Here is a 49,836-nt window from a genome sequence, read left to right as displayed (position 1 = left end):
CCGCGCTCGCTGAACGGGCGGGCGTCGCGCTGGGGGCGGTCGCCATAGCTGGGGCGGTCGCCGAAGCTGGGACGGGAATCACGGTCGCCGCCGCGGAAGCCGCCTTCACGCTGGGGACGGTCGCCGAAGGGACGATTGCCCTGGTAGCCGCCTTCGCGTTGGGGCGATCGCCGAAGCTGGGACGGTCGCCGAAGGAACGCTGGGGGCGGTCGCCGAACGGGCGGTTGCCTTGGTAGCCGCCCTCGCGCGAAGCGCCGTCGCGATTGCCTTGGTAACCGCCTTCACGCGGCTTGAATTCGCCACGCGGGCCGCCGAAAGAACGGCCTTCGCGCGAGCCGCCGTCGCGGTGGCCCTGGTAGCCGCCTTCATGGCGCGAACCGCCAAAACCGCCGGGACGCTTGCCGAAAGGCTTGCCAAAGGGCTTGCCGCCGCCGGTCGCCGGACGCGGGGTGCGCTTGGGCTCCAGGCCGGCAATCACTTCAGGCGTGATCGACTGGCCGATGTAGTGTTCGATGCGGCGGACCTTGTGGCGCTCGGAATGCGTGGCCAGCGTGAACGCCAGGCCGTTGCGGCCGGCGCGGCCGGTACGGCCGATACGGTGCACGTAGTCTTCGGCCTGCATCGGCAGGTCGAAGTTCACGGCGTGGCTGATGCCTTGCACGTCGATACCGCGGGCAGCCACGTCGGTGGCCACCAGGATGCGCAGCTGGCCGCGCTGCAGTTGCGACAGCGTGCGGGTGCGCTGGCGCTGGTTCATGTCGCCGTGCAGGGCGGCGGCGGCAAAGCCCTGATCGGCCAGGCGGTCGGCCAGGTCGTCCGCGCCGCGCTTGGTCGACGTGAAGACGATGGCCTGGTCCAGCGAGGCGTCGCGCAGCACGTGATCCAGCAATTGCATCTTGTGGCTGGCATCGTCCGCGTACAGCAGGCTTTGCGTGATGTTGGAATGCTTTTCCTTGGCGCCGGCGATTTCGATGCGCTGGGGTTCACGCATCATGCGCGCCGCCAGCTTGGCGACGGTGCCGTCCAGCGTGGCCGAGAACAGCAGCGTCTGGCGGCCTTCCGGCAGGCGTTCGACGATGGTTTCGATGTCTTCGATGAAGCCCATGTCCAGCATGCGGTCGGCTTCGTCCAGCACCAGCGTGTGCACGGTGTTCAGCTTGACGCGGCCCGATTGCAGGTGGTCGATCAGGCGGCCGGGGGTGGCGACCAGCACGTCCACGCGGCGCGACAGCGCCTTCAACTGCGCGCCGTAGGGCATGCCGCCCACGACGGTGGCGGTGCGCAGGTCGGCCAGCTTGCGGCCGTAGGTGGCGGTGGCGTCGGTGACTTGCAGGGCCAGTTCGCGCGTCGGGGTCAGCACCAGCACTTGCACGCCGACGCCCTTGTTGGCGGGCATCTGGGCGATGCGATGCAGGGCGGGCAGCATGAAGGCGGCGGTCTTGCCGCTGCCGGTCTGCGAGGACACCATCAGGTCGTGGCCGGCCAGCGCCTGCGGAATGGCGGCGGCTTGGACGGCGGTGGGGGCGGTGAAGCCGGCTTCTTGAACGGCCGACAACAGAGCGGGCGCGAGGCCCAGGTTTTCGAAAGACATTACTTTCCCTTGCCGCAATCAATGCGACGCAGTGCTTGGTCGGGCCAGGGGATTAGGCGGCCGGATCCAGGCGACGGTTGATGGAGCATCGTGCCGACCGGATCAACCATGCGCGTGGCGCGTTCTCTATGCAGACTGGAACGCAGGGCGAAAGGAAAGGGGTCAGGAATCGATGATAGTTCGGCATGGGGCCGGGGTTGGACTTCCCGGCGGACTGCAAAAAATTCCGCTAAATCAAGGCGGTAAATGCCGAACTCGTTTTGTGCAGTGCGGCGATCATAACCCGAATTCGCCTTGCAAGGGAATTGTTTTTTTGTCCAGTCCCCAATCAATAGGGTTTTTCCCTTGGTTCTTCAGCCACGTGTTGGCGGCCAGGAAGTGTCCGCAGCCCAGGAACGGCACCGGCGGCCGTCGGGCCGAAAGCGGGGAAGGATGGTTGGACATCAACACCAGGTGGCCGCTGTCGTTCGGAAGCAACAGGCGCTTGGCTTGCGCATGGGCGCCCCAGAGCATGAAGACCTTGGGCACGGGGTCGCGCGCGACCAGCGAGATCAGCGCATCCGTCACTGTTTCCCAGCCGCGTTTGGCGTGAGAGGCCGGCTGGCCGTCTTCCACCGTCAGCGCCGTGTTCAGCAGCAGGACGCCTTGCCCGGCCCAACTGCCCAGGTCGTTGCCAGCCGGCACGGGCGTGCCGGGAAACTCTTGGGCGATTTCGTTGAAGATATTGCGCAGGCTGGGCGGCCGCTTGCAGTCGTCCGGGACTGAAAACGCCAGGCCCTGGGCCTGGCCTGGCCCGTGGTAGGGGTCCTGTCCCAGGATCACGACCCGGACGTCCGACGGCGCCAGGCCGTGCAGCGCCCGGAAGGGCGTGGCGGGATAGATGACAGCGCCCTCGGCCAGGCGCTTTTCCACATGCGCCGTCGCCCCGGCGAGCGCTGCCGCGACGGCGGCGGGCGCGAAGGCGGCCTGCCAGGCGGCGGGAAGTTGAGCCGTCTGGGCGGCAAGGGCGTTGGGGGTCAGGCGGTTGTCGATGGGCATGGGCGCGATTTTGGCATAGGCGCGCGGCCGACCGGCGGCCTCAGACCGGCCAGCCGGCCTGACGGTGGGCCGAATCCCAGAACATCCATTCAAGCTGGGCCGCGTGCGTGTAGGCCTGGTGCATCGCCTCGACCGTTTGCGCCGATGCGGTTTCCGCCGCGCGGTCCACCGAGGCGATCACGGCGCGCACCAGTGCGTGGAATTCGTCGCCGGCATAGGTGTCGATCCATGCCCCGTAGGGGTTGGGCCGCGTGGCCCGCGCGTGGATGTCGCGGCCGATCTCGGCGTAGATCCAGAAGCAGGGCAGCAGGGCTGCCAGCGCGACCGGATAAGGCGCGCTCCAGGCGGTGGCGACCAGGAAGCTGGTGTAGTGGTGGCTCGCGGGCGTCAGCGGCGTGGCCTCGAAGGTGGCGGCGTCGATGCCGAACTGCTGCATGAAGCCGGCGTGCAGGGTGCGTTCGGCGACGACGGCGCCTTTGGCGGCCTCCGCGAACTGCACCACACCGTCGGCGTCGTCCGCCTTGGCGGCAGCAATGGCCAGCGCGCGGCCAAACGCCACCAGGTAGTGCGCGTCCTGGATCATGTAATGCTTGAATGCGTCCTCGTCGAGCTGGCCGCTGGCCAACTGCTGATTGAATGGCATGTCGCGCGTCTTTTCGTAGAGCGCGGCATTGCGGTTCCAGGCGTCGGAACTGAAAGACATGGGTGGAATCCTTTAAGGCATGGCCATGCGGCGCGCCATTGTGGGCGCGCCTGCGGATTCCAAGGGTATCAAGCCGGCGGGGTTGCGTCAGGGCAGCCGGCGGCAGCAAAGGCTCAGGCTGCGTGCTTGCGGTGCCGGCGGGCGTAGTCGAGCAAAGCGTCGCGCAGCACGATGGCCTGGTTGTGTTCGGTATTGCGCGCCCCGTACAGCAGGGTCAGGGAGCGTTCGCCGGCCGCGTCCAGCAGGGCGGCCATGCGCGCCTGCTGCTCGGGTGCGGCCAGCTCGGCCAGGTATCTGGCGCGGAACTCCGGCCAGCGCTCATCGACATGGCTGAACCATTTGCACAGCTCCGGCGTGGGGGCGATGTCGCGGGCCCATTCGTCCAGCCCCAGGTCCGCGCGCCGCAGGCCGCGCGGCCACATGCGGTCCACCAGGGCCAGGTAGCGGCCCTGCGGGCCTGTGCCTTCATAGATGCGTTGTACGGTGATGCTGGACGATTTCATGGCGGCTCCTCACGAAAAGGCGCCGTCCAGTCTACTGCAGCCCGCGCTGCCGCCAGTTAGGTCTGGTCCGATTTCTCGGGGGCTGGGCCGGCCGCGCGCAGCAACGCGAATCCGACCACCGCGGACGCGAGCGACCCGGTCAGCACGCCGATCTTCGTCGCGTCGATGGCGGCGGCATCGGTAAAGGCCAGCGCGCCGATGAAAAGGCTCATCGTGAAGCCGATCCCGCAGAGCAGCGCAACGCCGTACAACTGCGTGTAGGTGGCGTGGCGCGGCAGGCTGGCGATGCCCGCCTTGATGGCGAGCCAGGCGAAGCCGAACACGCCCAATTGCTTGCCCAGGAACAGCCCCAGCGCCACGCCCATCGGAACAGGCTGCGCCAGGCTCGCCAGACCCATCCCGGCGAACGAGACGCCCGCGTTCGCGAAGCCGAAAATGGGAACGATCAGCAGGGCCACTGGCTTGTGCAGCGCGTGTTCCAGCGCATGCAGGGGCGAATGGGCGTGGGCGCCTCCCTGGTTCTGCGGGCGCAGCGGAATCACGAGCGCCAGCGCCACGCCGGCCAGCGTTGCATGCACGCCGGACTTCAGCACGAAATACCAGAGCACGACGCCGAGCAGCAGATAGGGCGCCAGGCGCAATACGCCGGCGCGGTTCAGGCAGAACAGGCAAGCCAGCAGCGCGCCGGCCATGCCTAGCGCAAACAGGTTGAGGTCCGAGGTGTAGAAGAGCGCGATGATGACGATGGCGCCAAGGTCGTCCAGGATGGCCAGCGCCGTCAGGAATATCTTCAGAGACGTCGGCACGCGGCTGCCGAGCAGCGCCAGAATGCCCAGGGCGAAGGCGATGTCCGTGGCGGCGGGAATGGCCCACCCGCGCAAAGTATCGGGGCTGCCCAGATTGACCAGCACGTAGATGACCGCCGGCACGGCCATGCCGCCAAGCGCCGCAATGCCCGGCAGCACAATGCGGGCCGCTCCGCGGAGCTGGCCGTCCAGCACCTCGCGTTTGATTTCCAGGCCCACCAGCAGGAAGAACACGGCCATCAGGCCGTCATTGATCCAATGGAGCACCGTTTCCTTGAGCAGGACAGGACCGGCCTGGAAGCCGAGCTTGGCGCCCAGGACATCGAAGTACACCGGCGCGGCGGGGCTGTTCGCAACCACAAGGGCGGCGGCGGCGGCCAGCATGAGCACGTAGCCGCCCAGGGCTTCGGACTGCAGGAACGCGTTTAGGAAGGAGGCCGAACGGGGCGGGTGCTGGGGCGCGGAAGTGGCGGAAGTGTCCTTCATTGGCAACATAGCTGTGGCGGATATGCAAAGCTGAATTTTACCTGAACGATATGTATGTTCGGGCGTACTTCGTCCAACTGAGCGCAATCATCGGGAAAGCTGCGGCAACTCCCATATAACGCGCTTGCTGCACTCTGGGCCAGCCTTGTACTGCCCCTATCTTTCGTTTACATTCCAGGCGGCAGTGCGCCTATATGTAATATAAATTTCAACCGACCTGCTTGGCCTTTCTTGAACTCGGCGCGGCCAACTTCCAAGTCCCTTCCCCTGACCATGCCGAACCCTGTTGAACCGCAAGCCAGCGCCGCCGGGACAAGGGGGCGCTTGCGCATCCTTCATACGGAAGCCGCTATGGCGTATGGCGGTCAGGAGTTCTGCGTTTACAAAGAGATGATAGCCATGCGCGAGCGTGGCCATTACCTTGAGGCGGTGTGCCAGCCGAAAGCGGAACTGGCGACGCGCTTGCGGGAGGCCGGCTTTACCGTCCATACCGTGAAAATGTACGGCGCGCTCAATTTCTTCCGGTGCGTGGCCTTTGTGCGCCGCCTGGTGCGGCGCGGGCGCTTCGACGTGGTCAATACGCACAGCCGCTGCGACACCGTGCGCGGGGCGATCGCGGCGCGTCTGGGGGGGGCGCCGCTCATCGTGCGCACACGCCATCTGGCCAAGCCGATCAACTCCCTCTACGCCTACACCTGGCTGCCGCATCGCGTTATCGCCGTCAGCCATTACGTCTATCGGCAATTGATGGATCGCGGCGCGCGGCCCCAATCGGTCGCCACCATCCATTCCCCCGTGGTGTTGCCTCAGGTCAATGAACAGGCGAGTGTCCGCCAGGAACTGGGCCTGTCTTCCGATGCGCTGGTCGTGGGGTGCGTGGCCGTCATGCGGGCTGAAAAGGGACATGGCGATCTGATCGACGCATTCCATCGCATTTCGACGACATTTCCTCAGGCCCACCTGGTGCTGGTGGGAGAGGGCATGCCGGTGTATGCGCTCCTTCGGAAGCAGGTGGCCGAACTGGGCCTGGAATCGCGCGTGCATTTCATGGGCCGGCGCCAGGACATCGGCGACGTGCTGAACGCGTTGGACGTGTTTGCGCTGCCTACGCACCGGGAAGCCCTGGGCACGGCTTTCATCGAAGCGGCAGCCATGGGGCTGCCGGTAGTCGGCACGAACGTGGGCGGCGTGCCCGAGACGATGCAGGCCGATGTGACGGGACTGCTCGTGCCGCCGCGGGATCCCGCGGCGCTGGCGGCCGCGCTGGAAAGGCTGCTGGCCGATCCGGAACTGCGCAAGCGCATGGGCGCTGCCGGCCGCGAGTGGATCTGCGGCCAGGGCCTGTTTTCTGCGGAACGCGCTGCGGGTCTGGTGGAGGACGCCTATTCTCGCTGGCTGGGCGAACTGCGCGGGCCCGCCCGCAATCAGGCCGATCTTGCGTGAGGCTGTGGCCTCAATGCCATAGCAGCGCGTTCATCGCCTCGACCAGCCGGTCGCGGTAGCGGGGCAGCAATGAGCGTACCCGCGCCTGCCTGGCGTGCCATTCCTCGGGTTCCGCGCCCGGCGCGATGCGCGGCGCCGCCCAGATCGGATCGGGAAAATGCCGGTCGCCGCGCCAGCGCGGGATCACATGCCAATGCAGATGCGGCACCATGTTGCCCAGCGATGCCAGGTTGACCTTGTCCGGCGACAGGATCGCCTGCTGCGTTTCCTCCACGACGTATACCGCCCGCATCAGCAGGTCGCGCCCATGGGTGGACAGACTGGTCATTTCCGCCAGATGTCCGTTCCAGATCACGCGGGTAAAGCCGGGATAGTCCGCGTCGTCGACCTCGATGATGCGCAGGTGCGGGCCGCGCCACAGCACGGCGCCGCCGTCTTCCTGGCACAGCGGGCAGTTGGGGTCGCGTGCGCTCAAGCCATCACCTTGCGATACTGGATGAAGCCGGACCGGTCGGCGATGCGGTCGTAGAGCTGCATGGCGGTGGCGTTGGTTTCGTGCGTCAGCCAGTACACGCGCGCGCAGTTGGCGGCGGCGGCTTCGGCATACACATGTTCTATCAGCTTGCGCCCCGCGCCGGTGCCGCGCACTTCCAGGTCCACGTAGAGGTCCTGCAGGTAGCAGTAGTCTCCGGCCGTCCAGGTGGACCGGTGGAAGATCCAGTGCACCAGGCCGATCGCGCGTCCGCTTTCGTAGGCCAGCGCAGCATGCATGGGTTCGGCCGGGTCGAGGAACCGCGCCCACGTATTGCGCGTCACGGCGTCGTCGATGTCGACGCGGTAGAAGTCCTGATAGCCCTTCCACAGCGGCAGCCATGCGTCGAAGTCGGCGGCGACGATGGGACGGATTTCAGCGGTGCTCATGGCGCAAGGCCTCCTGGCGGTGTTCAGAGTTGATCTTCCATGGCTTCGACGATGTGTCTCAGCACTTGCAGCCGAGCGTAACGCTTGTCGTTGGCGGACACCAGATGCCACGGCGCGTGCGGGACGTCGGTGCGGGTCAGCAGTTCGTTGGTGGCGGCGGCATATTCGCGCCACTTGTCGCGGTTGCGCCAATCGTCGGGGGTGATCTTGAAATTCTTGAAGGGAGATTTTTCGCGTTCGCGGAACCGTTCCAGCTGCTCGTCGGGGGTGATGGCCAGCCAGAACTTCAGCACCAGCGCCCCGCTTGCGACGAGCTGCTCTTCGAAGTCGTTGATCTCGGCGTACGACCGGCGCCATTTGGCGGGGGCGATCAGTTTTTCGACGCGTTCGACCAGCACCCGGCCGTACCAGGAGCGGTCGAAGATCGCGATGCGCCCGTGGCGGGGAATACGGCGCCAGAAGCGCCACAGATAAGGCCGGGCCAATTCCTCGCTGCTGGGCGCGGCAATGGGGGTGATGTCGAATTGCCTGGCGTCCAGCGCGTGCGTGACGCGGCGGATGGCGCCGCCTTTTCCGGCGGCGTCCTGGCCTTCGAACACCAGCACCAGCGAACGCTGCTGGAACTTGTCGGACCGGGCAGCGCGGGCCAGCCGCCCCTGCAGCAGGCCAAGTTCGGACTCGTAGTCCTGCTTGTCCACCTTGGCCTCGTAGTCCAGCTGGCCCAGGCGGTCGACGATGCGCGTGGATCCGGAGTGCGCCACGAACGCGGGCGGAATGCGGGGAATGCCCCGCTGGCGCATTGCGGCCAGCACCGCTTCGGCCGTGCGCGCGGCGCGCATGTTCTCGTCGGCGCTGGGTATCACCACCCAGGGCGCATGGCCGCAGTCCGTGTGGTTCAGCACAACGTGCCCGCCCGCGCGGATGCGGTCGAACCGCTTGTTGACCTTGAGGTCGACGGGGCTGACCTGCCAGGCGGTCTCCGGGCTGGCCAGCAGGTGCTGCGCGCGGGTTTTCTGGGCCTTGGCGGACAGGTGGAACCAGAGTTTGATGATCTGGACGCCTTCAGCTGCCAGCATGGCTTCAAAGCGCATGATCGCGGCGGCCTGCGCCTCAATTTTTTCGGCATTCGGCTTCTTGCGCGAGGCTTCGATGATCAGCGGCGCGTACCAGGAGCCGAAGACGATGCCGGTGCTGCCTTTGGGCGGCAGGTCTCTCCAGTAGCGCCAGAGCGGCGGGCGGTCCAGTTCTTCGCCTTCGCGCGGACCATACGCCAGCGTCCGGATATGGCGCGGATCCATCCATTCGTTGAGCAGGTTGACGGTGGCGCCCTTGCCGGCGCCGTCGATGCCGGCCACGACAATCAGCAGCGATTTATCCGCCTTTCGAAGGCGCTCGTATTGCGCGTTAAGCAGGGCGGCCCGCAGCCGTTCTTCCAGCGGCTTGAATTCGTCTTTGGAAAGGATTGGGTCGGCTTCGGCTTCGGCGAACATGGGGATGCGTCGGATCGGGTGTGATTTCGATCGGGCGATCTTGCGGGATATGGCCGTGGCGCGCAAGTGCCGCGCGCCTGCGATTCACAGTGCGTCGACGGGAATCTTGAGATAGCGCACGCCGTTGTCCTCGGCGGGCGGGAAATGGCCGGCCCGGATGTTCACCTGGATCGCGGGCAGGATCAGTGTGGGCATGGATAGCGTGGCGTCCCGGCGCGTGCGCATGGCGACGAATTCGTCCTCGCTCACGCCGTCGCGCACGTGGATGTTGGCGCGGCGCTGTTCCGCGACGGTGGTCTGCCAGGTCGCGTCGCGGCCGGCGGGCGGATAGTCATGGCACATGAACAGCCGCGTGCTGTCCGGCAGGCTCAGGAGGCGCCGGATCGAGCGATACAACAGGTGGGCGTCGCCGCCCGGGAAGTCGCAGCGCGCGGTGCCCACGTCCGGCATGAACAACGTGTCGCCGACGAACGCCGCATCGCCGATCAGGTAAGCCATGTCGGCGGGCGTGTGCCCGGGCACGTGGATGGCGGTGGCGGTGAGCGCCCCGATGCGGAAGGTTTCGCCATCGGCGAAAAGATGGCCGAACTGCGATCCGTCCAGCTGGAATTCCGGCTCCAGGTTCAGAATTTTCTTGAAGACGCCTTGCACGGCGCGGATGCTCTGCCCGATGGCGATGACCCCGCCCAGCAGACGCTGCAGATAGGGCGCAGCCGACAGGTGGTCCGCGTGGGCGTGGGTTTCCAGCAGCCAAACGGTTTTGAGCTCGTGTTCACGCACGTAGTCAGCCACCTTGTCTGCGCTGGCCGTGCTGCTGCGGCCGGACTTGGGGTCGTAATCCAGCACCGAATCAATGATGGCGCAGGCGCCGCCCCGTCCGGCTTCGTGCACGACGTAGGTGATGGTGGCGGTGACGGGGTCGAAAAAGGCCTGGATTTGCGGATTCATGGGAGCTCGCATGGGGCCGCGCTTCGCGGCTCGATCCTGTCAATATACGTAATTAAATAATATTTGCGTATAGTTTATATAAAAATATAATGACTGCGCCATCCCCCAATCGACCGACACCACCCCATGGACACCCAACTTACCGACTGCGAAGTCTCGGCCCTGCGCGAATCCGCTTCCCAGGCCTGCGCGCTGCTGAAGGCGCTGGCCAACGAAGACCGCTTGCTGCTGCTGTGCCAGCTGGTCCAGAATGAACGCAACGTGGGCGAGCTTGAATCACTGACCGGCATACGCCAGCCGACGCTGTCCCAGCAACTGGGCGTGCTGCGCGACGAGGGACTGGTCGCCACGCGGCGCGACGGCAAGTACGTCTACTACCAGATGGCCAGCTTCGAGGTCAGCCAGGTGATGAAAACGCTATCGAGTTTGTACTGCGGACGGGCGCTGGAGTCACTCAAGTGAACGTGGACTGGTCCGCCTTTACTCCGCTGGCCGGCGTAGTCGGCGGCCTGCTGATCGGCGCCGGCACGGTGGTGCTGATGCTGGGCGCAGGACGCATCGCCGGGATCAGCGGCATTTTGGGCGGGCTGCTCGCGCCGGAACGCGGTTCGGGCTGGCGCCTCGCTTTTCTGCTGGGGCTATTTGCAGCGCCCTGGTTGTACCGCGTCTTTTCCGAGCTTCCCGCCATCACCGTCGAGGCAAGCACGCCGCGGCTGATCGTGGCGGGCCTGCTGGTCGGCATCGGCACCCGCTACGCGTCGGGGTGCACCAGCGGCCATGGCGTTTGCGGCCTGTCCCGCGGATCACGCCGGTCGTTCGCGGCCACCGCGATCTTCATGGCGGCGGGCTTTGCCACGGTCTATCTGCTGCGTCACGTGTGGGGAGGCTGACATGGCCGGCATCTACGCATTCGCGGCAGGCCTGATCTTCGGGCTGGGGTTGATCGTGTCGGGCTTGGCCGATCCCGCCCGCGTGCTGGGCTTCCTGGATCTGGCAGGCCTCTGGAATCCAACGCTGGCGTTCGTGATGGGCGGCGCGGTCCTGGCGGCCAGCGCGGGTTTTGCAGTTTTGCGCAGGCGCCGCCTGAGTCTGTCGGGCGAGCCCATGCACTGGCCGCAAGCCACTCGGGTGGACCTGCGGCTGGCCGGCGGCAGCCTGGCGTTCGGCGTGGGTTGGGGGCTGGCGGGATTCTGCCCGGGCCCCGCCCTGGTCGCGGCGGCGGCAGGCATCGGGCAGGCCCTGGTGTTCGCGGGCGCCATGATCGCGGGGATGGCCATCCACGCAATCATCGAACGCGGGAAGCGCGCCTGACGCCCGCCGGACCGCGCCGATTCCGGCGCGTGGATTACTCGTAGGTCCGGATGTCGTCGATGACCTTGCCGTCGTTCGGCAGGCCGCCGGCGTCCACCCATTCGACATCGGCGCGCAGTTTGGTCACGTCGCGCACGGAATCTGCGATCCGCTTGGCCAGGTCCTCGCCGCGCAGCCGCGATTCCACCTTTAGCACCATGCGGTCCGATCCGGTGCTGCCGCTGATAACCAGGCGCGCCCGCAGGATTTCCGGATGCCGGCGCGTCACGTCGGCCACCTGCGACGGATGGACGAACATGCCGCGCACCTTAGTGGTCTGGTCCGCACGGCCCATCCAGCCCTTGATGCGCGTGTTGGTGCGGCCGCAAGGCGAGATGCCGGGCAGCACCGCGGACAGGTCGCCGGTGCCGAAGCGCACCAGCGGGTAATCGGGATTCAGCGTGGTCACGACGACTTCGCCGACTTCGCCCGCGGGAACGGGCTCGCCGGTGCCGGGGCGGACGATCTCGACGATGATGTCCTCGCCCAGCACCAGCCCCTCGCGGGCGGAGGTTTCGAACGCGATCATGCCCAGGTCGGCGCTGCCGTAGGCCTGATAGCCTTCGATGCCGCGCGCCGCCAGCCAATCGCGCAGGGACGGCGGAAAGGCTTCGCCCGACACCAGCGCGCGGCGCAGCGAATCCAGCTTGACGCCCAGTTCGTCGGCCTTCTCAAGAATGATCTTCAGGAAGCTTGGCGTGCCGGTATAGCCGCTGGGCGCCAGGTCCTGAATTGCGCGCACCTGCTGCTCGGTCTGCCCCGTGCCGCCGGGAAAAACAGTGCAGCCCACGGCATGCGCGGCGGTCTCCATCATCGAGCCGGCCGGTGTGAAGTGATAGGAAAAGCAGTTGTAAGCCAGCTCGCCGGCGCGAAAGCCCGCCGCGTACAGTGCGCGGGCAAAGCGCCAGTAGTCCGCGCGGGCGCTTTCGGGTTCGTAGATCGGGCCTGGCGACGCGAATACGCGCATGGCCTCGCCCCAGCCGATGGCGGAAAAGCCGCCAAAGGATTTGCCAGGGCCCGCCGGCGCGGCCGCGTCGTCGCGGCTGAGCTGCTGGCGTTCCAGCAGTTCGTGCTTGCGCAGCACGGGCAGGCGGGCAAGGGCCTCACGCGACGTGACCGTGGCGGGATCAATGCCGCGCAATTGTTCGGCGATGGCGGGCGCCCGGGCAATGGCCCGTGCAATCGCTTCCGGCAGGGCCGCCATCAATTCGCGCTCGCGCTGCTCGGGGGCGCGGGTTTCGAGTACATCGAAAAACTCGGACATGGGATCGCACCTTCTCGTGTGCCGTATTGCGGTGCCGTTGCCGGCGGCATGGGGCAAGCCTGGCTTGCCCGGTTCTGGAATCAGGCCAGCCAGCGTTTGCGGCGGCGATAGAACTTGTTGTCCCGGAAACTCTTGCGCTCGCCGCTGGAGATGCCCAGGTAGAACTCTTTGACGTCCTCGTTCTGCGCCAGATCGGACGCGGCGCCGTCCATCATCACTCGGCCGTTTTCAAGGATGTAGCCATAGTCGGCGTAGCGCAGCGCGATGTTGGTGTTCTGTTCGGCCAGCAGGAAGCTCACGCGTTCGCGCTGGTTCAGGTCGCGCACGATCTCGAAGATCTCCTCGACGATCTGCGGGGCCAGGCCCATGGACGGTTCGTCCAGCAGGATCATGTTCGGATTGGCCATCAGCGCGCGGCCGATCGCCGTCATCTGCTGTTCGCCGCCCGAGGTGTATCCGGACTGGCTGCCCCGGCGTTGTTTGAGCCGGGGGAAATACTGGTAGACCCTTTCCAGCGCGGCCGTGGTGTCGCCGCGGCTCATGCTGCGGGTGTAGGCGCCCGTCAGCAGGTTTTCCTCGATGGTGAGGTGGGCAAAGCAGTGCCGGCCCTCCATCACCTGCACGACGCCGCGCTTGACCAGCTCGGCCGGCGACAGCCTCTCGATGCGCTGGCCGCGATACTGGATGTGGCCCTTCGTGACGTCGCCACGTTCGCCCTTGAGCAGATTGGAGATCGCGCGCAACGTGGTGGTCTTGCCGGCGCCGTTGGCGCCCAGCAATGCCACGATCCTGCCTTCCGGCACCTGCAGGGAAACGCCCTTGAGCACCAGGATGACGTGGTTGTAGATCACTTCGATGCCGTTCACATCGAGCAGCACATTGGGGGCGCCCGTGGATACTTCGGAATTCGTTGCAGCGGTCATGGCTAATCCTGCGCTTGGTGGCGGCCGGCCCCGCGCGGGGCCGGCCGCCGGTTCACATCAGTTCTCGCACTTGCGGGGCGTGATGTTCTTTTCCTTGGCGTACTTGGCCGCCGATTCCTTGACCATGGGGTCCAGGATCGCCTTGTCGGCCTGGTACCAGTCGGAAACGACCTTGAACTTGGCGCCGTCCCACTGCACGATGCGGGCCCAGTCATCGCCCTTGTGATTGCTGCACGAGGTCTTGACCGGCCGCATGATCTGGCCAAAGCCCAGCTTGTCGAGCTTTTCCTGGGTCAGGTCCAGGTTCTCGAAGCCCCAGCGCACCTGTTCCGGCGTCAGCGCCTTGCCCTTGCCGAACTTTTCCTGAGCGGCGCGGATGGCTTCTACCTGCAGCATCGAGATCATCATGCCGCGGGTGTGGGCGATGGTGCCCAGCGTGGTCTTGCCGGTCTTGTCCGAACCCTGGCCCTTGTCGTAGACGTACTTCTTCAGATCGTCATAGACCTTGTCGGTGTCGGCGCCGCTGTTGTGGACGGTGATGGCGTTGTAGCCCTTGGCGACATCGCCCAGGTCCTTGACGTCGCCCTCGGAGCCGGCCCACCAGATGGCGTACATCTTGTCGCGCGGATAGCCGCTGGCCTGCGCTTCGCGGATGGCGGTGGGCGTCATGATGCCTGCGCTCCACAGCAGCACGTAGTTCGGGCGGGCCTGGCGGATCTGCAGCCAGGTGGATTTCTGTTCCACGCCAGGGGCCGTCACGGGGTACAGCACCAGCTCGAAGCCTTCCTTGGCCGCGCGCTTCTGCAGCAGCGGGATCGGTTCCTTGCCGTAGGGCGAGTCGTGATAGACCAGGGCGATCTTCTTGCCCTTGAGCTTGTCCATCCCGCCTTCCTTCTTGGCGATGTCCTGGATCATCACGTCGGCGGCGGTCCAGTACGTGCCCAGCAGCGGGAAGTTCCATTCGAACACGCTGCCGTCGACCGACTGCGACAGGCCGTAGCCCATCGTCTCGACCGGCACCTTGTCGACCATGGCCTTGTCGCTCACCGCAAACGTGATGCCGGTGGATTGGGTGTCGAAGCCGGACGCGCCGGTGCCCTTGCCCTTCAGGCGCTCATAGCACTCCACGCCGCGGTCGGTGGCGTACGCCGTTTCGCACTCTTCGTACGTGATCTTGACGCCGTTAACGCCGCCATCGCGTTCGTTGACGAGCTTCAGGTAGTCCAGCTTGCCGTCGGCCCAGGGAATGCCCAGCGGCGCGAACGAACCCGTGCGATACACCAGCAACGGAACGAACTGCTCTTCGGCCGCCATTGCCGGCGTGGCCACGGCGCCGGCGGCGCCGGCTGCGGCCATCAGGGCTGCCGCCAACTTCAGGTTAAGACGCTTCATCTCCATTTACCTCCTGCGTGGTGCTTGGGTCGGTTAACCCTGGGACACCGGGATTGGCCCGGTCTTGAGCCGGGTATTCGGGGCGGGGGGCCAGTGCGCTTGTGCCGCGCTGGACCCGCGGAAATCAAAACGAAATACGATCAGTGGGGGAAAGGCCAGATCCTCAGCTTCTCCTTGCCGATGCTCCACAGTCTTGCCAGGCCGTGCGGCTCGGCGATCAGGAAGAACACGATCAGCGCGCCGAACACCATGTGTTCAATGTGGGCCGCGGTGTCGACCGACAGCGGCAGGCCCAGCATGTGCGGAACGTTGGACAGCGCCACCGGAACCAGCACGATGAAGGCCGCGCCGAAGAAGCTGCCGATGATTGAACCCAGCCCGCCGATGATCACCATGAACAGCAGCTGGAATGAACGTCCCAGGTCGAACGCCAGCGGTTCCCACGAGCCCAGGTGGATGTAGCCCCACAGTGCGCCGGCGACGCCGACGATGAATGAGCTGACCGCGAACGCAGTGAGCTTGGCGTACATGGGGCGGATGCCGATGACCGACGCCGCCACGTCCATGTCGCGGATCGCCATCCATTGGCGGCCGATGGCGCCGCGCACCAGATTCTTGGCCAGCAGGCTGAAGACCACAACCAGGATCAGCACGAACAGGTACTTCTCCATGGCGTTCTGCACCGGCAGGCCGAATGCGGTCAGCGGCGGCACCGACACGCTGCCGGACGACGAATAGTTGGTGAAGAAGGGGATGCGCAGGAACGCCCAGTCTACGAAGAACTGCGCGGCCAGCGTGGCCACCGCCAGGTACAGGCCGCGGATGCGCAGGCTGGGTATGCCGAAGATCACGCCCACGATGGTGGCGAAGCAGCCGCCCAGCAGAATCTGGACGACCAGCGGCATGCCGGGAAAGCGCACGCCGAAGTTCCAGGCCGCATAGGCGCCCACCGCCATGAAGGCGCCGGTGCCCAGCGAGATCTGGCCGCAATAGCCGACCAGGATATTCAGGCCCACGGCAGCCAGCGACAGGATCAGGAACGGGATCAGGATGGCGCGCAGCAGGTAGTCGCTGGCGAGCGCCGGGACGGCGATGAACGCCACCGCCAGCAGCAGCCAGATGAAGACGCGATCCTGGCGGATCGGGAAGATCTGCTGGTCAGCGCGATAGCTGGTCTTGAATTGGCCGTTTTCGCGATAGAACATTTTTTTATCCTTGGTGGGCCACAGGCTCAGACGCGGTCGATGATCTTCTCGCCGAACAGCCCTTGCGGACGGAACAGCAGGAACACCAGCGCCAGCACATAGGCGAACCAGATTTCGATGCCGCCTCCCACAAGCGACCCCAGATAGACCTCGGAGAGCTTTTCCCCCACGCCGATGATCAGGCCGCCCAGGATGGCGCCCGGAACCGACGTCAGCCCGCCCAGGATCACAACCGGCAGCGCGCGCAGCGCCGCGGTGGACAGCGTGAACTGCACGCCGAACTTGGACCCCCAGATGATCCCGGCCACCAGCGCCACCAGCCCCGCCACGCTCCACACGATCACCCAGATCCGGTTCAGCGGTATGCCGATAGACTGCGCGGCCTGGTGGTCGTCAGCCACCGCGCGCAGCGCGCGGCCGGTCGAGGTGTATTGGAAGAAGAGGGCCAGCGCCGCCACCAGCAGCGCCGCGATGACGGCGGCGGTCAGGTCTTCAAGATTGATGAGCAGCCCGCCCTCGAAGACGGAATCCAGGATCAACAGCGGATCCTTCGGCATGCCCACATTGATGGAATACACCGAGCTGCCGAACGTGATCTGGCCCAGGCCGTCCAGGAAGTAGCTGATGCCCAGGGTGGCCATCAGCAAGGTCGTGGCTTCCTGGTTGACCAGGTGGCGCAGCACGAAGCGCTCGATCGCCACGGCCAGCAAGAACATCACGATGGCGCTGACGATGAACGCCAGCACGTTGGCCAGGATCATGTTGTCGAAGCCCAGCCAGCGCGGCAGCCATTCGGAAAAGCGGGCCATGGCCAGGGCCGCCACCAGCACCATCGCGCCCTGCGCGAAGTTGAAGACGCCCGACGCCTTGAAGATCAGCACGAAGCCCAGGCCGATCAGCGCGTACAGCATGCCGCTCATCAGGCCGCCGAATAAGGTCTCTAGAAAAAATCCCATGTCTTTCCGCCTTAGTGCGACACGCCGAGATAGGCGCGTATGACGTCTTCGTTGGCACGGACCTCGTCCGGCTTGCCGTCGCCGATCTTCTTGCCGTAGTCCAGCACCACCACACGGTCGGAGATGTCCATGACCACGCCCATGTCGTGCTCGATCAGCACGATGGTCGTGCCGAACTCGTCGTTCACATCCAGGATGAAGCGGCTCATGTCCTGCTTCTCTTCGATGTTCATGCCCGCCATGGGTTCGTCCAGCAGCAGCAGGCGCGGTTCCATCGCCAGCGCGCGGCCCAAGTCGACGCGTTTTTGCAGGCCATAGGGCAGGCGGCCGACGGGCGTCTTGCGGTAGGCCTGGATTTCCAGGAAGTCCACGATGTTCTCGACGAACTCGCGGTGCTGGATTTCCTCGCGCTCGGCGGGCCCCAGGCGGAACGCCTGCGCCAGCAGGCCGCTCTTCATGCGCAGGTTGCGGCCGGTCATGATGTTGTCCAGGACGCTCATGCCCTTGAACAGCGCCAGGTTCTGGAATGTGCGCGCGATGCCCATTTCGGCGGCGCGCCGCGGGTTCATCTTCGAGAAGCGCTCGCCGCGGAACTGGATGCCGCCCTGTTGCGGCGTATACACCCCATTGATGACGTTGAGCATGGAGCTCTTTCCGGCGCCGTTGGGACCGATGATGGCGCGTATCTCGTGTTCGCGCACGTTGAAGGAGATATCCGTCAGCGCTTTGACGCCGCCGAATGACAGGGAGATGTTCTGCATGTCCAGCATGACATCGCCGATGCGCTGGTCGCGGTCAATGTTGCTCATGTTCTCTACGCGGCTCGGGCGGTTATGGCGGGAAACGTCTTGACCGGGCGGATCTTCAGGTCCGCCGCGATCTTGCCGGTGCGCCCGTCCTCGAATTTCACTTCGGTCTCAATGAACTGCGACTGCTTGCCGCTAAAGAGCGCGTCGATCAGCACGCCATACTTCTGCGCGATGAAGGCGCGGCGCACCTTGCGCGTGCGAGTCAGTTCGTCGTCGTCGGGGTCCAGTTCCTTGTGCAGGATGAGGAAGCGGCTGATCTGCGACGCCGACAGCTTGGGATCGGTGGCCAGGTCTGCATTGACCTGTTCCACGCATTCGGCGATGAGCTGATAGACCTCGTCCTTGCCCGCCAGGTCGGTGTAGCCCGCATAGGGCAGGCCACGACGTTCGGCCCAGTTGCCCACGGCTTCCAGGTCGATGTTGATGAAGGCGCACACATCGTCGCGGCCGGCGCCGAACGCCACGGCTTCCTTGATGTGCTGGAAGAACTTGAGCTTGTTTTCGATGTACTTGGGCGCGAACAGGCTGCCGTTGGCAAGCTTGCCGACGTCCTTGGCGCGGTCGATGATCTTGAGCTGGCCGTCGGTGTCGAGGTAACCCGCGTCGCCCGTATGGAACCAGCCGTCGGCGCTGCGCGCCTCGGCCGTGGCGTCCGGGTTGCGGTAGTACTCCTTGAAGAGGCCCGGGCTCTTCACCAGGATTTCGCCGTTGTCGGCCACGCGGATCTCGACGCCCGGCACGGGCGGGCCGACGGTGTCGTCGCGCACCTGGCCGTCCGGCTGCACGCACACAAAGACGGAGGTCTCGGTGGAACCGTACAGCTGCTTCAGGTTGATGCCGATGGAACGGTAGAAGACGAACAGGTCGGGGCCGATGGCCTCGCCCGCCGTGTAGGCCACGCGCACGCGGCTCATGCCCAGCGCGTTGCGCAGGGGGCCGTAGATCAGCACATTGCCCAGCGCATAGCGCAGGCGGTCCCAGGCGTTCACGGATTCGCCGTCCAGGATCCGGGTGCCAACCCGGCGCGCGAGCTTCATGCACGCGCCAAACAGCTTGCGCTTGATGTAGCCCGCGTCTTCCATGCGGATCATCACGTGCGTCAGCAGACCTTCCAGCACGCGCGGCGGCGCAAAGTAATAAGTGGGGCCAATGTCCCGCATGTCGATCGACACGGTGTCGGGCGATTCGGGGTGGTTCACCGTGAAGCCGGTGACCAGCAGTTGCGTGTACGAAAACATGTTCTGGCCGATCCAGGCGGGCGGCAGGTAGGCCAGCACGTCTTCGTGGTCGGTCAGCTTTTCCATGTCGGAGACGGCGCGCGCGCGGTCGATCAGCGCATGGTGCGTCAGCACCACGCCCTTGGGCTTGCCCGTCGTGCCCGACGTATAGAACATGGCGGCGGCGTCATGCGGCTGTACGGCGGCCACGGCGCGGTCAAAGAAGTCAGGATGCTTGGCGGCGTACTCGCGGCCACGCTCTTCGAGCTGCTCATACGACAGCAGCATCGCGTCGGAGTAGTGGCGCAGACCGCGCGGATCGTCGAACACGACATGCTTGAGCGCGGGGCATTGCGCGCGAATCTCGAGCATCTTGTCGACCTGTTCCTGGTCCTCGACCACCGCGACGCTGATTTCGGCGTCCTGCAGCACGTAGACCATCTCCTGCGCCACGGCGTCCTGGTAGAGCGGCACGGGGATCGCGCCCAGCGACTGCGCGGCCATCATGGCCATGTACAGGCGGGGACGGTTCTCGCCGATGACCGCGACGTGCATGCCCGGCTGAATGCCAAGCGAAGCCAGGCCATGCGCGACGTGACGCACGTGCTCCACGACGTCGGACCACGTAAGGGTTTGCCAGATCCCCAGATCTTTCTCTCGTATCGCGGGCCGCGACCCGCGAACGTTGGCATGCGCGAGCAGCAGCGCCGGAAAGGTGTCCGGCGCCGCCGGCATCTGTGCAGATGCGGGCGATGAATGTGCCACGTTGTCTCCTCCGGTTTGGGCGCATCGCGCCAGGAGGCCGCGGAAAGCGGCAATGGCGATGAGGTGCTTGACCAGTTGGTTTTAGATTTACGGCAGGAGTTAAGGTATAAGGTTGGGTTGCTACCAACTGTCACCATCGCGACATTCAAGGACCTTTTAGGGTATTCCCGATGCAGCTATCCGACTCCCTGCAACTCGCCGCGGCCTGGTTTCGCGTGCTCAACGCCGAACAGCAATCGCGCGTCGAGCGAGACCTCTCCGTGCAGCAGGTGGTTGCCGGGTCGATCATAGAGCGCAAAGGTGAACTCGCACAGGCTTGGATCGGAGTGCTGGCCGGGCTGGTCAAGGTTTCGGTCGGCAACTCCGAAGGGAAGGTGGCGTCGCTGACCGGCGTGCCGGCGGGCGGATGGATAGGCGAAGGCTCGCTGCTCAAGCGCGAAATTCGCAAGTACGACATCGTCGCGCTGCGCGATTCGGTGGTGGCGCGGCTGCCGGGCGCCACGTTCGATTGGTTGCTGGATACCAGTATTCCGTTCAACCGCTATCTGCTGCACCAATTGAATGAGCGCGTGGCGCAGTTCATCGGCAAGGCGGAGTATGACCGTCTGCTGGACCCCGATGCGCGCGTGGCCCGCTGTCTGGCCGAGCTCTTCAACCCTTTGCTGTATCCCGGCATGGGCATGCGCCTGACCATTACGCAGGAAGAAGTCGGCTATCTGGCCCGCGTATCCCGCCAGCGCGCCAACCAGGCCCTGCGCAAGCTCGAGGAGGCCGGGCTGCTGAAGGTCGAGTACGGAGCGGTCCGCGTGCTGGATCTGGACGGCCTGAAGCACTACGGCTCGGACCGCGGCGCCGTGGAAGGCGAACAGGCCGCCTGAGCGGCCAGCCGAAACGCAAAAAAAGGCTTGACGATAAATAGCGCGCTATTTAATATTGCGCCATGAAATCCAGAACCAAGACCAAAGGCGTATTCAACCCGCTGCTGCTGGACAGCCAGCTCTGCTTCGCCTTGTACTCGACCTCCCTGGCGATGAACAAGGTCTATCGCAAGTTGCTGCGCGGGCTGGACCTGACCTATCCGCAGTACCTGGTGATGCTGGTGCTGTGGGAAGGCGACGAGATTACGGTGACGGATATCGGCGCCCGTCTGTTCCTGGACTCCGCGACGCTGACGCCGCTGCTCAAGCGCCTGGAAGCCGCCGGCCTGGTGACCCGCACGCGCGCCGTCGACGACGAACGCCAGGTAATCGTCGGGCTGACCCGGCAGGGCCGCGACCTGCGGGAAAAGGCCGAAGCCGTGCCTCATGCGATCGCAGCCGCAGCGCAATGCTCGCTGGACGAGGCGCAGGGCATGATGAAGACGCTGCATGCGCTGCGGGAGAAGCTGGTCGAAAGTCTTTGAAGTGACCGGACGCTGCCTGTCATCGTCCGGTCTAATAAATAGCGCACTATATGATGGCGCGCTATGTAAGTGGTAATGCAAGTCAGCAGTGCTTCGTTGAAGGCCAAGGCGGGAAAGGGTCCCGCCAGGCAAGGCAGTCCAACTTTTCATCCAAAAGGAAATACACCATGTCTATCGAAAAAGTCCTCTACCGCGCCAGCGCCACCGCAACCGGAGGCCGTGAAGGCCGAGGCGTCAGCGACGACGGCAACCTGGACGTCAAACTGACCACCCCGCGCGAACTGGGTGGCGCCGGCGCCGCAGGAACCAACCCCGAGCAACTGTTCGCAGTGGGCTATTCCGCGTGCTTCCTGGGCGCCATGAAATTCGTCGCCAACCGCGACAAGATCGCGATCCCGGCAGACGTGTCGGTGAACGGCACCGTCGGCATCGGCGCGATTCCGACCGGCTTCGGCATTGAAGTCGAACTGAAGATCTCGCTGCCGGGCCTGGATCGCGCACAAGCCGAAAAGCTGGTCGCCGCAGCCCACATCGTCTGCCCGTACTCGAACGCGACGCGCGGCAATATTGATGTGACGCTGACGATTGTCTGATCGGCGGACTCGCTGGTCGAACTGTGGCGGACGGTGTCTGACACCCTTGGTACGTGATCTCAGTCTGGAGGTCATCTCACCCTGGTGTCAGACACCTGAAGCAGCGCAATATTCTCCAAAGCCAATCCAGCCCCCCGAGGCCCCACGCAAGTAGCAGCCATACGCGTAGCGTCATCCCCCCGACGCAAGACGCAGCGCAAGCTCCCAGAGGCCGCCCGGGCGGCCGGCTGGGAGCGGGCCCCGCAAGATGTTTCTCTCCTCTTCAACAGTCGGCAAGGACCTTCAGAGCTCAGTTCACCCCGCCGCCCGTAGAGCTGAAGCTGAAAGAGCTCGTCGTCGCGGGGGCCTGGGTGTGCGGGGCGTGTAGATGCGCCCGGCGGAAACCGAAGGGAGCCGAAGGCGGACGAGGTTGAGTACGGGGGGCCGCCGAGGCCAGTCCGGAGCGAAGGCTCCGGACCGCAATCGTAGCCCCGCGCGCCCAGGCCCCCGCGACGGCGGGCGCCTAAAGAAACCGACCCGACGCCAGCCTAAACAACGCCAGCTCCAATCCCGCTTCGGCCGGCTTACCCCTTAATGCGACCCGCCCAGATAAGCCGCCACCACAGCCGGATCATGCTTCAACTTCTCCGCACTCCCGTGCACAGAAATCCGCCCGTTCTCCAGCACATACCCATAGTCGGCCACATTCAACGCCGCCGCCGCGAACTGCTCCACCAGCAGCATCGTGACGCCCTCTTCCTTCAGCCGCGCAATGATCCGGAACACCTCTTCAACGAGAATCGGCGCCAGCCCCATCGACGGCTCGTCCAGCAGCACCAGTTCGGGATTCAGCATCACCGCGCGCGCCATTGCCAGCATCTGCTGTTCGCCGCCCGATAGCGTGCCCGCGAGCTGATCGCGCCGTTCCTTCAGGCGCGGGAACAGGTCCATCGCCCGTCCCAGGTCCGCCTGCACATCGCCCTTGGGGCGGCTGCCGGTCAGGCGCGGGAACGCGCCCAGCAGCAGATTGTCGGTCACCGACAGCGTGGGAAACACCCGCCGGCCTTCCGGTGAATGCGCCAGCCCCAGCCGCGCGATGCGATGAGACTCCATCCCGTCGATTCGCTTGCCGCCCAGCGTGACCTCGCCCGCGGTCGGACGGATCATGCCCGACAGCGCCCGCATCGTCGTGGTCTTGCCGGCGCCGTTCGAGCCGATCAGCGTCACCACCGTGGCCTTCGGCACCTCCATGCTGATGCCGTGCAGCACCTTCACCTTGCCGTAACCCGCTTCCAGATTCTTGATCGTTAGCATCTTGTTGTCCTTGGCGTCAGGCGGGCGCGCCGCCCAGATACGCCTCGATGACCTTGGCGTTGCTTTGCACTTCGTTGGGCAGACCCTCGGCGATCTTCTGGCCGAAGTCCAGCACCGACACGGTGTCGCAGACTCCCATCACCACATCCATGTGGTGCTCGATCAGGATCAGCGTGATGCCGTGATCGCGCACCTTGCGGATGATGGCCAGCAGTTCGACGATATCGGGCGCAGTCAGGCCGGCCGCGGGCTCGTCCAGCAGCAGCAGCTGCGGATCCAGCGCCAGGGCGCGGGCGATCTCCAGCAGGCGCTGCTTGCCGTAGGGCAGGTTGCGGGCCTCCTCGCTGGCCAGCGACTCCAGGCCCACGAATTCCAGCAGCGCCATCGCGCGGGCCCGCGCACCCTGTTCTTCGTCCTTCCATTTGGGCGTGCGCAGCGCGATGCCGGCCAGTCCGGTGGTAAAGGTGTGATGCAGGCCCACCAGCACGTTCTCCAGCGCGGTCATTTCGCCAAAGAGCTGCACGTTCTGGAAAGTGCGGGCGATGCCCGCTTCCGCGATGTCCGCCGGAGCCAGTCCGACCAGCGACTTGCCCGAGAACTCCACGGCGCCCGCCGTCGGTACGTAGATGCCCGTCAGCACGTTCATCATCGTGCTCTTGCCCGAACCATTGGGCCCGATCAGCCCGTGGATCGTGCCGCGCTTGACGGTCAGGTCAACCTGATTCAGCGCCTTCAGCCCGCCGAACTGCATCAGCACGCTCTTGGCCGCCAGCAGGGTTTCGCCCTTGCCTGCAACCGCGTCGGGCACCGCATCCTGCTCCTTCACCAGGTCCTTCTTGACCGACAGCGCCGCGCGGCGGGTGGAGAAGAACAGGTTGCGGACAAAGCCCACGATGCCGTCCGGCAGGTAGTACACGACGAACAGGATCATGGCGCCGAAAATCGTCAGGCGCCAGTCGGTGACCGCTTCCAGCCAGTACGAAAAGACCGCCAGCACAATCGTGCCGATGACCGGCACCGCAACCTTGCGCGGCTCCGTCCGTCCCTTGGAAATCGCCACGACGCTGCCGACCGTCACCAGGATCGCGACGGCAAGCGCGATCAGCCGGAAGGTGCCGATGTCGTCCAGCATCTTGGGCAGCAGCACGATGATGGAGGCGCCCAGCAGCGCGCCGGTGCGGCTCTTGCGGCCGCCCATGATGATGGCCAGCAGGAACAGGATGGTGAGTTCGAAGTTGTAGGTGTTGGGCGAGATGTATTGTTCCGAGTACGAATACAGCGCGCCCGCCAGGCCGGCGAACCCGGCGCTGATGACGAAAGCGATCACCTTGTGCCGATACACCGACACGCCCATGCAGTCCGATGCGATCGGGCTGTCGCGCAGGGCCTCGAACGACCGGCCCAGATGCGACTTCAGGATGCGATGCACGACGATCAGCGAGATCACCAGCAGCGCGGCGACCAGCCAGAAATACTCGGCCTTGGTCAGCACGTGTCCGGCGATCGACGGCTTGGAGATCTTGATGCCGAGCGGTCCTTCGGTCAGGAAGGTCATCTCGTTGATCAGGATCTGGATGATGGTGCCGAACGCCAGCGTCACCATGGCGAGGTAGGGGCCTGTGACGCGCAGCGCCGGCAGCGCCAGCACCGCGCCGAAGGCGGCCGCGATGATGATGGCGGCGGGCAGCGTCAGCCAGATGGGGACCTGCAGATGGAACACCAGCACGCCGGCCACGTAAGAGCCGATGCCGAACAGGCCGGCGTGGCCCAGCGACACTTGGCCGGTATAGCCCACCACGATATCGAGCCCGAACAGCAGGATCGAGTAGATCATGATGGTTTCAATCAGGTGCAGGTAATACGTGTTGGTCACGCCCAGCGGCACGGCGGCCAGGCAGGCCACCGCCACGACGGATAGGAGCAGGTGCAGGGGTTTCATCGCTTACACCTTCTTGATCGCGGTCTTGCCGAATAGGCCGGCGGGCTTGAAGGTCAGAACGAGCAGCAGCAACACCAATCCCGGCACGTCTTTGTACCCCGTTGAAAGATAGAAACCGGTGGTCGTTTCGGCGATCCCCAGGATCAGCCCGCCCACCACGACGCCCATCCCGCTGGACAGGCCGCCGATGATCGCGACGGCGAAGGCCTTCAGGCCCAGGACCGCGCCCATGGTTGCGCCGGTCAGCGTCAAGGGCGCTACCAGCACGCCGGCAAAGGCCGCCGTCAGCGACGACAGCGCGTACGAGAACGTGATGACCATGCCGGTGTTGATGCCCATCAGGCCTGCGGCGTCGCGGTCATTGGACGTGGCCACGAAGGCCTTGCCGTAGATCGACTTGCGGTTGAAGATCTCCACCAGGATCATCATGCCCAACGCGCCGAACACCACCAGCAGCTCCATCGGCAGGACGTTGGCGCCCAGCACCTGGATGGGCGCCTCGGGCAGCGGCGAGGGAAAGCGCAGATCGTCGCGGCCCCAGATGTTTTCGGCCACGTTCTTGAAAATGATGCCCAGCGCAATGGTGGCCATGATCCAGCCGAACTCCGACCGTGTCTTGATGGCCGGTCTGACGCCCACGCGCTCGACCAGCGCGCCCTGCGCGAAGCCGAAGATGCAGACGATGGGAATCATGACCCAGTAGTTGACGCCCAGGCCGACGAGCGTGAGTCCGACGAGCGCACCGAGCATCAGGGCTTCGCCCTGGCCAAAGTTCAAGGTGCCCGACGTGGCGAATGTGAGCTGGTATCCGAACGCAATGACCGCATAGATCATGCCTAGCGCGATACCGCTATAGATGAGCTGTAGAAGAATCATGGTGTGTGTCTTGAGGCGCTTTGTTCCGTCCCAACCCCCTTGGGCAGAACGCTGTTTTCAGGCGGCTGCATGCCCCGCGCCCCAGGGTAGGGGCACGGGCGGCGGCGGCCGGGCAGCCGCCGCCTTCCTGCTTGTCGGGACTTAGTTGGCCTTGATGACGCGGCCGCCCTTGACCTCGCCGATGACCACTTCCTTCGCGGTGATCGCGTCGTGGTTGTCGTGCGTGAAGGGCTTGTTGTAGGTCATCACCACGCCTTCGACCGGCGCCTGCAGGTTTTCCAGCGCTTCGCGCACCTTGGCGCCGTCGGTGGAGTTGGCCTGCTTGATGGCGGCGGCCAGCAGGAAGATCGAGTCGTAGCCCTGGGCCGCCGACACCGGCGAGTCGATGCGGTTGTTCTTGGGCTTGAACTTGGCCAGGTAGGCGTCGATGAAGGCTTTGCGCTTGGGCGTGTCCGGATCCTGGATGAAGGTCTGCGGCATGCGCGCGCCTTCGCCGTTGGTGCCGGAGTTGTCGATGTAGTTGGCCATGGACAGCGTCCAGCTGCCGATGATCGGCACCTTCCAGCCCAGCTTGGTCATGCCGTTGGCGATCTGCGCCAGCTCGGGACCGATGCCGTAGGTCAGCACGGCTTCGGCGCCGGCGGCTTTGGCCTTGAGCAGCTGGGCCGTCATGTCGACGTCCTTGATGTTGAACTTTTCAACGGCCACGGGCTTGATGCCCTTGGCGTCCAGGGCCTTTTCCAGGTCTTCGCGGCCGAGCTGGCCGTAGTTGGTGGAGTCGGCCAGGATCGCCACTTTCTTGAAGCCGCGGCGGGTGATCGCTTCTTCCACGATCATCGGAGCCTGGATGCTGTCGTGCGCCGCGTTGCGGAACACGTAGTTGTCGGGATATTCCGGCGCCTTGAACTGGTGCGTGATCACGCTGCCCGTGGCCACATTGTTGAACACGGGGATCTTGGCGTCCTGGTAGAAGCGCTGGGAGGCCAGCGCCACGCCGGTGTTGATGTAGCCGACGGTGGCCGTGACCTGTTCTTTGTTGATGAGTTCCTGGGCGATCTGCACGCCGCGTTCGTTCTTGGCTTCGTCGTCGCGCTCGACTGCGACAAGCTGGCGGCCGAGCACGCCGCCGTTCTTGTTGATCTCTTCGATGGCCAGGCGCACACCGTCACGCATGCTGACGCCCATGGAGGACGAGCCGCCCGTGTAGGGGCCGGCCACACCGATCTTGATGGGGTCGGCGGCGTAGGACGCAGCCGATGCGGCAAAAGCAAGGGTTCCTGCAAGCAACTTCAAACGAAAATCCATGGATGTCTCCGTTGTAATTGGTGGAACTGCGTAGAAAGCCGTGCGCCGGCGCCAGTCGGCGGAATAGAGGTTTTGTGGCGCTCTCCTTTGTTGCGTGTCGTGACTGTCTGCTTAATCGCTTACGCGAATCTGACCCGGCGGGGTTTTTCCGCGTAAATACCTAGTGCGGATATGCGCCATTGCAAGGTAGCTGTCATCGGGCTGAATGGCGGCGCGGGTTGCAGCGCGTTGTCGGCGTGCGATGCGCGGCCGGCGCGCAATCGCGTCGGCCGCATCCTAGCCATCGCGGCTCTGCGGTATGCGGAAATTCATTCCGCCGGGTACTGGAAATTTATTCCTGATCGGCCTGAGAGCCGCATGGCCATTGGGATGCGCGTTGGCAGACAGCGGCCAGCCATAGGGAAAACGCTTGGGCCGCACCGCCGGGCGCGCGCGCGCTTTCCGTGCACAGGTGATACTGGGATTCGCTGGGAATCTCCACGTCCAGCAGCCGCACCAGTTTGCCTTCATCGAGCCACTCGGCCGCCAGCGAACGGCGCGTGAGCGCCACGCCCTGGCCTGCGCGAGCCGCAGCCAGCATCATGCCTAGATCAACCAGCCACACACCCCGCGATGGTTCGGGCCAGTCCAGCCCGGCCGCCGCCAGCCAGGGGCGCCAGGGCTCCATCGGGCAGCGCAGCAGATCCGCTGGCGCCATGTCCTCGGGCCGCATGATCGGGCCGCGAGCCTTCAGATAGCCGGGGGAGCAGACTGCGAACACCGGGTCCTGCGTGAGCTGGCGCGCGTGCAGGCCGGGATACTTGCCGCTGCCGAAGCGGATCCATACATCGGCATTGGGCGGCATGATGTCCAGGTAGGGAATGGACAGCAGGATTTCCAGTTCGACGTCGGGGTGGTCCGTCGTGAAACTGGGCAGGGCGGGGATGAGCACCTGGCGGGCGAACGTGGGCGTGGACACGACGCGCAGCGTCTCCAGCTTGGGTTCGCCGCGCTTGTGCAGCGAGGCGTCGGACAGCAGGTCCAGCGCCGTGCGCACCTGTTCCAGGTATTCGCGCCCGGCGGCGCTCAGCGCGGCGCCGCGGCTGCTGCGGATAAAGAGCGTGACGTCCAGCAAGCCTTCCAGCGCGGCGATCCGTTTGCCGATGGCGCTGGCGGTGACGAAAAGCTCTTCGCTGGCGCGCTCAAAAGAGCCCAGCCGGGCTGCCGCTTCGAACGCCTGGATTGCGGCGAGCGGCGGCAGACGCACGTCTTTGGAGGGGGTGGGACCGCGCATGACCATCTGGCGGGCCGGCCGTGCGCCCGGCGAAAGTGGTGAAGGGCCGATTATAAAAGTGTTGGCGCTGGGCCGGCGCGTCCGGGGCCATTCTGCGGGCTGCGGATTGACGGGTCCTAGACGCCCTTGACCGCCAGGCTGACCGCCAGGGCGGCCATGACCGCCGCGATCACGCCATCCAGGATTCGCCATGCGGATGCGCTGGCGAAGAAGGGCGCGAACAGCCGCGAACCGATGCTCAGCACCGCCAGCCACAGCAGGCTGGCGGTGAAGGCGCCGGCCGCGAACGCCATGCGGGCGTCGTCAAAGCCGTGCGCCAGCGAGCCCACCACCACCATGTCCAGCCAGAAATGCGGATTGAGCAGCGAAAAGCCCAGGGCGCCCAGCATGGCGGCGCGGCGGGACGGCACTACGTCGCGCGCTGCGGACAGCCCGCCCGTCGCGGTCCAGGCGCGGCGCGCGGATTGCGCCGCGTACCAGAGCAGGAAGGCCACACCGAACCACAGCACGGCAGTGGTCAGCCACGGGAACCAGGACGTCAGGGCCTGCAGGCCAGATACGCTTGCGAAGATGAAGACGGCGTCGATCAGCGCGCAGATGGCGACCACGCTGAGCAGATGCCCGCGCATCAGCCCCTGACGCAGGATGAACGCGCTTTGCGCGCCTACGACGGCGAACAGGCCCAGCCCGGTGGCCGTGCCGCTGGCCCAGGCGGTCAGAAAGAGAGGGGATGAAAAGCTGGCGAACATGGTGCGTGCTACCTGTGACTGCAACGCCTGTGGCGGCGCTTTGATGGAGCCGGGCGCGGGGGGAGCGGGCGGCGATACGGTATTTTCACTTGCCGCCAATATGAAATACAGCTAATTTTCCTTCACTATATTAAGTAATTCTAATCACATGAAAATCGACCACGGGAATCTGCGGGCGCTGGCCGCGGTGGTGCGCGAAGGCAGTTTCGAACGGGCCGCGCTTTCCCTGAGCGTGACGCCCTCTGCGGTATCGCAGCGGATCAAGTCGCTGGAAGACCGCATGGGCCGGCTGCTGGTGCAGCGCACGGTGCCCGCTGCCGCCACGGCGGACGGTCAGGTGCTGGTCCGGCTTGCCGAGCAGACGGCATTGCTGGAACATGACGCGCTCAACCGGCTGGGCGTGACGGACGATGACGTGCCGTATGCGAGCATCCCCATTGCCGTCAACCACGACAGCCTGGAAACCTGGTTCGTGGACGCGGCGCTGCAGTTCTCGGCGCGCACGCGGGCCACGTTGGACATGCTGTCCGAAGACCAGGACCACACCGCGGCACTGCTGCGCAACGGTTCAGTGCTGGGCGCCGTGACCACGCTGGCGGACCCGGTGCAGGGCTGCCGCATTCACGCCCTGGGCAGCATGCGCTACGTGGCCACGTGCACGCCGGCTTTTCACAAGCGCTATTTCTCGTCGGGGGTCAACGCGCAGACGCTGGCGCAGGCGCCCGTGCTGGTGTTCAACCGCAAGGACGCGCTGCAGGCGCGCTTCGCGCACAAGATCGCCGATCCCGCACCGTGGCAGCCGCCGGTCTGGTGGGTGCCGTCCTCTCGCGCGTTCGTGCAGGCCACGCTGGGCGGGCTGGGGTGGACCATGAACCCCCTGCCGCTCGTGCAGGAGCATCTTGACGCGGGTCAACTGGTCCTGCTGCGAGGCCGGGCCTGGGAAGACGTGCCGCTCTACTGGCAGCATTGGCGGGTAAACTCCGAGGCGATGGAAGCCTTGACCGATTCGGTCCTGTCAGCCGCCCGCAGTCTGGTCCGGCGGCGTTAACCCCTAGGAGGACACCCATGAACATCCGCAAGCTCGCCGTCGTCGCCGCCCTGGGCCTGTGCGCCGCCGGTTCGGCGTGGGCCAAGGACTACAAGGTCGGCCAGATCGAGGTCGATGACCTTTGGGTCCGAGCCTCGGCGCCGGGCCAGGCCAACGGCGCGGGATACATGGATATCGACAACGACGCCAAGACCCCGGACCGCCTGCTGTCGGTGGTGTCGAACGCCGCCGAACGCGTGGAGCTGCACACGGTGCAAACCGAGAACGGCGTGTCGAAGATGCGCCAGGTCGAAGGCGGCATCGCGTTGCCCGCGGACACAGAGGTCAAACTCAGCCCGGGCGGCTACCACGTCATGTTCATCAAGCTGAAGGCGCCGTTCAAGGACGGCGACACCGTGCCGGCCACGCTGAAGTTCGAAAAAGCGGGCGAGGTGGCCGTGCAGTTCAAGGTCAAACCGGCGTCGCACAACCCCGGCATGAGCCATGACCACGGCGCCATGAAGCACTGATCCTGCTGTTTTGCGGCGCCCGCGCCGTACAGGAATGCAAAAAAGGCCGACTCTGCGCGAGTCGGCCTTTCTCATGGGCGTGGCCGGTGTCCGGCGCCGCGCATGGGGTCCGGTATCAGTACAGCCCTTGCTGGCGCATGGCGTCGGCAACCTTGACGAAGCCGGCGATGTTGGCGCCGTCCAGGTAGTTCACGTACTCGCGCTCGGTGTGGCCGTGGCGCACGCAGTTTTCATGGATGTCGCGCATGATGGCATGCAGGCGGGCGTCCACTTCCTCGCGAGTCCAAGACAGGCGGGCTGAATTTTGCGCCATTTCCAGGCCCGACACCGCCACGCCGCCGGCGTTGCTGGCCTTGCCCGGCGCGTACAGCACGCGCGCGGCGATGAAGGCCTTGGCGGCTTCCAGGGTGGCGGGCATGTTGGCGCCTTCGGCCACGCACAGCACGCCGTTCTTGATCAGCGTCTGGGCATCGGCCAGTTCCAGCTCGTTCTGCGTGGCGCAGGGCAGGGCCACGTCCACGGGCACGTGCCACGGGCGTTTGCCGGCTTCGTATTGCAGGCCGAACTGGCGCGCGTAGGTGTCCAGGCGGCCGCGCAGGTCGTTCTTGACGTGCATCAGCGCCACCAGCTTCTCATGCGTGAAGCCGGCTTCGTCCACGACCGTGCCGTTCGAATCCGACACAGTGATCACGCGGGCGCCCAGCGCCATGGCCTTTTCGATGGCGTACTGCGCCACGTTGCCCGAGCCCGACACGGACACGCGCAGGCCGTCGAACGACTTGCCGACGCGCTTGAGCATTTCTTCCGCGAAGTACACGGTGCCGTAGCCGGTGGCTTCGGGGCGGATCAGGCTGCCGCCGAAGGTCAGGCCCTTGCCGGTGAACACGCTGGCGGTCGAGTTCGACAGCTTCTTCATCATGCCGGCCATGAAGCCGACTTCACGCGCGCCCACGCCGATATCGCCGGCAGGCACGTCGGTGTCCGGGCCCAGGTGGCGGTACAGCTCGATCATCAAGGCCTGGCAGAAGCGCATGACTTCGGCGTCGGACTTGCCCTTGGGATCGAAGTCGGAGCCGCCCTTGCCGCCGCCCATGGGCAGCGTGGTCAGCGAATTCTTCAGGGTCTGTTCGAACGCCAGGAACTTCAGGATCGACAGGTTCACCGACGGGTGGAAGCGCATGCCGCCCTTGAACGGGCCAATGGCGGAGCTGTGCTGGATGCGGAAAGCGCGGTTGACCTGGGCGCGGCCCTGGTCGTCGGTCCAGCAGACGCGGAACTGAATGACGCGCTCGGGTTCGACCAGGCGTTCAAGCAGGGCGTGCTCGGCGTAGTGGGGGTGCTTCTCGACGAAGGGCCACAGGCTCAGCATCACCTCCTGGACGGCTTGCATGTACTCGGGTTGCTGCGGGTCGCGCGCGGCGACGCCACGCAGGAAGTCGTCCAGACTCTGCACTTTCACCATGATCTCCTCGGGGGTGCTTCGAATAGGTGCGGAAATGCGCCAGGTTGGGGCGCTAAATCTATGTTCTGGTGCATGGCTGCACCTGGATGGTGCGGAATTGTAGGGGCAAATTGTTGCCCTGCGCAAAGCTGAAAATCGCTCCAGCGCATTGATATCAAACGGGTTTTTTCGTTTGATATATGGGGACGCTTCATGGCGGCATGGTTCGGAAGGATGGGGGAAAAGCCCTTCCGCTGCTGGTCAATGCTTGAATTTGCTGGGGAAATTAATATGTCCCCAATTTAGTTGATGGTTTGCTCATAGGAGGATGTCTACGTGTCCCCCAGGAAAATGATCTCCCGGCTGGCCTCTGCGGACCTTCTTGCCGGGGCAAACACAAACATGCGTCCCCTTTATTTATTTGAGAAAAATCACGCGCGCAGTGTCGTGTCGTAGTCGATCGTCAGAGGCGCGTGGTCCGAGAACCGTTCGTCCTTGTAGATGGCGACGCTGCGGGCCTTGGCCGCGATGCCGGGGGTGGCGATCTGGTAGTCGATGCGCCACCCGACGTTCTTGGCCCAGGCCTGGCCGCGGTTGCTCCACCAGGTGTACTGGTCGGGGCGGTCGTCGATGGTGCGGAACACGTCAACGAAGCCGCGCTTGTCGAACACGTCTGTCAGCCAGGCGCGCTCTTCGGGCAGGAAGCCCGAGTTCTTCATGTTGCCCTTCCAGTTCTTCAGGTCGATTTCCTTATGGGCGATGTTCCAGTCGCCGCAGATGACGAATTCCCGGCCGGTGGTCTTGTGCTCATGCATGAGCGCGTCGATCCACGGTCCGAAACGGTCCAGGAAGCGATACTTCGCCTGCTGGCGCTCGTCGCCGCTGGAACCCGAGGGCAGGTAGGCGCTGATCACCGACAGGTCCTTCCAGTCGGCGCGGATGATCCGGCCTTCGGGGTCGAACTCTTCGCAGCCCAGGCCAGTGTTCACGCGCTCCGCGGGATCGCGCAGGTAGATGCCGACGCCGCTGTAGCCCTTCTTGACGGCGTGGTGGAAATGGCCGGTGTAGCCGGGCGGATGGCGCAGCTCGTCGGTCAGGTCTTCGTGGGAGACCTTGATCTCCTGAAGGCACAGCACATCGGCGGCGTGCTTTTCCATCCACGGTTGCAGGCCCTTCTTGAAGGCGGACCGAATGCCATTGAGGTTGATCGACGTGATGCGCAGCAAAGCGAGACTCCTGTAGTGCGGCCGCGAGGCGCGGACAATGCCAGGAATTTAACCGACTCGGCGGGGCCACCCGGATCCCGCGCCGACAGCGGATAAAATGCCGGGATCTGCCATCTACCGGACCTACCTGCATGCCCGCCGCTCAATCTTCCGCCACCGCCCTTGATTTCGTCCGCTTCGCCTTGAACGAGGGCGTGCTGCGCTTTGGCAGCTTCAAGGTCAAGTCGGGCCGAATCAGTCCCTATTTTTTCAATGCGGGTCTGTTCAATAGCGGCCGCTCGGTCGGCAAGCTGGCGCAGTTTTACGCGCAGGCGCTGCTGGACTCCGGCGTGGCCTTCGACATGCTGTTCGGGCCTGCCTATAAGGGCATTCCGTTGTCGACTGCCACGGCCGTGGCGCTGGCCGGCCATCCGGACATGCAGGGCCGCGGCGACGTTCCCTTTGCGTACAACCGCAAGGAAGCCAAGGATCACGGCGAAGGCGGCACGCTGGTCGGCGCGCCGCTCAAGGGCAAGGTCGTCATCATCGACGACGTCATTACGGCTGGCACGTCTGTGCGTGAATCGGTGGAAATCATCCGCGCCGCCGGCGCGGAACCGGCCGCGGTGCTGATCGCCATGGACCGCATGGAGCGCGCTGGCCCGGACGATGCGCTGTCGCCGCATTCGGCCGTGCAGGACGTGGCCAAGACCTACGGCATCCCCGTGGTGGCGATCGCGTCGCTGACGGACATCATGGCGCTGCTGCAGGGCGATGCGTCCTTCGCCGAAAACCGCGATGCGGTGCAGGCGTATCGGACGAAGTATGGGGTGAAGTAAAGCGCCCTTTTACTGGATGCAAGACAAAGGGCGGCCGTGGGCCGCCCTTTGTCATTGGGGAAGATAGCGTGCGACGGGCTCTGCGACGCCGTGGGGTTGCCCGAACACGGCGATGCCACTGGCTCGGGCGGCGTCCGCCAGTTTGCGGTCAAACGTGGCCAGGCAGGCTCGCTGTCGTAAGGAGAGCTCGAGATAGCTGGCGTCATAGGCGGTCAACCCATGGGTGCGGGCAAGTTGGCAGGTGCGCGAAATGCTGAAAGCCGTATCGTGGTGATCAGGGGAAATGGGCAGGTTATCGAGAAGTTGATTGAAGGCGGATACCTGGTCTTCGGAGATGCGCTGACTGCGTTCGGCCCGAAGAACGCCGTTTGCGACTTCCACGCGCCAGATATGCGGCACGGTATTGTGCGAACCGTGGGCGACTTCAAGCAGGTGCCGGGCCAGCAGTGATTCGTGAACGTCAATGCGGTCCAGCAGCCACGCTAGGGCGACCGACGCGTCGGGGACCAGGTGAATGGAGTTCATTGCCGGCCTTCTTCGATCCACGATCGGATGACCTCGTGCGAGACGGGGGCGCTCGTGTGCATGCGCTTCATTGCTTCCAGGGCGTCGTGCGCGTCCAGCGATGTCTCGGGCAGGACGGGCGTGAGCCTGGCGCGGCGCACGCCGTCAACAGAGATGATGAAGTGCTGCCCGAGGCTGACGGCCTGCAGGTAGTCGGTGAATCTGTGCAGCAAGTCGCTGCTGCTGATCTCGATATAGTTCATGGTCTGGCTTCCGGCGAAATCGACCTGACCATTCTTGGCTAAACAAAAGGCCGCGGCAAGATGCCGCGGCCTCCGATTCAGTCTGATATTGGGCCGGTCCGCGCGTTGGCGGCACGGCCCGTTTATCAGCTATCCAGCTTCTGCTTGAGCAGATCGTTGACCTGCTGCGGGTTGGCCTTGCCGCGTGCAGCCTTCATGATCTGGCCGACCAGCGAGTTGAACGCCTTCTGCTTGCCGGCGCGGTACTCGTCCACGATGGCGGGGTTGGCCGCCAGCACCTCGTCGATCATGGCGCCGATGGCGCCCGTGTCGCTGATCTGCTTCAGGCCGCGGGCCTCGATGATGGCGTCGGCCTGGCCGCCGTTTTCGCCGGCCCACATGGCGCCGAAGACTTCGCGCGCGATCTTGTTGGAGATCGTGCCGTCGATGATGCGGCCGATCAGGGCGGCCAGCGCCGGCGCTGCCACGGGCGATTCTGCGATGGACTTTTCTTCCTTGTTCAGCGCGGCGGCGACTTCGCCCATGACCCAGTTGGCGGCCAGCTTGGCCTGGCCGGCCGGCAGCGCGTGCGCCACGACCTCGAAGTAGGAGGCGAGGTCACGGCTGACGGTCAGCTGGGCGGCGTCGTACGCGGGCAGGCCGTATTCCGATTCGAAGCGGGCGCGCTGGGCGGCCGGCAGTTCGGGCATGGCCGCGCGGACCTCGTCCACCCAGGCGCTGGAGATCACCAGCGTGGGCAGGTCGGGGTCGGGGAAGTAGCGGTAGTCGTGCGCGTCTTCCTTGCTGCGCATGCTGCGCGTTTCGTCGCGGTCGGCGTCGTACAGGCGGGTTTCCTGGACGACGGTGCCGCCGTCTTCGATCAGTTCGATCTGGCGCCGCGCCTCATACGTGATGGCGCGTTCCAGGAAGCGGAACGAGTTGACGTTCTTGATCTCGGTGCGGGTGCCGAATTCTTTCTGGCCCACCGGGCGGACCGATACGTTGGCGTCGCAGCGGAACGAGCCTTCCTGCATGTTGCCGTCGCAGATGCCCAGCCAGACGACCAGGCTGTGCAGCGCCCGAGCGTAGGCCACGGCCTCGGCGGCGGAACGCATTTCGGGTTCGGTCACGATTTCCAGCAGCGGGGTGCCGGCGCGGTTCAGGTCGATGCCGCTGGCGGGGGCGCCATTGGACAGGTTGAAGTCGTCGTGCAGGGACTTGCCGGCGTCTTCCTCCAGGTGGGCGCGCGTCAGATTGACGGTTTTTTCTTCTTCGCCCACGAAGAACGACAGCGAACCGCCCACGACGACCGGCAGCTCGTACTGGCTGATCTGGTAGCCCTTGGGCAGGTCGGGGTAGAAGTAGTTCTTGCGCGCGAAAACCGAGCGCGGCGCAATGGTGGCGCCCACGGCCAGGCCGAAGCGGATGGCGCGTTCCGCCGCGCCGCGGTTCATGACCGGCAGGCTGCCGGGCAGCGCCAGATCGACCTCGTTGGCCTGCGTGTTGGGGGCGGCGCCGAATTGCGTGCTGCTGCCCGAAAAAATCTTGGAGCCAGTGGAAAGCTGCGTGTGCGTTTCCAGGCCGATGACGATTTCCCAGTTCATGTTCTCAGCCTTGCTGGACAGGGGCACGCTTATGCCAGTCCGTCACGTGTTGGTAGCGGTCGGCGATGGCCAGCAGGCGGCCTTCGTCGAAGTAGTTGCCGATGATCTGCAGGCCGATGGGGCGGATCTGCTTTTCACCGCCGAAGCCGCAGGGGATCGACATGGCGGGCAGGCCCGCCAGGCTGACGCCCAGCGTGTAGACGTCGGCCAGCCAGTCGGCGGTCGGGTCGTCGCGGTTGTCGCCGATGTTCTTGGCGACCGTGGGCGTGACGGGTCCCATGATGACGTCGCACTGGCCGGCAAAGGCGCGCTGGAAGTCCTGCGCAATCAGGCGGCGCAGGCGCTGGGCCTGCAGGTAGTAGGCGTCGTAGTAGCCATGGGACAGCACGTACGTGCCGATCAGGATGCGGCGCTTGACCTCGTCGCCGAAGCCTTCTGCGCGCGAGCGGCTGATCATTTCGTCCAGGTTGCCGTACTGCGCGGCGCGGTGGCCGTAGCGCACGCCGTCGTAGCGGGCCAGGTTGCTGGACGCTTCGGCGGGGGCGATGACGTAGTAGGCGGGAATGGCCAGTTCGGTGCGCGGCAGCGACACCGGCACGCGTACGGCGCCCAGCGCCTCGAATTGCGCCAGCGCGGCCTGGACCGCGGCGGCGACGTCGGGCGCCAGGCCGGCGCCGAAGTACTCTTCAGGCACGCCGATGCGCAGGCCCTTCAGGGGCTGGCTGCCGGCGGCGTCGAAGCGGCCCTGGGCGGCGTCGAAGTCGCGGCGCACGCGGCCGGGTTCATTCACGGCGCTGTCGCATTTTTCCAGGCTGGTGGCGTCGCGCGGGTCGAAGCCGCTGATCACGTCCAGCAATTCAAGCAGATCGCGGCTGCTGGGCGCCAGCGGGCCGGCCTGGTCCAGGCTGGAGCCGAAGGCCACCATGCCGTAGCGCGAAACGGTGCCGTAGGTCGGCTTGATGCCGCTGACGCCGCACAGGGCGGCGGGCTGGCGCACCGAGCCGCCGGTATCGGTGCCGGTAGCGGCGGCCACCAGGCGGGCGGCCACGGCGGCGGCGGAACCGCCCGAGGACCCGCCCGGCACCGCGGTGTGGTCCCAGGGGTTCTTCACGGCGCCGTAGGCGGAGTTCTCGTTGCCGGACCCCATGGCGAATTCGTCGCAGTTCAGTTTGCCCACCGACACTGCACCGGCCGCGCCCAGGCGTTCGACGACCGTGGCGTCGAACGGGCTGACGTAGCCGTCGAGCATCTTGCTGCCGGCCGTGGTGCGCCAGCCGCGCGTAACGAAGGCGTCCTTGTGGGCGATCGGGATGCCGGCCAGCGGGCCCGCAGTGCCGGCCGCCAGCGCGGCGTCGGCTGCGCGCGCCTGCGCCAGGGTCAATTCGGCGTCAATATGTAAAAAGCTGTTCAGGCCGCTGGCCGCTTCGGCGGCATCCAGGGCGCTTTGCGCCAGGTCGACGGCGCTGATGTGGCGTTGTGCGAGGGCCGCGCGCAGGGCGGCGATCCCCTCGAATTGGGTATGCAGGGCGGGTTTCGTCATGACTTATTCCAGGACCTTGGGAACCAGGAACAGGCCTTCCTGGGCATCGGGAGCATTGGCCAGCAGCGCTTCGCGGCGGGCTTGCGAACCGGCTTCGGTCACGGCGTCTTCACGCAGGCGCAGCACAATGTCCTCGTGGGCGGACAAGGGGTGGGCCAGGGGTTCGACGCCCTGGGTATCGACGGACTGCAGCCGTTCGATGAGGTGGAGGATGCCGTTGAGCTCGGCCTGCGCGACGGTGCGCTGGTCGGGAGTCAGTTCGATTCTGGCCAGCCGGGCAATGCGGGCCACATCTTTGTCATTGAGCGCCATGGGGGAATTGCAAAATAGATGAGCGAAGGCCGAAGGGCGGACTGGGCAGTATGCACATGCCGAACCCGTTACAAAGCTTGAATAGCCTGCATTTATGCGCTATTTCCGGTGAAATTATAAGTTATGATTCACGGTTTAATCGCCGTGATGACAGGCCGACCCGTGGTTTTACGGGCCAGACGCCCCGCGGCATGACCCCAATTCCCCCCAGAATTTAGCTGAGCTCCCATGTTCGGATTCCTGCGCAGTTATTTTTCCAGCGATATGGCGATCGACCTCGGTACCGCCAATACGCTGATCTACGTCCGCGGCAAGGGTATCGTTCTCGACGAACCTTCCGTGGTCGCAATCCGTCATGAAGGCGGGCCTCACGGCAAGAAGATCATCCAGGCCGTCGGCCACGAAGCCAAGCAGATGCTCGGCCGCGTTCCCGGCAACATCGAGGCCATCCGGCCCATGAAGGACGGCGTCATCGCCGACTTCACGGTCACGGAACAGATGCTCAAGCAGTTCATCCGCATGGTGCACCCCCGCAACATGCTGGCGCCCAGCCCGCGGATCATCGTCTGCGTGCCTTGCGGCTCCACCCAGGTTGAACGGCGCGCCATCCGCGAATCGGCCCTTGGCGCCGGCGCTTCCCACGTTTTCCTGATCGAAGAACCCATGGCCGCCGCGATCGGCGCCGGCCTCGCGGTGTCCGACGCCAGCGGCTCGATGGTCGTGGACATCGGCGGCGGCACCACCGAAGTGGCCGTCATCTCGCTGGGCGGCATGGTCTACAAGGGTTCCGTGCGCGTCGGCGGCGACAAGTTCGACGAGGCCATCGTCAACTACATCCGCCGCAACTACGGCATGCTGATCGGCGAACCCACGGCCGAACTGATCAAAAAGGAAATCGGCTCCGCATTCCCGGGTTCCGAAGTCCGCGAGATCGAGGTCAAGGGCCGCAATCTGGCCGAAGGCGTGCCGCGCAGCTTCACGGTGTCGTCCAACGAGATCCTGGAATCGCTCACCGATCCGCTCAACCAGATCGTTTCGGCCGTCAAGATCGCCCTCGAACAGACGCCTCCCGAACTGGGCGCCGACATCACCGACAAGGGCATCGCCCTGACCGGCGGCGGCGCATTGCTGCGCGACCTGGACCGTCTGCTCCAGGAAGAGACCGGCCTGCCGGTCGTGGTGGCCGACGATCCCCTGACCTGCGTCGTGCGGGGTTGCGGCGAGGCGCTGGAACACCTTGAGAAACTGGGCGCCATCTTCATCAACGACTAATCCCGCCCGCCAGCCCGGAGCCCCGCTTTCTTTTGGCTCCGGCCGCTGTGGGAGCCTCGGACGCGGGCGCCCGGGCTGAAATTCATGCAACGACAAGGGACTCCTCCCCTATTCAGGCGCGGCCCACCCGCGGAGGTGCGGCTGGTCGTCCTGGTCGTCCTTGCCTTGGCCCTGATTGTCATAGATTCCCAGTGGCGCATGCTGGAGCCGGCGCGTCGGGCGATCTCCGTCGCGCTATACCCGTTCCAGCGTGCCGTCATGGCGCCGCGAGACCTCGTCCAGCAGGTCAATGAATGGGTCAACGCGGCCAATCTCATCCGCAGCGAAAACGAAGCCCTGCAGCGCCAGCGCATCGAACTGGCCCAGGTTGCGTCCCATGCGGCCCAGCTGGCCGCTGAAAATTCGCAACTGCGCCGCCTGCTGGGCGTGACCGACACCGTGGCGCAGTCCGCTGTCGTGGTCGAAGTCATGTACGAGCCCACCAACGCGTTCACCCAGCGCCTGGTCTTCAACAAGGGCAGCAAGGCGGGCCTGGCCCCCGGCATGCCTGTGATCGACGAAGGCGGCGTTGTCGGACAGATCGTGCGTGTCACACCCATGACCGCCGAGGCCGCGCTGGTCACGGATGAACAGGTCTCCATTCCCGTGCAACTGCTGCGCAACGGGCTGCGCCTGATCGCCTTCGGCGGCAATTCGCCCGGCAAGATGGAAGTCCGCTACCTGGCGGCCAATGCCGACATCAAGGAAGGCGATACTATTGTCACTAGCGGCGTCGGCGGCCTCTTTCCCGCTGGGCTGCCCGTGGCCAAGGTGACCTCGGTCGAACGCGACACCGCATCCGGTTTCGCGCGCGCCGTGTGCGAACCGCTAGCCCACCCCGAACGCTATCGCCACTTCCTGGTTCTGCAGGTGGATGTGGATCGCGCCGAGTCCAACCGTCAGGAGGTCGATTCCGGTGGATCGGACTAATCAAACCGCCGGGCAACCCCGGCGCCGCCTGGGCACGCCCAGCAACGTGCAGCCCGACAGGCTGTCGGGTCCCGCGCACGGGGTCTTCGTCTGGGGTACGGTGTTGCTGGCGTGGCTGGTGTCGCTGCTGCCCTGGCGCCTGTGGCAGGGCGCGCCCGACGTGCTTTTGCTCATCATCGCCTTCTGGTGCGTACACGAGCCGCGCCGTGTTGGCCTGTTCACCGCGTTTTTCTTTGGCTTGCTGATGGACGTGCACGACGCCGGCCTGCTCGGCGAGCATGCCCTGTCCTACACGCTGGTCGCCTACGGCGCCGTGGTCCTGCACCGCCGCCTGCAGCGGTTCGATCTCTGGAGCCAGGCGATGCACATGCTGCCGGTGTTCCTGATCGCCCGTTTCGTGACGCAGATCATCCAGGCGTGGCTGGCCGGGAAGTGGCCGGGCTGGGACTGGGGCATCAGCGTGCTGCTGACGGCCGCCTTGTGGCCGTTGGCGGGCTGGGTCCTGCACCTGCCGCAACGCGGCGTCGACGACGCCGAATCCTCTTCCGCCTGACGGCGGCGTCGCGTCATGTTTGAATTCAAGAAAACCGGCCAGCAGCAGAAGCAGCGCTTCCGCCTGCGCGCCTGGGTGGGCGGCGCGTTTGCGCTGGTCTGCTTCGGCGTCCTCGTGGGCCGGTTCTGGTACCTGCAGGTCGATCGCTACGAAGGCCTGTCCGAACGCGCGGACCGCAACCGCATCGCCGTCGTGCCGATTCCGCCGCGCCGCGGCGAAATCCTCGACCGCAATGGCGAAGTCCTGGCCCGCAACTACCGCACCTATACGCTCGAGGTCGTGCCCGCCCAGGCCGGCAACATGAATGAGCTGTTCGCGCGCCTGACCGAGGTCGTGTATATCAGCCCGGCCGACCAGCGCCGCTTCAAGCGCCGCGCCGCCGAGTCCAGCCGCTACGCCAGCCTGCAGCTGCGCAACAACCTGAATGAAACCGAGGCGGCCTGGTTCGCGGCGCACTCGTTCCAGTTTCCGGGCGTGGAGCTGCGCGCGCGCTGGGTGCGCGAATACCCGCAGGGCTTGTCCGCCGCGCACGTAGTGGGCTACATCGGCCGCATTGCCGACAACGACATCGAAGAACTGGACCGCGCCGGCCAGCTGGGCAACTATCGCGGCACCGAGGTCATTGGCAAGAAGGGCATCGAAAAAACCTGGGAAGAGCAGTTGCACGGCCGCACCGGCCTCGAAGAGGTCGAAGTGACCGCCGGCGGCCGCCCCATGCGCACGCTGCGCCGGATTGATCCGGTGCCGGGGTCGGACATCATGCTGTCGATCGACATGGGCCTGCAGAAAGTGGCGGAAGAGGCCTTCGAGGGACAGCGTGGCGCGCTGGTCGCCATTGATCCGGATACGGGCGAAGTCCTGGCCTTCGTGTCGCAGCCGTCCTTTGATCCCAACTTGTTCGTGGACGGCATTGATGTGGACAACTGGCGCATGCTGAACGAGTCGCCCGACCACCCGCTGATCAACCGTCCCTTGTACGGCACCTATCCAATCGGCTCCACGTATAAGCCTTTCGTCGGCCTGGCCGCGCTGGAACTCGGCAAGCGCCGCGCGACCGACCGCGTGTCCGACCCCGGCTATTACGAATTCGGGGGGCAGAAGTTCCGCAACGCTGGCGGCGCGGCCTACGGCATGACAGACATGCACAAGGCCATCGTGGTGTCCTCGGACACCTATTTCTATTCGCTGGGCCCCGAAATCGGCGTGAACGCGCTGCACGATTTCACCAAGCAATTCGGCTTCGGCCAGATCACCGGCATCGACCTCGAAGGCGAAAAGCGCGGCGTGCTGCCATCCACCGACTGGAAGCGCTCGGCCTACAAGGACAAGGAGCGCCAGCGCTGGTACGCGGGCGAGACGATTTCCGTGGCGGTGGGCCAGGGCTACAACGCCTTCACACTGCTGCAGCTGGCGCAGGGCACGTCCACCCTGGCCAACAATGGCCTGTACCGCCGTCCGCACTTGGTGCACGCGGTCCGCGATCCGCGCACGGGCGTGGCCAAGCCCACCGAAGCGGCGCCCGATTACCGCATTCCCCTCAAGCAGGCGAACGTGGATGTGATCAAGAACGCAATGGCCGATGTGGTGCGGGCCGGCACGGCGCGGCGCGCGTTCGCCAACACGCCGTACCAGGCCGCCGGCAAGACCGGCACCGCTCAGGTGTTCAGCCTGCGCGGCGGCCACTACCGCGCCAGCGCCATCGACGAGCGCCTGCGCGACCACGCGCTCTTCATGGGCTTCGCGCCGCTCGAACATCCGCGCATCGCCGTGTCGCTGATCGTCGAGAACGCCGGTTGGGGCGCCAGCGTGGCGGCGCCGGTCGCGCGCAAGGTGTTCGACTACTGGCTGGCAAAGGACCGGCAGGACAAGATCGTGCGCCCCGAGCGCGCGGACGCCATGGCCACCGTCGAAACCATCACCTCTGACCTGGTGCGTCAACCATGAAGCGTCTGGGCCTGATCCTGCTGCGCGTGTTCACGGCGTTCGACTGGCCGCTGCTGGCCATCCTGATGATGTTTGCCGCCCTGGGCCTGACGGTCATGCATTCCGCGGTGGGTGGCACCGACTGGCGCTTCGCGGAACAATCCCGCAACTTCATCATCGCGTTCTTCGCGATGTGGACGATGGCGCTGATTCCGCCCAAGCTCCTGATGAAGCTGGCATTGCCCTTCTATGTGGTGGGCGTCGTGCTGCTGCTGGGCGTGGAATTCTTCGGCGAAACCAGCAAGGGCGCGACCCGCTGGCTGAACCTGGGCGTGACGCGCATCCAGCCCTCCGAAATGATGAAGATCGCCGTGCCGATGATGCTGGCCTGGTACTTCCAGCGCCACGAAGGCGCCGTGCGTATTCGCGACTTCTTGGCGGCGGCGGCGATGCTGGCTGCGCCTTTCGGGCTGATCGTGCTCCAGCCTGACCTGGGCACGGCGTTGCTGGTGTTCGGCGCGGGCTTCTTCGTCATCTACTTCGCAGGCCTGTCGTTCAAGCTGCTGGTGCCGGTCATGCTTGCGGGCGTCATCGGCATCGGCACGCTGGTCTACTACGAGGACCAGCTCTGCGAACCCGACGTGAACTGGGTGGTGCTGCACGACTATCAAAAGCACCGCGTCTGCACGCTGCTCAATCCCAGTTCCGACCCGTTGGGCAAGGGATTCCACACGATCCAGTCAATGATCGCGGTCGGCTCGGGCGGCGTCTACGGCAAGGGCTACATGAAGGGCACGCAGACCCATCTGGACTTCATTCCCGAGCGAACCACCGACTTCATCTTCGCCGTCTACGCCGAGGAATTCGGCTTGTACGGCGGCATCGCCATCCTGGTGCTGTACGGCCTGATGATGGCCCGCGGCCTGACGATCGCATCCCGGGCCTCGTCGCAATTCGGACGGCTGCTGGCTGGCGCGCTGACGATGATGCTGTTCATCTACGTGTTCGTGAACGTCGGGATGGTCACGGGGATCCTGCCAGTCGTGGGGGTGCCATTGCCGTTCATGAGTTACGGCGGGACGGCGTTGTTCACGATGGGGATCGCGTTCGGGATCATGATGAGCATCAGCCGGCACCGGTCGGTGAAGACCTGATCGACGGCGTGGCTCTTGGCGATCAGTTGTACGCAGAGTCGTCTCGGTCTTCGTTCCTCCCCTCCGGTTTGGCGTCTGATTTCGAGGGTGCGCAACGGCTTCGTGCGGAAGGTGTATGACACCTGGCAGACCTGGCAGAGCAGCTACCAGGCCAGACCAGGCCATACGCGAAGCGTCATCCCAGCGCCGGTGGAGATAAAACCATCAGAGCCCGGTGCGGTGCGGGCCTGGGGTGCGCGGGGCGTGTAGATGCGCCCGAGGGAAACCGTAGGGAGCCGAAGGCGTACGAGGTTGACAACGGGGAAGCCCGGAGCGAAGGCTCCGGGCCGCAATCGTAGCCCCGCGCGCCCCAGGCCCGCACCGTGCCGGGCGCCTCAAGAACCCAGGTCAACGCCAGCAAGCCAAACGCTCTGAACCGAACAACACCCCAAAACAAGCGGGCGCCTGGATTCACCAGGCGCCCGCCATCGACAAACGAACAGGAAGACCGTTACGGCAGCGCCTCGGGCACGCCCAGGTCCACGGCCAGTTTCGTCAGTCCATCCCAGATCCGGCTGTCGAACTCGACCGAATCCGCGTTGACCGCCCGATTCCGGGCCTCGTATTCACCGGGGTACTGCACCGACTCAACGCCAGGCTGCGGCTTGCAGGCATGCAGGTAGTCGATGAATGCGCCCACCTCCATCGACCGCCAGTCCGTATTGAAGTCCACCTGCGGATCCAGCAGCAGCGCGAACATATTGTTCGTCGCCACGCCGATGCGCGGGTGTTCAGGCTGGATCGTGCCGCCGCCCGACAGAACGCCGGCCAGCAGTTCGGCCACCAGGCCCAGCGCGTAGCCCTTGTGCCCGCCGAACGGCAGCAGCGCGCCCGGAGGATCGGTGAACAGCGCGCCAGGATCGGTGGTCGGATTGCCGTCGGCGTCGATCAGCGATCCGGGAGGCGCCTGTTCGCCCTTGGCGGCCAGCACCCGGGCCTTGTTCACGGCGATCGAGCTGGTGGCCATGTCCACGATGAACGGCGGGCGGCCGCCGGGCAGGGGGCCGGCGAAGCACAGCGGGTTCGTGGTCATGCACGCCTGCGCGCCGCCGAAGGGCGCGACGGTCGGCGAGCGGTTGATCACGTTTGTGAAAGCCAGCAGGATCAGGCCCTTGGCCGCCACCATCTCGCCGAAATGGCCCATGCGGCCAAGGTGGTGGCTGTGGCGCAGGGTCAGGATGCACTGGCCGTGCTCCTGCGTGCGTTCAATCGCCTTTTCGATGACGACCTTGCCCACATACTGTCCCAGCCCATGATGGCCGTCGTAGGCCAGCATCGCGCCCCGGTCGTTGACCAGCTCGGGCCGGCCATCGGCCTGCGCCAGGCCTTCCGACAGCACGCGGCGGTAGTTTGTCAGGATAGACAGGCCGTGGCTGGTGTAGCCGACGCGGTCGGATTCGACCAGATGCTCGGCCACATCGCGGGCAATATCTTCGGGCACGCCTTGCGCCGTCAGCACTCGGCGGCCGTACTCGTTGGCTTGGGCGATCGTGAGTTTCATGACGATGCCTCTTTACAGCCAGCCAAGCCAGCGCCAGTAGGTCATGCCCATCAGCAACATCAGCAGGTAGCCCACGATGGTGACGATGATCCCGACCTTGGCGAATTGCTTCGCGTTGAAGGTTTCCGTACCCAGGCACACCATGTTCTGCGGCGCGTTGATGGGCAGGATGAAGCCGTAGCTGACCACGAAGCCCAGCAGCATGGTCATGCCCAGGCGGCTGAAGTCTCCCGGCAGCGTCGCCAGCACCGAAATAAGGATCGGCAGCATGGCCGAAGTCAGTGCGGTGGCGCTGGCAAAGCCCAGGTGGATGATGATGAGGAACGCAGCCAGAATGGCGAAGATGGCCAGCGGGCCCAGGTGGTCCAGGCCGGTATGCTGCACGACCTGGTTGCCCAGCCATTGGCCGGCCTGCGTCGTCAGCAGGGCGGTGCCCAGGCTGATGCCAACCCCGAACACGATCACGGTGCCCCATGGAATGCGCGATTGCACGTCTTTCCATGTCATCACGCCAAAGCGCGGCAACATCAGCAGAACCAGGCCGAAGTAGGTGGTCGAGGTCGTGTCGAACTTGTGCAGCTTGCCTTCGGTAGACCAGAACAGCAGCAGCATGATCGACACGGCCATCAGGCGCTTTTGCGCGCCAGTCATGGGGCCCAGGTCAAGCAGCGACTTCTCGACGGCTTCCTTGCCGCCGGCGATGCTGTTGCTTTCCGGCGGCAGCAGCTTGAGCACGATGACGATCAGCACGGCCGACATGATCAGCGACCAGGGAGCGCCGGCGATCAGCCAGTCCGACCACGCTACGCGTTCGCCCAACATTTTTTCCATGAAGCCGACCGTCAGCAGGTTCTGCGCCGCGGCGGTCTGGATGCCGACGTTCCAGATGCTGGTGGCCTGGGCCACGATGATCATGATGCCGGCAGCGATGTTCGAGCGCTTGTCCACACCGAAGGCCGCGATGACGCCCATCATGATGGGAACCACCGCCGCGCTGCGTGCGGTGGCGCTGGGCACGACCAGGCTCAGCACGATCGTCACCGCGATACATCCGATCAGGATGCGGCGGGTGCTGGTGCCCACCTTGGACAGCGTGACCAGCGCGATGCGCCGGTCCAGTCCAGTGAACGTCATGGCCGCCGCAATGAACAAGGCGCCGGTAACGAGCGCCAGCGCCGAGTTCGAAAAGCCGGTGAGTGCCATGCTGATGGCGGCCGAGGTGCCGTAAAGCACGTTGGGGTCTTTGACTGTCGGAGCCGTGCCCAGCAGGAAAGCCATCAGCGTCGTGATCATGATCGCGCTGGCTTCGTAGGAAACGGCTTCGGTAATCCAGACCACCACGGCAAATGCCAGGATTGCCAGCATGCGGTGGCCGGCAACTGGCAGCTCCGCTGGCAGGGGCATCATCAGCACGCCGATCATCACGACGATGCCGGCGACGAGGCCGATTGGAATTTTGGTTTTCTTGGGGGCTTGCGAGGCGGGGACAGCGGTTTCCGCGGCCATATCCTTCTCCGGTTGAGGTCAAACTGACGAAACACCGCCCGCGAGCACGGGGTCAATCAAATCGGTGTGTCGACGCTACAGGATGATCGTGACGGCATTCAGGAAAACCCGTATTGATGTGAATCAAGTGGGTGGAGCTTAGTGCTTGTGGAAACCTTGCTCCGGGCATTATGCTCCCGGCCCCTTTTTGGCCGCAAGCGTAGTTGTTGCGTCAAAGCCAAGTAATTGCGCCGGCAAATGCAGCAACTGACGCGCAGTCTCAGCTTAATTTGTTCGTGTTACGGATCTAATGGGGCTCAGCCAAGCGCCAGGCGCAGCTGTTCGTCCAGATGCAACGTGGGCGCGACGCGCCAGCCGCTCTGGGCGTAGCGCAGCCAGCGGCCCAGCACCAGATGCGTCAGGAGGCTGGCGTGCGCGGCGACGTTGGTTTCTTGGGGCAGACCGCCGTCAGTGATCGCGATACGCAGCGATTGCTTCAGGGAAGCCTCGATCCGGTCGTTGATGTGGTTGATGCGCTCTTGCAGCCGGTTGTCTTCGGTGACGAGCGCGTCGCCGGTCAGCACCCGCGTCATGCCTTTGTTGCGTTCGGAGAAGGTCAGCAGCATGGCGACGGTCTTATGGGCCTGGCTCAGGCCGTAGGGCTCGGCGGTGGCGATCTGGTTCACCAGCGTGAAAATGCTGGTTTCGATAAATTCGATCAAGCCTTCGAACATCTGCGCCTTGCTGGCGAAATGCCGATAGAGCGCGGCTTCCGAGACTTCCAGGCGCGCGGCGAGGGCGGCCGTGGTGATTCGGGATGCATGGGGTTGCTCCAGCATCTCGGCCAGAGTCTGCAGAATCTGGGTCTTGCGCTCGCCGGGTTTGCTCGCCATGGACGGGTCTGCTCTGCGCAGGATGACGGTGAAGGGGAGGAAGAGCGGGCCGTCAGCCCCGCAAGGGCCGCCGACGTAACAATAAATCACTGACGGAGTTTACCCGCAAGTCGACGTAAGACGGTCGTTGCGTGCGTCCGCGCGAGAAGGGCGTGCCAGGGTGATACACATGGACGGTGCGCAGACCCGCCTGGCGCGCACCGCGCAGATTGGCCAGCGTGTCTTCCACCAGCACGGCGCGGTGGGCGGGAACGCCCTCGCGGGCCAGCACGTAGCGCAGCAGGGCGGGCGAAGGCTTGGGCCGGAACTCGCCATGCAGACGCATGTGTTCGATGGCCCACAGGCTGTCGAACTGGCGCAGGATGCCCAGGCGCGCAAGCACCGCGCGGGCGTAATGCAGGGGCGCATTGGTCAGCAGCACCTTGCGTCCCGGCAATTGGCGCAGCTTGTGGGCCAGCGCCTTTTCCGCCCGCACCAGCGGACCGACGTCGAAATCGTGGCTGCGGTGCAGGAACTCGTGCGCGTCCACGCCGTGGTGGCGGACCATGCCGATCATGGTGGCGCCGTAGCGTTTCCAGTACAGCGAGCGCACGCGGTTGGCCGTGTCCACATCGACGTTCAGCGCCTCGGCCACGGCCATGGTCATGCCGTGGTCAATCTTGGGGAAGATGGCGTGCGACGTGTCGTGCAGCGTATTGTCCAGGTCGAACAGCCACAGGCGTTCGGAAACGCCCGTGGCGACGCTGCGCGAGCGGCGCAGGCGCACAGCCGGCCGCAGCAGTTGACGACGGACTTGCATCAGCGACGCCGCTCCCTGCAGAGGGAAGCGCGCGGCGCTGCGGAGGCGGATTTCATCAGTGCGAGCTGATCATCGTGCCGACGCCCTGGTCGGTCAGGATTTCCAGCAGCAGGCAATGCGGCACGCGGCCGTCGACGATATGCACCGAATTCACGCCGTTCTTGGCAGCGTCCAGTGCCGACGAGATCTTGGGCAGCATGCCGCCGGAGATCGTGCCGTCCTCGAACAGTTCGTCGATGGTCTGGGCCGACAGGCTGCGCAGCAGCTTGCCGCCCTTGTCGAGCACGCCCGGGGTGTTGGTCAGCATCAGCAGCTTTTCGGCGCCCAGGACCTCGGCCATCTTGCCCGCGACCACATCGGCGTTGATGTTGTAGGCGGTGCCGTCTTCGCCATAGCCGATGGGCGAGATGACGGGAATGAACTGGTCGTCCTGCAGCGCCTTCACGACGGCGGGTTCGACCATGGTGATGTCGCCCACGAAACCGATGTCGATCGGTTCGGACGGATTGTCCTTGTTGGCCATCAGCTTCTTCTGGGCCTGGATCAGTCCGCCGTCCTTGCCGGTCAGGCCCACGGCCTTGCCGCCGACCTCGTTGATCATCATGACGATGTCCTGATGGACTTGACCGCCCAGCACCCATTCCACCACTTCCATGGTTTCCGCGTCGGTCACGCGCATGCCCTGGATGAAGGTGCCTTGCTTGCCGATACGGCGCAGCGCGTCATCAATCTGCGGGCCGCCGCCGTGGACCACCACCGGATTG

Annotated in this window: 49 protein-coding genes; 15 read left to right on the top strand and 34 right to left on the bottom strand. The window is 65.1% G+C overall.

Annotation, left to right across the window (positions count from 1 at the left end; genetic code table 11):
* The 5 genes from KYC_RS05700 to nhaA all read right to left on the bottom strand — a co-directional run.
* A partial coding sequence (locus KYC_RS05700; protein ID WP_008159806.1) for a DEAD/DEAH box helicase occupies positions 1-1,591 on the bottom strand: 1,591 nt, incomplete at its 3' end.
* A 276-nt stretch (positions 1,592-1,867) separates the two neighbouring features.
* On the bottom strand, positions 1,868-2,629 hold the full coding sequence (locus KYC_RS05695; RefSeq protein ID WP_008159805.1) for a uracil-DNA glycosylase: 762 nt from the start codon (positions 2,627-2,629) through the stop codon (positions 1,868-1,870).
* 40 nt (positions 2,630-2,669) lie between these two features.
* Positions 2,670-3,332: a thiaminase II gene (gene tenA / locus KYC_RS05690; protein WP_008159803.1), complete on the bottom strand. Its 663-nt coding sequence runs from the start codon at positions 3,330-3,332 to the stop codon at positions 2,670-2,672.
* Positions 3,333-3,445: 113 nt separating this feature from the next.
* Positions 3,446-3,835 carry a DUF488 domain-containing protein gene (locus tag KYC_RS05685; RefSeq protein WP_008159801.1) on the bottom strand — a complete coding sequence of 130 codons (390 nt, stop codon included), beginning with the start codon at positions 3,833-3,835 and terminating at the stop codon, positions 3,446-3,448.
* Between the two features lie 56 nt (positions 3,836-3,891).
* Positions 3,892-5,127, bottom strand: coding sequence for a Na+/H+ antiporter NhaA (gene nhaA, locus KYC_RS05680; protein ID WP_008159799.1), 1,236 nt, complete (start codon positions 5,125-5,127; stop codon positions 3,892-3,894).
* A 273-nt stretch (positions 5,128-5,400) separates the two neighbouring features.
* Here nhaA and KYC_RS05675 point away from each other — a divergent pair, with 273 nt between their 5' ends.
* On the top strand, positions 5,401-6,570 hold the full coding sequence (locus tag KYC_RS05675; protein ID WP_100148261.1) for a glycosyltransferase: 1,170 nt from the start codon (positions 5,401-5,403) through the stop codon (positions 6,568-6,570).
* A 10-nt stretch (positions 6,571-6,580) separates the two neighbouring features.
* Here KYC_RS05675 and KYC_RS05670 read toward each other — a convergent pair whose 3' ends face one another.
* The 4 genes from KYC_RS05670 to KYC_RS05655 form a co-directional block, all read right to left on the bottom strand.
* The gene (locus KYC_RS05670) at positions 6,581-7,045 is read right to left on the bottom strand and encodes an HIT family protein (protein WP_008159795.1); all 465 of its coding nucleotides are present in this window, start codon (positions 7,043-7,045) and stop codon (positions 6,581-6,583) included.
* Positions 7,042-7,491 (bottom strand): GNAT family N-acetyltransferase, encoded by a 450-nt coding sequence (locus KYC_RS05665; protein WP_008159793.1) that lies wholly within the window; start codon positions 7,489-7,491, stop codon positions 7,042-7,044. Before KYC_RS05665 ends, KYC_RS05670 begins: the two co-directional genes overlap by 4 nt.
* Before the next feature lie 23 nt (positions 7,492-7,514).
* Complete coding sequence (pap, locus tag KYC_RS05660; RefSeq protein WP_008159792.1) at positions 7,515-8,981, bottom strand: polyphosphate:AMP phosphotransferase; 1,467 nt, start codon at positions 8,979-8,981, stop codon at positions 7,515-7,517.
* 84 nt (positions 8,982-9,065) lie between these two features.
* Complete coding sequence (locus KYC_RS05655; protein WP_008159790.1) at positions 9,066-9,929, bottom strand: MBL fold metallo-hydrolase; 864 nt, start codon at positions 9,927-9,929, stop codon at positions 9,066-9,068.
* A gap of 126 nt (positions 9,930-10,055) precedes the next feature.
* On the opposite strand from KYC_RS05655, the gene KYC_RS05650 reads away from it, so the two are divergent.
* Genes KYC_RS05650 through KYC_RS05640 form a run of 3 tightly spaced genes read left to right on the top strand, consistent with a single transcriptional unit; the run spans position 10,056 to position 11,240 of the window.
* Positions 10,056-10,391: an ArsR/SmtB family transcription factor gene (locus KYC_RS05650; protein WP_008159788.1), complete on the top strand. Its 336-nt coding sequence runs from the start codon at positions 10,056-10,058 to the stop codon at positions 10,389-10,391.
* The gene (locus tag KYC_RS05645; RefSeq protein WP_008159785.1) at positions 10,388-10,819 is read left to right on the top strand and encodes a YeeE/YedE family protein; all 432 of its coding nucleotides are present in this window, start codon (positions 10,388-10,390) and stop codon (positions 10,817-10,819) included. Before KYC_RS05650 ends, KYC_RS05645 begins: the two co-directional genes overlap by 4 nt.
* Before the next feature lies 1 nt (position 10,820).
* Positions 10,821-11,240 (top strand): DUF6691 family protein, encoded by a 420-nt coding sequence (locus tag KYC_RS05640; protein ID WP_008159782.1) that lies wholly within the window; start codon positions 10,821-10,823, stop codon positions 11,238-11,240.
* Positions 11,241-11,274: 34 nt separating this feature from the next.
* Here the strand turns inward: KYC_RS05640 and KYC_RS05635 are convergent, their stop codons facing one another.
* The 7 genes from KYC_RS05635 to KYC_RS05605 form a co-directional block, all read right to left on the bottom strand.
* A complete protein-coding gene (locus KYC_RS05635; RefSeq protein ID WP_008159780.1) occupies positions 11,275-12,543 on the bottom strand; it encodes a phenylacetate--CoA ligase family protein in 1,269 nt (422 codons plus the stop codon).
* An 80-nt stretch (positions 12,544-12,623) separates the two neighbouring features.
* The gene (locus KYC_RS05630; protein WP_008159778.1) at positions 12,624-13,466 is read right to left on the bottom strand and encodes an ABC transporter ATP-binding protein; all 843 of its coding nucleotides are present in this window, start codon (positions 13,464-13,466) and stop codon (positions 12,624-12,626) included.
* Between the two features lie 57 nt (positions 13,467-13,523).
* Positions 13,524-14,864: an ABC transporter substrate-binding protein gene (locus tag KYC_RS05625; protein ID WP_081477992.1), complete on the bottom strand. Its 1,341-nt coding sequence runs from the start codon at positions 14,862-14,864 to the stop codon at positions 13,524-13,526.
* Between the two features lie 134 nt (positions 14,865-14,998).
* On the bottom strand, positions 14,999-16,063 hold the full coding sequence (locus KYC_RS05620) for a branched-chain amino acid ABC transporter permease (RefSeq protein ID WP_008159774.1): 1,065 nt from the start codon (positions 16,061-16,063) through the stop codon (positions 14,999-15,001).
* A gap of 26 nt (positions 16,064-16,089) precedes the next feature.
* Positions 16,090-17,019: a branched-chain amino acid ABC transporter permease gene (locus KYC_RS05615; RefSeq protein WP_008159772.1), complete on the bottom strand. Its 930-nt coding sequence runs from the start codon at positions 17,017-17,019 to the stop codon at positions 16,090-16,092.
* An 11-nt stretch (positions 17,020-17,030) separates the two neighbouring features.
* Entirely contained in the window at positions 17,031-17,828 is a 798-nt protein-coding gene (locus KYC_RS05610) for an ABC transporter ATP-binding protein (protein WP_008159770.1), read from the bottom strand.
* 5 nt (positions 17,829-17,833) lie between these two features.
* Entirely contained in the window at positions 17,834-19,810 is a 1,977-nt protein-coding gene (locus KYC_RS05605; protein WP_043517652.1) for an AMP-dependent synthetase/ligase, read from the bottom strand.
* A gap of 170 nt (positions 19,811-19,980) precedes the next feature.
* On the opposite strand from KYC_RS05605, the gene KYC_RS05600 reads away from it, so the two are divergent.
* From KYC_RS05600 to KYC_RS05590, 3 genes are all read left to right on the top strand, one after another.
* A complete protein-coding gene (locus tag KYC_RS05600) occupies positions 19,981-20,688 on the top strand; it encodes a Crp/Fnr family transcriptional regulator (protein WP_008159766.1) in 708 nt (235 codons plus the stop codon).
* Between the two features lie 62 nt (positions 20,689-20,750).
* Entirely contained in the window at positions 20,751-21,212 is a 462-nt protein-coding gene (locus KYC_RS05595) for a MarR family winged helix-turn-helix transcriptional regulator (RefSeq protein WP_008159764.1), read from the top strand.
* Between the two features lie 167 nt (positions 21,213-21,379).
* Positions 21,380-21,805: an organic hydroperoxide resistance protein gene (locus KYC_RS05590; RefSeq protein WP_008159762.1), complete on the top strand. Its 426-nt coding sequence runs from the start codon at positions 21,380-21,382 to the stop codon at positions 21,803-21,805.
* 570 nt (positions 21,806-22,375) lie between these two features.
* Here KYC_RS05590 and KYC_RS05585 read toward each other — a convergent pair.
* The 6 genes from KYC_RS05585 to KYC_RS05560 all read right to left on the bottom strand — a co-directional run bounded on the left by KYC_RS05585 (position 22,376) and on the right by KYC_RS05560 (position 29,240).
* Positions 22,376-23,098 (bottom strand): ABC transporter ATP-binding protein, encoded by a 723-nt coding sequence (locus KYC_RS05585; protein WP_008159760.1) that lies wholly within the window; start codon positions 23,096-23,098, stop codon positions 22,376-22,378.
* 16 nt (positions 23,099-23,114) lie between these two features.
* On the bottom strand, positions 23,115-25,037 hold the full coding sequence (locus KYC_RS05580; protein WP_008159758.1) for a branched-chain amino acid ABC transporter ATP-binding protein/permease: 1,923 nt from the start codon (positions 25,035-25,037) through the stop codon (positions 23,115-23,117).
* 3 nt (positions 25,038-25,040) lie between these two features.
* Positions 25,041-25,913: a branched-chain amino acid ABC transporter permease gene (locus tag KYC_RS05575; RefSeq protein ID WP_006216335.1), complete on the bottom strand. Its 873-nt coding sequence runs from the start codon at positions 25,911-25,913 to the stop codon at positions 25,041-25,043.
* A gap of 141 nt (positions 25,914-26,054) precedes the next feature.
* A complete protein-coding gene (locus tag KYC_RS05570) occupies positions 26,055-27,218 on the bottom strand; it encodes an ABC transporter substrate-binding protein (protein WP_008159754.1) in 1,164 nt (387 codons plus the stop codon).
* Positions 27,219-27,549: 331 nt separating this feature from the next.
* A complete protein-coding gene (locus tag KYC_RS05565; RefSeq protein WP_043517656.1) occupies positions 27,550-28,491 on the bottom strand; it encodes a LysR substrate-binding domain-containing protein in 942 nt (313 codons plus the stop codon).
* A 116-nt stretch (positions 28,492-28,607) separates the two neighbouring features.
* On the bottom strand, positions 28,608-29,240 hold the full coding sequence (locus KYC_RS05560; RefSeq protein WP_008159751.1) for a LysE/ArgO family amino acid transporter: 633 nt from the start codon (positions 29,238-29,240) through the stop codon (positions 28,608-28,610).
* A 148-nt stretch (positions 29,241-29,388) separates the two neighbouring features.
* Here KYC_RS05560 and KYC_RS05555 point away from each other — a divergent pair, with 148 nt between their 5' ends.
* Entirely contained in the window at positions 29,389-30,288 is a 900-nt protein-coding gene (locus KYC_RS05555) for a LysR family transcriptional regulator ArgP (RefSeq protein WP_008159748.1), read from the top strand.
* A gap of 17 nt (positions 30,289-30,305) precedes the next feature.
* On the top strand, positions 30,306-30,797 hold the full coding sequence (locus KYC_RS05550) for a copper chaperone PCu(A)C (RefSeq protein WP_008159746.1): 492 nt from the start codon (positions 30,306-30,308) through the stop codon (positions 30,795-30,797).
* A gap of 115 nt (positions 30,798-30,912) precedes the next feature.
* Here KYC_RS05550 and gdhA read toward each other — a convergent pair whose 3' ends face one another.
* On the bottom strand, positions 30,913-32,259 hold the full coding sequence (gene gdhA, locus KYC_RS05545) for an NADP-specific glutamate dehydrogenase (protein WP_008159744.1): 1,347 nt from the start codon (positions 32,257-32,259) through the stop codon (positions 30,913-30,915).
* 410 nt (positions 32,260-32,669) lie between these two features.
* Positions 32,670-33,464, bottom strand: a complete 795-nt coding sequence (locus KYC_RS05540; RefSeq protein ID WP_008159742.1) for an exodeoxyribonuclease III — start codon at positions 33,462-33,464, stop codon at positions 32,670-32,672.
* A 131-nt stretch (positions 33,465-33,595) separates the two neighbouring features.
* Between KYC_RS05540 and pyrE the strand changes: the two genes are divergently transcribed.
* Positions 33,596-34,282 carry an orotate phosphoribosyltransferase gene (gene pyrE, locus KYC_RS05535; protein WP_008159740.1) on the top strand — a complete coding sequence of 229 codons (687 nt, stop codon included), beginning with the start codon at positions 33,596-33,598 and terminating at the stop codon, positions 34,280-34,282.
* Between the two features lie 51 nt (positions 34,283-34,333).
* On the opposite strand, the gene KYC_RS05530 is transcribed toward pyrE, so the two are convergent.
* From KYC_RS05530 to gatC, 5 genes are all read right to left on the bottom strand, one after another.
* Complete coding sequence (locus KYC_RS05530) at positions 34,334-34,807, bottom strand: type II toxin-antitoxin system VapC family toxin (RefSeq protein WP_008159738.1); 474 nt, start codon at positions 34,805-34,807, stop codon at positions 34,334-34,336.
* The gene (locus KYC_RS05525) at positions 34,804-35,049 is read right to left on the bottom strand and encodes a hypothetical protein (RefSeq protein WP_008159736.1); all 246 of its coding nucleotides are present in this window, start codon (positions 35,047-35,049) and stop codon (positions 34,804-34,806) included. Before KYC_RS05525 ends, KYC_RS05530 begins: the two co-directional genes overlap by 4 nt.
* 125 nt (positions 35,050-35,174) lie before the next feature.
* Positions 35,175-36,632, bottom strand: a complete 1,458-nt coding sequence (gene gatB, locus KYC_RS05520) for an Asp-tRNA(Asn)/Glu-tRNA(Gln) amidotransferase subunit GatB (protein ID WP_008159734.1) — start codon at positions 36,630-36,632, stop codon at positions 35,175-35,177.
* 4 nt (positions 36,633-36,636) lie between these two features.
* On the bottom strand, positions 36,637-38,172 hold the full coding sequence (gene gatA, locus KYC_RS05515; RefSeq protein WP_008159732.1) for an Asp-tRNA(Asn)/Glu-tRNA(Gln) amidotransferase subunit GatA: 1,536 nt from the start codon (positions 38,170-38,172) through the stop codon (positions 36,637-36,639).
* Positions 38,173-38,175: 3 nt separating this feature from the next.
* Complete coding sequence (gene gatC, locus KYC_RS05510; protein ID WP_008159730.1) at positions 38,176-38,484, bottom strand: Asp-tRNA(Asn)/Glu-tRNA(Gln) amidotransferase subunit GatC; 309 nt, start codon at positions 38,482-38,484, stop codon at positions 38,176-38,178.
* Positions 38,485-38,712: 228 nt separating this feature from the next.
* Here gatC and KYC_RS05505 point away from each other — a divergent pair, with 228 nt between their 5' ends.
* The 5 genes from KYC_RS05505 to rodA all read left to right on the top strand — a co-directional run bounded on the left by KYC_RS05505 (position 38,713) and on the right by rodA (position 44,355).
* Positions 38,713-39,756, top strand: a complete 1,044-nt coding sequence (locus KYC_RS05505) for a rod shape-determining protein (RefSeq protein WP_006216320.1) — start codon at positions 38,713-38,715, stop codon at positions 39,754-39,756.
* A gap of 84 nt (positions 39,757-39,840) precedes the next feature.
* A complete protein-coding gene (gene mreC, locus KYC_RS05500; protein ID WP_043517648.1) occupies positions 39,841-40,725 on the top strand; it encodes a rod shape-determining protein MreC in 885 nt (294 codons plus the stop codon).
* Positions 40,712-41,278 carry a rod shape-determining protein MreD gene (gene mreD, locus KYC_RS05495; RefSeq protein WP_008159720.1) on the top strand — a complete coding sequence of 189 codons (567 nt, stop codon included), beginning with the start codon at positions 40,712-40,714 and terminating at the stop codon, positions 41,276-41,278. Before mreC ends, mreD begins: the two co-directional genes overlap by 14 nt.
* A gap of 15 nt (positions 41,279-41,293) precedes the next feature.
* Entirely contained in the window at positions 41,294-43,222 is a 1,929-nt protein-coding gene (gene mrdA / locus KYC_RS05490) for a penicillin-binding protein 2 (protein WP_008159719.1), read from the top strand.
* Positions 43,219-44,355 (top strand): rod shape-determining protein RodA, encoded by a 1,137-nt coding sequence (rodA, locus tag KYC_RS05485; RefSeq protein WP_008159716.1) that lies wholly within the window; start codon positions 43,219-43,221, stop codon positions 44,353-44,355. Before mrdA ends, rodA begins: the two co-directional genes overlap by 4 nt.
* A gap of 490 nt (positions 44,356-44,845) precedes the next feature.
* Here the strand turns inward: rodA and KYC_RS05480 are convergent, their stop codons facing one another.
* The 5 genes from KYC_RS05480 to argB form a co-directional block, all read right to left on the bottom strand.
* Complete coding sequence (locus tag KYC_RS05480) at positions 44,846-45,895, bottom strand: Ldh family oxidoreductase (protein WP_008159714.1); 1,050 nt, start codon at positions 45,893-45,895, stop codon at positions 44,846-44,848.
* 12 nt (positions 45,896-45,907) lie between these two features.
* On the bottom strand, positions 45,908-47,401 hold the full coding sequence (locus KYC_RS05475; RefSeq protein ID WP_008159712.1) for a DASS family sodium-coupled anion symporter: 1,494 nt from the start codon (positions 47,399-47,401) through the stop codon (positions 45,908-45,910).
* Positions 47,402-47,697: 296 nt separating this feature from the next.
* Positions 47,698-48,273 carry a nucleoid occlusion factor SlmA gene (gene slmA / locus KYC_RS05470; RefSeq protein WP_008159710.1) on the bottom strand — a complete coding sequence of 192 codons (576 nt, stop codon included), beginning with the start codon at positions 48,271-48,273 and terminating at the stop codon, positions 47,698-47,700.
* Between the two features lie 52 nt (positions 48,274-48,325).
* Positions 48,326-49,072: a pyrimidine 5'-nucleotidase gene (locus tag KYC_RS05465; RefSeq protein WP_008159708.1), complete on the bottom strand. Its 747-nt coding sequence runs from the start codon at positions 49,070-49,072 to the stop codon at positions 48,326-48,328.
* Between the two features lie 55 nt (positions 49,073-49,127).
* Positions 49,128-49,836, bottom strand: a 709-nt coding sequence (gene argB, locus KYC_RS05460) for an acetylglutamate kinase (protein WP_008159705.1), incomplete at its 5' end; no start/stop codon positions are given.

Source organism: Achromobacter arsenitoxydans SY8, assembly GCF_000236785.1.
Taxonomy (GTDB): domain Bacteria; phylum Pseudomonadota; class Gammaproteobacteria; order Burkholderiales; family Burkholderiaceae_B; genus Achromobacter; species Achromobacter arsenitoxydans.
The sequence above is the reverse complement of the archived record's forward strand: the minus strand, read 5'-3'. Positions and strand labels throughout refer to the sequence as shown.

What these genes read in the sequence shown, in the direction of transcription:
- KYC_RS05650 (WP_008159788.1), top strand. Translation starts at nt 10,056, where the DNA reads ATGGACACCCAACTTACCGACTGCGAAGTCTCGGCCCTGCGCGAATCC.
- KYC_RS05590 (WP_008159762.1), top strand. Translation starts at nt 21,380, where the DNA reads ATGTCTATCGAAAAAGTCCTCTACCGCGCCAGCGCCACCGCAACCGGA.
- gatC (WP_008159730.1), bottom strand. Translation starts at nt 38,484, where the DNA reads ATGGCGCTCAATGACAAAGATGTGGCCCGCATTGCCCGGCTGGCCAGA.
- KYC_RS05620 (WP_008159774.1), bottom strand. Translation starts at nt 16,063, where the DNA reads ATGTTCTATCGCGAAAACGGCCAATTCAAGACCAGCTATCGCGCTGAC.
- KYC_RS05570 (WP_008159754.1), bottom strand. Translation starts at nt 27,218, where the DNA reads ATGGATTTTCGTTTGAAGTTGCTTGCAGGAACCCTTGCTTTTGCCGCA.
- nhaA (WP_008159799.1), bottom strand. Translation starts at nt 5,127, where the DNA reads ATGAAGGACACTTCCGCCACTTCCGCGCCCCAGCACCCGCCCCGTTCG.
- KYC_RS05630 (WP_008159778.1), bottom strand. Translation starts at nt 13,466, where the DNA reads ATGACCGCTGCAACGAATTCCGAAGTATCCACGGGCGCCCCCAATGTG.
- KYC_RS05480 (WP_008159714.1), bottom strand. Translation starts at nt 45,895, where the DNA reads ATGAAACTCACGATCGCCCAAGCCAACGAGTACGGCCGCCGAGTGCTG.
- KYC_RS05685 (WP_008159801.1), bottom strand. Translation starts at nt 3,835, where the DNA reads ATGAAATCGTCCAGCATCACCGTACAACGCATCTATGAAGGCACAGGC.
- gdhA (WP_008159744.1), bottom strand. Translation starts at nt 32,259, where the DNA reads ATGGTGAAAGTGCAGAGTCTGGACGACTTCCTGCGTGGCGTCGCCGCG.
- KYC_RS05550 (WP_008159746.1), top strand. Translation starts at nt 30,306, where the DNA reads ATGAACATCCGCAAGCTCGCCGTCGTCGCCGCCCTGGGCCTGTGCGCC.
- KYC_RS05575 (WP_006216335.1), bottom strand. Translation starts at nt 25,913, where the DNA reads ATGATTCTTCTACAGCTCATCTATAGCGGTATCGCGCTAGGCATGATC.
- KYC_RS05580 (WP_008159758.1), bottom strand. Translation starts at nt 25,037, where the DNA reads ATGAAACCCCTGCACCTGCTCCTATCCGTCGTGGCGGTGGCCTGCCTG.
- KYC_RS05465 (WP_008159708.1), bottom strand. Translation starts at nt 49,072, where the DNA reads ATGCAAGTCCGTCGTCAACTGCTGCGGCCGGCTGTGCGCCTGCGCCGC.
- KYC_RS05665 (WP_008159793.1), bottom strand. Translation starts at nt 7,491, where the DNA reads ATGAGCACCGCTGAAATCCGTCCCATCGTCGCCGCCGACTTCGACGCA.
- KYC_RS05585 (WP_008159760.1), bottom strand. Translation starts at nt 23,098, where the DNA reads ATGCTAACGATCAAGAATCTGGAAGCGGGTTACGGCAAGGTGAAGGTG.
- KYC_RS05560 (WP_008159751.1), bottom strand. Translation starts at nt 29,240, where the DNA reads ATGTTCGCCAGCTTTTCATCCCCTCTCTTTCTGACCGCCTGGGCCAGC.
- pap (WP_008159792.1), bottom strand. Translation starts at nt 8,981, where the DNA reads ATGTTCGCCGAAGCCGAAGCCGACCCAATCCTTTCCAAAGACGAATTC.
- KYC_RS05555 (WP_008159748.1), top strand. Translation starts at nt 29,389, where the DNA reads ATGAAAATCGACCACGGGAATCTGCGGGCGCTGGCCGCGGTGGTGCGC.
- KYC_RS05610 (WP_008159770.1), bottom strand. Translation starts at nt 17,828, where the DNA reads ATGAGCAACATTGACCGCGACCAGCGCATCGGCGATGTCATGCTGGAC.
- KYC_RS05695 (WP_008159805.1), bottom strand. Translation starts at nt 2,629, where the DNA reads ATGCCCATCGACAACCGCCTGACCCCCAACGCCCTTGCCGCCCAGACG.
- gatA (WP_008159732.1), bottom strand. Translation starts at nt 38,172, where the DNA reads ATGACGAAACCCGCCCTGCATACCCAATTCGAGGGGATCGCCGCCCTG.
- gatB (WP_008159734.1), bottom strand. Translation starts at nt 36,632, where the DNA reads ATGAACTGGGAAATCGTCATCGGCCTGGAAACGCACACGCAGCTTTCC.
- KYC_RS05505 (WP_006216320.1), top strand. Translation starts at nt 38,713, where the DNA reads ATGTTCGGATTCCTGCGCAGTTATTTTTCCAGCGATATGGCGATCGAC.
- KYC_RS05530 (WP_008159738.1), bottom strand. Translation starts at nt 34,807, where the DNA reads ATGAACTCCATTCACCTGGTCCCCGACGCGTCGGTCGCCCTAGCGTGG.
- KYC_RS05600 (WP_008159766.1), top strand. Translation starts at nt 19,981, where the DNA reads ATGCAGCTATCCGACTCCCTGCAACTCGCCGCGGCCTGGTTTCGCGTG.
- mrdA (WP_008159719.1), top strand. Translation starts at nt 41,294, where the DNA reads ATGTTTGAATTCAAGAAAACCGGCCAGCAGCAGAAGCAGCGCTTCCGC.
- KYC_RS05525 (WP_008159736.1), bottom strand. Translation starts at nt 35,049, where the DNA reads ATGAACTATATCGAGATCAGCAGCAGCGACTTGCTGCACAGATTCACC.
- KYC_RS05635 (WP_008159780.1), bottom strand. Translation starts at nt 12,543, where the DNA reads ATGTCCGAGTTTTTCGATGTACTCGAAACCCGCGCCCCCGAGCAGCGC.
- KYC_RS05615 (WP_008159772.1), bottom strand. Translation starts at nt 17,019, where the DNA reads ATGGGATTTTTTCTAGAGACCTTATTCGGCGGCCTGATGAGCGGCATG.
- KYC_RS05655 (WP_008159790.1), bottom strand. Translation starts at nt 9,929, where the DNA reads ATGAATCCGCAAATCCAGGCCTTTTTCGACCCCGTCACCGCCACCATC.
- KYC_RS05675 (WP_100148261.1), top strand. Translation starts at nt 5,401, where the DNA reads ATGCCGAACCCTGTTGAACCGCAAGCCAGCGCCGCCGGGACAAGGGGG.
- rodA (WP_008159716.1), top strand. Translation starts at nt 43,219, where the DNA reads ATGAAGCGTCTGGGCCTGATCCTGCTGCGCGTGTTCACGGCGTTCGAC.
- KYC_RS05595 (WP_008159764.1), top strand. Translation starts at nt 20,751, where the DNA reads ATGAAATCCAGAACCAAGACCAAAGGCGTATTCAACCCGCTGCTGCTG.
- mreC (WP_043517648.1), top strand. Translation starts at nt 39,841, where the DNA reads ATGCAACGACAAGGGACTCCTCCCCTATTCAGGCGCGGCCCACCCGCG.
- KYC_RS05625 (WP_081477992.1), bottom strand. Translation starts at nt 14,864, where the DNA reads ATGGAGATGAAGCGTCTTAACCTGAAGTTGGCGGCAGCCCTGATGGCC.
- tenA (WP_008159803.1), bottom strand. Translation starts at nt 3,332, where the DNA reads ATGTCTTTCAGTTCCGACGCCTGGAACCGCAATGCCGCGCTCTACGAA.
- KYC_RS05565 (WP_043517656.1), bottom strand. Translation starts at nt 28,491, where the DNA reads ATGCGCGGTCCCACCCCCTCCAAAGACGTGCGTCTGCCGCCGCTCGCC.
- slmA (WP_008159710.1), bottom strand. Translation starts at nt 48,273, where the DNA reads ATGGCGAGCAAACCCGGCGAGCGCAAGACCCAGATTCTGCAGACTCTG.
- KYC_RS05475 (WP_008159712.1), bottom strand. Translation starts at nt 47,401, where the DNA reads ATGGCCGCGGAAACCGCTGTCCCCGCCTCGCAAGCCCCCAAGAAAACC.
- KYC_RS05640 (WP_008159782.1), top strand. Translation starts at nt 10,821, where the DNA reads ATGGCCGGCATCTACGCATTCGCGGCAGGCCTGATCTTCGGGCTGGGG.
- pyrE (WP_008159740.1), top strand. Translation starts at nt 33,596, where the DNA reads ATGCCCGCCGCTCAATCTTCCGCCACCGCCCTTGATTTCGTCCGCTTC.